We start from the raw sequence: 56,034 nt of genomic DNA, 5'->3' as shown, positions 1-56,034 counted from the left end.
CCTGCGCGATCTGGCACAACCGCACCATCGGCGCACCCATCACCAGGTCACTGATCGCCTACGACCACTGAGCCACATCGGAACTACTCGTCTAGTGCTGTGACCGCATAGGTTCACCGTGTTGCTCGTTGTGCTGGTTAGAAGTGACGACTTCCAACCAGCAAGGGGGGCGGGATGGCACCACTGGTCAGGGTCCGGAGGCTGACTGAGTAGGAGGGGCAGAAGCTCCAGCAGATTGTGCGGCGGGGCAGCACGAGCGCGGTGCGGTTCCGGCGGGCGATGATGCTGCTGGCCTCGGCCGGCGGCAGCACGGTCCCTATGATCGCGCGTCTGGTGCAGGCGGACGAGGACACCGTCCGTGACGTGATCCACCGCTTCAACGAGATCGGGCTCGCATGCCTCAACCCTCAGTGGGCGGGAGGCCGTCCCCGCCTGCTGAGCAGTGACGACGAGGATCTCGTCGTCCAGACGGCCACCACCCGGCCCACCGTGCTGGGCAAGCCCTTCACCCGCTGGTCGGTCCGCAAACTGGTCGATCACCTGGGCAGGAACATCGCCCGGCCCGTTCGGATCGGCCGGGAGGCCCTGCGGTGCTTACTGGCCCGCCGGGGGATCACCTTCCAGCGGACCAAGACCTGGAAGGAATCCCCGGACCCGGCGTTCGACGCCAAGCTGGAGCGGATCGAGTACGCGGTCAACGAGCGGCCGGGCCGCACGTTCGCCTTCGACGAGTTCGGGCCGCTGGGCATCCGCCCCACCGCCGGCTCCTGCTGGGCCGGACAGAACCGCCCCGACCGGCTGCCGGCCACCTACCGCCGCACCCACGGCATCACCTACTTCCACGGCTGCTATTCCGTCGGCGACGACAAGTTCTGGGGAATCAACCGGCGCCGCAAGGGCATCGACCACACCTGCGCCGCCCTGCGGTCGATCCGCGCCGCCCGTCCGGACGGCGCCCCGATCTACGTGATCCTCGACAACCTCTCCGCCCATTTGAACTGGAAGATCCGCAGGTGGGCCGCGAAGAACAAGGTCGAGCTGTGCTTCACACCCACCTACGCGTCCTGGGCCAATCCCATCGAGGCCCACTTCCGGCCGCTGCGGCAGTTCACCCTGGCCAACTCCCACCACCCCAACCACACCGTCCAGACCCGGGCCCTGCACGGCCTACCTACGTTGGCGCAGCCAGAGCGCCCGCCACCCCGACGTCCTGGCCGCCCAACGACGCGAATCCGTTGGGGCGGCAGACCACTGCAAACAGCAGCCTGCCCGCCCGACCTGGCAACCCTTCCCGGGCACAGCACTACATGTCGAAGGGTTCATAGCAGGCGTCGCCTCCGGGCCAGGCGCGGTCCATGAACGGCGCCCGGTCGAGGCCGTCGAAGCAGCGCATCAGGAAGTCGGTGAAGCTGCCACTGGTGCGGTACCACTCCGCGCACTCGCTGCCGACCACGATCTCCCAGTTGCCCGGATCCGGGTCGCTGGCCAGGAAGTAGTACTCGCTGCTGTGCTCGTCGTGGCCCCAGCGGATGAGCCCACCAGGGTCGGGGTGGAAGGGGAAGGGGTAGAGGTCCTCCGACCCTCTCCGTGCATCGCGCCAGCCCTCCAGGGACCAGAAATCCTCGAGTTCGGCAGGGGCCATGAGGCCAGTCGGCCGGTCGAGGTGGAGGTACCCGCCGAGGGTTCCGGGCCCGTACAAGTCCATGAAGGCCTTGTAGTCCTCGGGCAGCGTGACACCGAGGTGCTGTTCGGAGGCCTCCCAGACCTCTCGCCGCGGCCAGCCCCACGCCTCCTCCGGCTCACCGAGCAGTGCCTGGAGGCGTTCCAACGATGGCATGTCGTCCCTGATATGTGACTGGCCAGGAATATCATCAGGCCTCCCTCTGACAACACAGAGGGGCCCAGCGTCCTCAACCCGGCGAACCTTCCCGGTCACAGCACTAGCCGCGCTGAGCACGTACGCGCAGGCCGAAGAACCGAGAGGTGAGTGCGAAGCTACCGCCCGGGCGTCGGTGCCGCTTGATTCGTCCCGCCCAGCCGGAATAGTTCCTCTGCATACTTGCCGACAATCTCCGCCGCTTCGCCACGATTCGCACGGAGGGCTTCGTAGATATAGAAAACCCGAGAAGACCTGCCTTCATTCCCATGCTCAGGGCTCAGTTCAACAATGCTTGAGGGCATTTCTCCGGCACTCTTCATCTGAGCGGATGTCGTCCACGGAGCGCTGCCAGTCGAGGAACGGAAGTTTCCTGCTCGGATAGATCGACCTCGAGGACGCCCGCGCGTTGATCGCCGTCTCCGCCGCGTCCAACCGCTCGAAGGCCGATCAGGACCCGGCCACCTGGCAGCCCCCGGCCGCCGGCTACCGCTGCACCTACGCCACCGACTGGATCGCCATCAAGACACGGTGGGGCCTCACCATCGACCCGAACGGGGCGCCCTCACCGACATCCTGGCCGACTGCCCGAACACTCCCATCGAGGTCATCCTGGCCCGCTGAACACAACTCTGGCCCGTCACCACGGGGGAAAGTGACGGGCCGAGCGTTCCCTACGGTGCCACACACGCGCACCGGCCGCAGGCCGTTGTCCTCATGAACGGTGCCCGGTTCTCCAGCTGGATACTTGCCGACGCAGATGTCCCAACAGTGTGGTGTGCGTCCACTGGGAGGCATGTCATGATCGCGCCGCGAGGAAGATCATCGTATTGGCAGCAACTGTCCTGTCCATCGCGGTACGTGTCCATCAGCCGTCCCGGCGAGCCGCCGCTGCGTCAGGGAGCCGGCGGCCGCCCGAGGGAGTCTGGGTCAGAGTAGGCGCCAGGTCCGTCAGGTCAGTCGTTGCCGCCAGCTACAACGTACGGGGACTGGAACATGTCCTCCGTCAATTCACTCTGCTTGGTGATGATGGCAGCGGCGATGGCAATGGCTTTCCGGAAGCCGCCTGCACTAGCGGATGTCAGGCACTCCGCATGAAGGCCGGGCGAAACGCCCTCCAGAACTTCCTGGATCGGCAACGCATCCCACGGCCAACCGCATGGCGCACCGCAGGGAAGTCCTGACGGTCAGGATTGCGCGGTCCGGAACGCCAGATACCGGCTGAAGGCTTCGTGGCTGTCGGGGGTGAAGCGCCACTCCAGCAGGGCCGACCGCAGCTCCGGCTCCGTCAGCCAGCCATGCCAGGCGACCTCATCGGGATCGGGGACCACGGCATCCGGCACCACGGCTTCGTGCACGCCGAGCCAGTGAGGGCTCAAACCGCTGCGGTTGATGAACGTGAACAGCAAGCGCGGCAGCACACGAATGCCCAGCTCTTCGGCCAACTCCCGTGCAGCGGCCTGCTCATAGGACTCACCGACATCCACCGCGCCACCGACCACGACCTCGTAGAGCCCGGGGAAGCGCGACAGCTGCTCCGGCCGCCGGTGGACGAGGATCCGCCCACGCTCATCACGACACACCGTCACGGCGACACGATGCAGCCAACCCTCCAGGATGGCTTGCCGGCGACTGACCACCACCCCCAGCACACGATCTTGATCGTCGACACGTTCCACCAGTTCATCCACGACGCACACCCTGGCAGAGCCCACCGACAACGCCACTTCCCGGCGACTCGTGGAGGGCATCCCGATAGCACCTGCACAGGAGGTCGGACGCGGATGACGACAGTTGTCGTGCGAGTACGACACCCATCGTGCTCAGGCTCGTCTAAGATCCCCGACAGCGTCACCTCCTAAGCTGGTGCACCCGCCTTCAGGATGGGTCTCCCACCCCAGCCGCTCCGCTCCGCGATCACCGCGGTTGGCACCTGCGCCTGCCACCCCTACGGGCGGGCGGCCCTTGGGTGCCGCTGGCGGAACTGGTTCAGCTCGCTGGAATCGCGAACTCCACCCAGAGCGGGAAGTGGTCGGAGATGTGCCAGGACAGGTCGTTGCGGGTCTGCTCGCCCAGCAGCGAGTCCACGAAGTCGACCTGGCCGCCAGCGACGGCCTCCAGCCGCAGCACCGGTCGCTGCTTCTGTCCCTTGGTGAACCAGGCGATCTGGTCGTAGAAGTGCTCGGCACCCGGCTTGTCGAAGATGGTGCGCGGCAGCCCTTCCAGTTGCGGGGCGGGCGTCAGTCCAGTGGAGGTGAAGGCCTCGAACAGCGGGTCGCCGACGCGGTCGATGTTGAAGTCGCCGAGCGCGATGAGGTTGTGGTCCCAGTCGAACTCCCGCTCCGCCCAGCCGGCCAGCCACTTGGCGATAGCCTTCAGCTCGGGCACCCGTTCGGCGGCCTTCTTGCCGTAGTTGACATGCAAGGTAACCAGGGTGAACGTCTGGCCCGATGAGAGGAAGCTGACCGCGTAGGGAGTACGGGCGAACTGCCGGTCCAGCGCGCTCGCGCTCACCCCCGCGTCCTGCTCGATCGGCACCACCAGCTCACACGCCAGCCCGGACGGCTTCACGCGGCGGGTGTCGAACAGGAACGCCAGCCGCTCGTTGTTGCCAGCCTTGCCCAGAGTCACGTCGGTGAGGATGAACGCCCAGTCCTCACCGAGGACTTTCAGTAGGTGGCGCAGGGCGCGCAGATTGCCGCGCACCTCCTGGACCGCAACGACATCGAACCGGCGGATCACCGCGGCGATTGCGTAGATGTCGCCGAAGTTCCGCTTCGGTGAATCGCCCTCGCCAGTCTTCCACGCCTTGGTCAGGTCCCCGAAGGCGCGCAGGTTCCATGTTGCGACCAGCAGGTTCGATCCCGGCGACTTCGCCGGGATCGTGTCATCGAGCACCGCCTCCCACCGAGTCGTGCGTGCGGCGACGGTCTTGGGCGGGGCCAGGATGTCAGCTTCGGGCACGCGATCCTCCTCGACGTTGGGAGCAGTCCCTCCGGAGCCTGCAAGATCACCACAAGTGGGGCAAGGCCCATTCCGGTGACAACGAGATGTACGACGTGCCGGTCACACGTTCGGCAACCCCATCGGCATGCCGGCCTCGCTCCCCATCAGGCGTCCGGCGCCCGATGGATCGACAGCGAGCTGGTCACTCGCAAGCGCTGGCACGCCCTGGTCACCGCCCGCCGCCACCACCTGCGTATCTCTCAGTGATCCAAGCCCGCCCGCCGGCACCGCCTCGATTGAGAGCTGGCTGATCATCTCGCTGACACGGCGTCACCTCCGTGGCAGGGTCGGGCGTCAACGGATCAGCGAACGTAGTGGTTGCACGCTGAGGCCTGCGGCACCGAACCCCGTCAGGACCGCCCCAGGGCCGGAGAAGTCGGAGAGGAAGGTCAGTCCCCCGGCGACCAGCCCGATGACGACCGCGGCCAAGAGGACGATGGCGGTGTGCATGCTGATGAAGGGGGGATCAGGCGGCGAACTCACGTGCGCTCCAGCGGTTGTTCGTAACGATGATGGCCACTCATACGTCGCTGTCTCCCCGGCACCCCACGGTCGACTTTCTGTGCCACCACCACCCGAAAAGATCTTGAAAAGGTCCGTGGGGTGCCCTGCGCGGAGCGACTTACAAGGGGTCATCACGGAGCCGACCCCGTGCTGTTCGTGTCGGCGACGACAACCGGAAAGGGGAGGCGATGAAGGGCGACGACGAGGTTGCGGACCAGGGCTCCGCAGCCGCGCGCGCCCGGCACCTACAACCTGTAGGCGAGAAGGGGCGGCTTCTCGGCGCGCCCGTGCCTCTCGAAGCTCAGCGTGAGATGAACGCCGGCGATGCACGGCAGGCCAAGAGGCTGCAGGAGAACCTGGACCGGCGGCTGGCCGACCAGCAGATCGTCCGGCTGCTGTCCGCGAACGGCTTCGCTGGAGATCACTACGACCGCTTTGAGGAGGTTCTCGCCCGGTACGGGATCTCGGTGTTGCGGGGCTGGCTGTACTCCGGCTACGTGTTCAAGCTCGTCGCCTCACGGGGCTTCGACCTCAAGCCGAACGAACTGGAGCTTGACGAACTGGTCCGCGACAGCGAACTGCGCGAGGAGCTGGCGATGATGACCGTCGCCCGGGCCCTACCGAGCTTCCGGCAGCGGGCCCTGGTCAATGACGGATGGCGGGTCGAAGGTGGTGCCAGCATTGCCACGTACTTCATGGGAGCGTGTGCCTACGAGTTCCCCAACGAGTACCGGCGCCACCGCGTGCAGCAAAAGCGGTGGCGCCGTGGTCAGGCCACCGAAGAGATCACCACCGAGGACAGATTCGCGGTGCGCACGGCGTCGCCGAGGAAGTTCTCGGAAACCTGCGGGTGCTCCAGGCCCTCCGGGATATCAGCGACCCGCGGACCCGGGCCACTGTTGCCCTGACGATCGACGGCTACGCCCAGGAAGAGATCCAGCAACTTCTTGGTGCCACGTCGATCCGCGCGATCGAAGGACTGCTGTACCGGTGGCGAACGAAGGCGAAGCGGCGCGAAGAAGAGGGCTTCCATGGCTGACCAGACCGACGACTTCGAGGCGCTGCTGGAGGCATCGTCCCTGGGAAGTCGCGGGGCCCGCCGGCTCCGGGCCCGCACGCCCGCCGTCCGCGCCCGCGCCGTACGCTCGATGCCCGGCTGGTGGCACAGCTACTCGGACCTGCTGCCCAGCTGGTTCCCAACGTATGTCGCCCTGGAGAGCGAGGCCTCGCTGATCCACGCCTACGAGATGTACTTCGTGCCTGGCCTGCTGCAGACAGAGGCGTACGCCCACGCTGTCATCCGGCAGGGTCAGAAGGACGCGCGCGAAGCCGACACCGACAGGCACGTCGCGCTGCGCCTGCAGCGGCAGAAGCGTCTCGTCGCCGAGGATGCCCCGCAGGTTCAATTCGTCCTTGACGAGGCCGCCCTGCGTCGCCCGTACGGAAACCGCCAGGTGATGCGCGGCCAGCTCCAGCATCTGATCGAGATGTCCCAATGGGAGAACGTGCGGCTGCAGGTCATGCCACTCAGCTTCGGCGGGCACTCCGGCGAGTCCGGTGCCTTTCACATCCTCAGCTTCCCGGATCCCGAACTGTCGAACATCGTCTACGTAGAGCACCTCACCAGCGCCCTCTACCTGGACAGGCAGCAGGACGTGGCCCAGTACGTGAGCGCGATGCAGGAGCTCCAGCAGGACAGCCTCAGCCCCAACGAGAGCCGCGACGTCCTGAGGGGATTGCTGCAGCTGAGCTGAGGCCAGCCGGAGCCACGGCCCGCGTTCAGTACGAAGTGCAGGCAGCGCACCGGCAGCGTCAGGCACCCCCGGGCCCGCCCGACACCGAGCACTTCGACCAGGTCCTGCGCGTGCAGCTCAACCAGATCACCGACAAGTCCCGCGAGATCCTGCTCGCTCTCGATGAACCGGGCACCCAGGCCACCGCGCCGCTGGAGCAGACGGTCCGCCTGCAGGTTCTCGCCGAACACCTCACCGCGAACATGGTGGCCAGAACCAAACGTCGTGGCGCCTCCTGGGAACGGATCGGAGCGCTGCTTGGCATGAGCAAGGACACCGCGCGCAAGAAGTGGTCCCTGCCCACACGGCGCAGCCTCTCCCCTCAGCGCACCGTCCTGGCACCGCCCCGGCCCGCGGGATCCGCAGCGCTGATGCCAGCCGATTCGGACGGCACCGGCGACGGCGCCGACCGCCGTTGCTTCACCCCGCCGCCCCCGGCGGGCGCACCGGCACCGCCTCTCCTCGCCGGCCAGGACCTGGCCACTGTCCTCAGCAGCCTCCAACGGGCCTCCGGATTCAGTCTGCGCACCCTGGCCAGCCGCACCGGCATGTCCCCTAGTGCTGTGACCGAGAACCTTTGCCGGGTTGCTCGTTGTGTTGGGTGTCAGTGACGACATTCGGCAGGGGTCGGGTATGGCATTACCGGTGAGAGTTCGTCGGCTGACCAAGCAGGAGGGGCAGACGCTGCAGCGGATCGTTCGGCGGGGAAGCGCCAGTTCGGTGCGGTTCCGGCGTGCGATGATGCTGCTGGCCTCGTCGGGCGGCAGCCCGGTCCCGGCGATCGCCCAGCCGCTCCAGGCCGACGAGGACACCGTCCGGAACGTGATCCACCGGTTCAACGAGACCGGACTTGCCTGTCTGGACCCTCAGTGGGCGGGAGGCCGTCCCCGCCTGCTGAGCATTGGGGACGAGGACTTCGTCGTCGAGACGGCCACGACCCGGCCCACCACGCTGGGCAAGCCTTTCACCCGCTGGTCAATCCGCAAGCTCGCCGAGCACCTGCGACGCAACATCGCCCGCCCGGTGAGGATCGGCCGGGAGGCCCTGCGCTGCCTCCTGCTCCGCCGCGGGATCTCCTTCCAGCGCACCAAGACCTGGAAGGAGTCTCCGGACCCGGACTTCGACGCCAAGCTCGACCGGATCGAGTTCGCGCTCACCGAGCGATCGGACCGGACGTTCGCCCTGGACGAGTTCGGCCCGCTCGGCATCCGTCCGACCGCAGGATCATGCTGGGCTCCCCGGTCAAGCCCGGACCGGCTGCCGGCGACCTACCGTCGCACCCACGGCATTACCTACTTCCACGATTGCTACTCCGTCGGCGACGACCGGCTCTGGGGAGTTGTCCGCCGCCGCAAGGGCATCGACCACACGTGGGCGGCCCTGCGGTCGATCCGCGCGGCGCGTCCGGACGGCGCCCCGATCTACGTGATCCTCGACAACCTGTCCGCGCACCTGAACTGGCGGATCCGCCGCTGGGCCGACCGGAACAAGGTCGAGCTCTGTTTCACCCCGACCTACGCGTCCTGGGCCAACCCGATCGAGGCCCACTTCGGTCCCCTGCGGCAGTTCACCCTCGCCAACTCCCACCACCCCAGCCACACCGTCCAGACCCGGGCCCTGCACGCCTACTTGCGCTGGCGCAACAAAAACGCGCGCCACCCCGACGTCCTCGCCGCCCAACGACGCGAACGCGCCCGCATCCGCAGCGAGAAACACATCCGCTGGGGCGGCAGACCTCTCCAGCTTGCGGCCTGAACCCGGCGGATCTGCTGGTCACGGCATTAGTCGTCGAACTCGAAGCCTGCCGTCTCGGCACGGGCAACAATCTCGCGAACTGCGCTGGGGCTCGAGATTACGGGCTCAAGGGCAGTCTTGAGACGCGCGAGGTCGCTCAAGCTCCCGAGCGCACAGAACATGCCGCCCTCGCTGTCGAAATCGAGGCGCTCAGCAAGATCCGGCCAGGCGAACTGCACAAGACCTTCCCAGAAGTACCCATTCGGCTCGTGTCCGGCGGCAACCACTGCAGCATCGGCGGCCAGGTCACCGGCCGCGAGTGTCAGCGAGTGCTCACCGTCAAAGTCATGCAGGGTGATAGTCACGGCGCGATCTTCCCACGCCCAGTGCGCAGGCTGCCCAGCCCATCAAAACTGCTTGCCCGCTCCCAGCCCGGCGAACCTTCCCGGTCACGGCACTAGCTACCTCTCCCGGCTGATGTCCGGCGAACGCTTCCCCGCCTGGCCGAAGGTCGCCACGCTCGCCCGAGCCTGCGGCGCCGACCCGGAAGTCCTGCGCCGGGTCTGGGAGGCCTCCAACGCCCGCCGCGACGGCCAGCCCCGCCTGGTGTCCCTTGCCGCCGCCCTACGCTTCCTCCACCTGCGCGCGGGCAGCCCAACTCCCTGGGCCATCGCTGTCACCAGCGGCGGCGAACTCGACCAGGACTACGTCGCCGCCCTGCTCGCCGGCACCGCCACCGGTCAGTGGCCGCAGGTCCAGCGCCTCGTCCAGCTCCTGGACGGCGAACACGCCTACTTCTTACCACTCTGGGAAGCTGAAGCCACCACGCAATCCGGTTCCGCCTCCGAGGCGTCCCCGGCCAAGCCCCCCACCGAAAGCCCGCCGCCCAGTACACGTGTCGAGGAGCTTCTCGCAGCCTTCAAAGACGTCCTGGGGCCCGGCCGTCCTACGCAGCCGTCGTTCCTCCGGCGCTGCCTCGCCGCCCCGATCCCCGGGGCCACCCACTGGAGTGGCCTCGCCAGGCTCGTGACCTGAGGCTCGATCACGGACAAGACCGCCTTGGCCGGGTTGAGTCCGTCCAGCAGTCCCAGCATGTTCACGACGGAGGGCACCGGAGTTAACGGTCTCGGACAGCGAGAGGATCTGAGGCTGCACGCCGGTCAGCGCCGACAACGCGGCATTGCGCGCCCCCAATCCGTTCAGCAGCGACTGGTCGACCATCTCTGCGATGTTGGGCAGCCGGGGAACTGCCAGCTCGATTCCGGCGAGAGCCGGGGCGAGGCCGAAGTTCGCCTGCGCGGTGAACTCGCTGAGCATCGTGCTCAGACCGACCAGCGGTTGGAAGGAGTCGCGGACGCCAGACCAGAAGGCGGCTGTGTCCACGACGTCAGCCAGGCCGCCCGAGTGCTGGACGGCGTCGTCAAGCAGTGAAAAGGCGCCATGATCCAGATCGGACCTATCCATGGCCAGGCCGGACCCGTCTATCGGCGCTGCGGGTCCAGCGTCGCCCAGCTCGTCGAGCGCCACGTTCTCGGGCGAGCCGCATCCTCCCGCTGAGGGAACGAGTAGCGCTCCTGTTACCTCGGACGGCGCTGCAGCAATCCGCTGAGCGGCATCCTCGGGTGCCGAGTCCGGCGTTGAAGCCGCAGGCATCTCGGGCCGCCTTTGTTGCTTGGGTAAGTCTGTTCACCTACCTGCGCGACTCGGTGAAGCAACGCTGCCCCACCGGCTCAAGGGCGTCGGCGACATCGAGGGCAGCAGCAACCTCGTCCTCGTCGACGTGAGCTCCGTGGGCCGCAAAGGCAGTGGTGGACCATATCTCGCCGCCCCACCGCAAGAGACTGACGGCCAGGACACGGTACATGTGGAGTCCGTAGGGGTCGACGGTCCATCGAACCCATTCCATTGTCAGGCCTAGCCTGACCAACTCTCTATTGTCAGGGTAGGCCTGACATTCATACTCCGTCAGGGCTACCCTGACTGCATGACGGACACCACCGCCGATGCGGCACGCCTGCTCTCGCCGCGAGATGAAGCCCGCGTCTCCTTCGCGCTCACCGCTGCACAACTCGCCGACAGGATCCTTGAACTCATGCCGGTCGAGCCGGACGCCGCTCCCGGCGAACTGCTGCGCCGCACCCTGGCCCTGCAGGACCGCATCGACCACCTGCACCTGCGCGCTGTGGTTGCCGAGCGCGAGCGGGGCACCACCTGGTCCCAGATCGCCGCTGCAGCCGGCACTACCAAACAGTCCGCCCACGAGCGGTGGGCCGGTCACGTGGCGGCCTGGGCCCACACCGGACGCTCGGCACTGCCCACCAAGTCTGCCCTCGACGTCGCCGCCACGCTCGATCAGCGGTACGCCCGGATGGTCGACGCCGAGCGCACCGACGCGGTCACCTCCGGACTGGATGCCGTCCGCTTTCCCGGGTCCGACGTCTACGAGCGTTCTCAGCGTGAGCGCGCCGACGCCCTGCATGCTCGCGTGGCAGTCCTGAAGGAGGAGTGCGCCCCTCTCCTTGCAGAGTTCAAACGGCTCAAAGCCGAAGGGCCCCGCTGCAACCCCGCCCGCGTAGACAACCTCACCGCCACGGCAGCCATCGAGGACGAGATCGCCGACTTGTACGAGCAGTTGTCCGGCGCCGAGCCAGCACTCTCCGACGAACACCGCGGCAACGCCGAGCGGTACCGCCAGTACGCCGCGAACAACCGTGAATACGCCGCGCTGCTCACCCCCGAGGACGAGACCGCACAGCCCCAGTGAAACGGCTGCGTAGGGATTGACCCAGCGCCCCGGCAGCAGATGCGTCTGGTCGATGCCGCCTGCTGCCGGGGCCACCTTCATATTTGGGGCCCGTTCCCCCTGCCCCTGAAGGCTCGTTGATCAGCTCATGGAGCACTTGCCCACTGCGGCCTGGGGCGTTGCCGAGCGAGCCGAGGCCCTGGCCGAGGCAGCGTGCGAATTGCACGACGCCGCCAGCATCGACCCGGTCCGATGGAGCGCGGAGGCCGTCGAGGACGCCATCGAGGCCCTGGAGACCACCGCGGCCGCCCTGGGGGCCATCCGCCCGGAGGCCGCCAACTGCATGTTCGTCATCACCCACAACCTCGGTCATCTGCGCGAGGTCTTCGGTCTACCGCCTCGCGACGACGGGGCCGCCGAGGATGACCAGGACCAGGCCCTGCCCGCGCCCACCCCTGTCAGCCGGCCCCGCCGACGCGGCCTCGGCCCGGGGTACCGGGGCGTCCGGATTCCCCAGGACCGCACCGTAGCCCGGTGATGACTGCGGTCTCGCGTGGCGTGAGGGATGTTGTCTACTCCGAGAACAGCTTGATCAGCCGCTCGGCGACGGCGCGGGAAGCGCCGGCGAAGATTCCACGGACGGCCTGCCCGACGAGCTGCAGGCTGATGCTGGTCCTGGCCTCCGTGGTTGGCGGGCGCGTAGCGTTGGCCATGTGGGTCCCCTCTCATGGGCTGGATCCTGAGTGGCCCGTCGGTATTGGTTGGACGCCTTCCGGCGGGCCGCTTCAATGTCAGCACGCTGCGCATCAGACTGTTCAGTGTCAGGAACCAAGCGGAACCAAGTGGGACTTCCCGGGATTTGACCTGCTGTTCGTTGAGGGGGAGCCGTGCCGAATAGGCGGCGCATCATCGACCGTTCACACCCGCTGGGCCGGTTCGCCGTGCAGCTATGCGAACTGCAGGAGGGGGCCATCGCCCGAGCAGGAGGTAGTCAAGCAGCTCGGGAGATCAGCATCGACAAGGTGGCCACCGGCAAGTGGGGAACGAGCAGGACGGCGATCTATGCCGCGCTCAACGGGACTCGATTGGCATCGATGAACACGTTGTGCGCGATGGTGTCCGCCTGGCACCCGCAGGGAGAGAAGGGCATCCCTGAGTGGCAGAAGCTGCGGCGCGAAGTCGACGAACAGCTGGCCGCCATGCGGAGCGGGATTCCCTCGAAGGCTGTAGCGGTTGAGGTCACGCCTGCAGTTCAGCATCCACAGCGCGTTCGGGTACCTGACAAAGAAGCGTCGAGGCAGCTGCGGATCCTGTTGTCTGATGCGCTGGCAGAGTCTCAGCTGAGCAAGACTCAGCTTGCAGTGCGCGCCGGTCTGGGACGGACCACTGTGCATGAGGCCTTCGCCGTGGACAGGCCGGTGCCATCCGCGACGACCCTCGTTGGCATCGGCAAGGTGTTGCGCCTCGACACAGCTCACCTACTTGAGTTGAAGCGGCTAGCTGGCGGTTAAGTCCAGTGGTGTTCGCCTTAGTTCAGAGTGAACCATCCTGAACGTGAGGAGCTCCATACACCTGCGGGGCCCCTCGGGCCGACAGCCCGCTGGACCCCGCGACGTACCCGCTGTGATCAGGAGAGCGCCGACGGCTTGCGCGGTGGCGGCAGGGCGCGCAGCAGTTCCCACAACGGTCTCGAGCCCGTGGCCCACTCCGCCAGGACCTTGCGGTCGACGAGGTGCAGCCGCTGCTGTCTGGCGAAGGTGCGGCCGGGCTGGGTGATCCGGCCGTTGGTCACCAGGACCACGACGTCCCCCTTGTGGACCGGCCGTCCCGTTCCGTTGAGGATCTGGAGGTCCGGTGTGCCCACGGCCGCGCCTCGCTCTCCGTTCTTGCGGTGCTTGCACTGGAGCACCCAGCGGCGTCCCAGCGGATCGGTGGCCTTCACGTCCGCTCCCAGGTCACCCTGCCCGCCGACCTGGACGGCGTCTGTGCAGCCGTCGCGGCGCATCAGGTCCCGCACCGCGTGCTCGAACTCCCGGTGCGTCAGCGCATCCAGCTGCCCCAGCCCGTACCGCAGGGCACGCGCCTGAACCTGTTCCCACTTCCCACGCTGCGCCCGCTGCTGCCACCACCCCGCAGCGGCCAGGACGGCAAGGAGGGCGGCGACGAGCAGCACCCACCAGTGGGTGAGCAGCCAGTTGACCACCATCACGACCAGGGAAACGGCCGCCACGGTGACGACCAGGAGGACGGCGAGCTGCACGTCCCGCTGCTGCCGGCGCCTGCTCCTGCGACGCGGGCGCCGCCTCGTGGGCCGCCGGCTCACCGGCCGCTGCCCATCGTGGAGAAGTCGATCGGGTACGACACCGTCGGCCGGGGAACGGCCGGCGCCGTCTTGGGTGTGTCGAACTTGATCGGGTAGGAGACCGTCGGCCGCGGCTGCGCGCCGTCTCCCTCCCGGGTCGTCGTCTGCTCGAACCGGATGGGGTACTGCACTGTTGATTGCGGCCGCGGCGCCGTGCCGTCGGTGGTGCCCACTTGCACCCCACCGTTGCCTATCCCGACCACGGCTAACGCGACCACGGCTAAGACGGCCATCTCCCGGCGCGCTCCCGCCGCCCAGCGGTAGTGAGCTCGCACCCAAGTCCCGTCGGCACGCTCGTACTCCTCAATCCAGGGCAACCTGCTGCCTCCCCCTCGTAGTTGATCCCCGTGCGACAGACCATGCTTGCATCCACCACTGACAACCGGGCAGCACTCCGTGGCCTTCGCCCCTGCTTCAACTCCCCTGTCTGCCCTCGGTGTTGAGGGAGTCGACCGGCCAGGTGGCCGAGTGGACGGCTGGTGTCTGGGTGCCTCGGTCAGCGGTCCACGGCGGGCAGGTGGGCCAGGCCGGTGTCGAGCAGGATGCGGTCGACCGTCTCCTCAAGGGTGCTGTCGGCGCCTATGACGGTCTCGGTGCCGCCGGGCAGCAGATCGCGCGGCCGGTACCAGTCGCGCAGCTGCGACTCGTTGACGTCGTCGGCGATCGGCTTGGTGGCATGCCGGGCGAGGGTTTCGCCGAACGGGACATCCAGGTAGTAGCTGTGGGTCGGGCCCCGGTGGTCGGCGCGCAGCTGGGCGAGCATGTCGCCGTAGCGGTCGGCATAGAGGATGCCTTCGACCACGACGTGGAACCCGGCGTCCAGGGCGTAGCGGGCCGTCAGGTCGATCAGGCCGATGTTCGCCGCTCCCGGCCGGTCCCGTTCGCGGAGCACGATGCGGCGGAGGTTGTCCTGGCCGACCAGGGCCAGGCCGCGGCCGAACCGATCACGCAGGCCAGCCGCGACGGACGACTTCCCCGAGGCGCTGTTGCCGCGCAGCACGACCAGCCGGGTTCCTTCGGTACCCACCATCACGGCAGCCACGTTACCGACGGCCGGGGACAGCACCTGTGGCGTTCCAGAGTCGCGGCGGCGGGGACGCTAGGCCGAGGGAGGCAACTCGTGAACGAGGTCTGACCTCGTCGGCGGGCCAGAAGGACGACGTCGCCAAGAGCCAGGGCCGGGGGCAAGTCGGCTCGCCGTCACCACGGCGTCCGGAACGGTATTGCCCAACACGCTCCTCAGGGCGAACCGATTCCGGCTCGCATCATGTCCGACGTGGGCCGGGAGGCAAGCTGCTCAGCCCGTGGTTGCACAAGGCCGGTCAGGCTTGGTGTCGCTGCGGGCAGTTTCGAAGGTTTCCGTTCTTCGGGGGGGGAACGGGGAGGGGTCGGCCGTCGAGTAGGTGAAGGCGCCACCTACGCGCCACTGAACCCCGACGGAGACCACTCACATGACGTCGTCCTTGGACTGGGCCGGACTTGTCACGGCTGTAACGGCCACCGCGCAGGCGGCGGCCATCATGGTGCAGGTGCACTGGGACCGGCGGCTACGCGGTCTCAGGACGACGGAGGACAAAGACTGCCGCCGCATGCCCCACCACGGCAAAGCCTCCATGCCCTGCACTCGTGCGGTCCACGTACAGGTCAGCCTCGCGAGCCGCGCCCGTACGTCGGTCACGCTGGTCATCCTCGTGGACGGCAGAGCCGACGGTGCGTGCCCGTCTTCGCTGCCCGCGAAGGGATACCGCCCGTGGTAGCGGGCGAAGCGGCAGCGGAGCGCTCCGCCCCCGCTGATGGGCAGCCCTCCGCGTGGACGGAGGCGTCACCTTGTCGTGTCAGGCCCCGACACGGCTGCTCACAGAGGGAACCTCACCAGTGGGGACTCGGCTGTGTTTCGGCCAGGTCCGAAACACATGGGCATCCGCTTCCTGGCTTCCTACGGTGATCGCGGGAGGTAAACGAGTCCACTGCACAGAAGGCTCGTCACCTTGTCATGTCAGGACCCGACACAGCTTCCTAACGGAGGAGGAGTTCCATCATGCGCAGGATCTTCAAGGCTGCTGCGACGCCGCTGGCGGCGCTAGGTGCGGCGTGCGTGCTGGCGATGCCGGCTGCTGCTGCGCCCGGCGACGGGCCGGTCGCGATGGGCAGCAACGAGACGGTCGAGGTCTACGACACGTCCAACGGCTACAAGGACTACGCGGGCTACGTGCAGTTCAAGCACAAGGGCGACTGGTTCCACACCTACCGCCAGAAGAGCCCTGGCAACCGCATCTACATCCAGTACGACAAGGACGGAGTCCCCGACTGGGGGGAAGAGATCGAGGGCGGTCTGAACCCGGGCGACCGCACGAGCCGCAACACGAACCTTCCCGAAGGGACGGTCTACAACATCAGGGGCTGCGTGCAGGTGGACGGCGGGTCCGACTACTGCTCGGGGTGGTACAAGTTCACTGCCTGACTCCGAGCGCAGACAAGGGGCGCCGGGCGGGAGCCCGCCGCCCCTTCGTCGGCTGGAGAAGACACGGCCCTGCGCCGCAGAGCCAGTTCAGGGCTTCACGCAACACCCCGAACCTGATCCCGGCCGAGCACAACAGCACCCGAGGGCAAGCTGCGCGATCAGAGGCCGCCGGCGGCAAGAGCGGCGAGCTGGGCGCCGACCTCCTCGGAGGATCAATCACATCACCGCCGCCCGCGACCGACTCACGCAACTGGTGGCCCCCGGCTCACCGAACAAATCCCCCGTCCCTTCCAGCCGAAGCGCACGACGGGGTCGGCAGAAATGAAGATCGGGTCACTCTGCGGGGCGTGGACCTTCGTTCTCGAACGCCTCACCGGTGCCGCTGGCACCCTGCACGACCGGAGCGGTGTCCAAACTGGACTGTACACAGCGCAGGGGCCACCCGGCGGCGGTCGAACCGGCCTGAAGCGACGATGAAAGCCACCCGCCGTCAACGCGAAGCCAGATCCTCGAGGACGGCCGCGAGCCCGGCAGGCTGCTCGTACATCGCCAGGTGGCCGCAGTCCAGGTCTGTGACGTCTGTGTCCCCGAGGTGGGTGATCTGACGCTGCTGGGCGGCGAGGGGGAGCGCTCTGTCGCGGCGCAGACGGATGTATGTGCGTTGGACGGGCGGCAGGCCGGTGCGCGACACGGGTTCGAGAAGCGGGCCCGCCGCGTCGTCGACCAGGTGGGACACCACGTGCTCCGCCGTGTCGGGCGGCAGGTCGCGGCAGTAGCTCCAGCGGGCCGGCGCCCGTGCCGGGCGTGGTGACAGACCGTGGCGCAGCCGTCTTCGCATCACGGCGCGGACCAGGAACGGGAAGCCGTCGAGGGCGCAGGTGCCCTCGCGTGGCACGGTGGCTGCCAGGAACACCAAGCGGCGGATCCGGTGCGGGAGCAGCGCGGCGACCTGGGGGATGACGACGCCCGCGAGTGAGTGGCCGACCAGGACGACCTGGTCGAGTCCGGCCGCGTCGATGTCGTCCGCCACCGCTCGTGCCAGGTCGCCGACGGTCAGGGTGGTGAGATCCGCGGGTCGGCCGGCCCGGCCCGGGAGGTCGGGGGTGAGACACGTGACGGACAGGTGGGGCAGGACGGGCTCCCAGCAGGTGCCGGTGAGCCAGCCGCCGTGGACCAGGACCAGGGCCGCGGGCTGCTGATCGCTCATCGCGGCTCCGCGGGTGCCGTGCCGGGGCTGTGGCGCAGGTGCGGGGCCACGCTGCGGAGCTTCTCGCAGGTCTCCTCCCACTCGCGTTCCGGTGTCGACTGTCCCATGACTCCGGCCCCGGCCCGTAGCCAGCTGCGGCTGTCGCGCTGGAAGACGGTGCGCAGGACGAGTGCCGCGTCGAGCAAGCCGTCGGCATCGGCGGTGAACACGGCTCCGGCATACAGCCCTCGGGGTTCGCTCTCGTATCGGCCGATGGCGCGCAGTGCCTCCGGTTTGGGGCAGCCGGTGGCGGTGATCGCGGGGAACAGCGCCGCGAAGGCGTCCCAAGGGCCCCGGTCATCGGCGAGGCGTCCGGCGGCGCGCGAGGCGAGATGCTGCACCGAGCCGCGTTCCCGGACCGTCATGAACTCCTCGACCGAGACCGTGCCTTGGCCGGAGATACCGGTCAGTTCTTCGACGGCGCGGCGCACGGAGAGGGCGTGTTCGTGGATCTCCTTGGGGTCGGCGAGCAGGTCGGCCCGCAGCCGCGCGGTCTCTTCGGGGCTCGGGCCGAGGGCGCGGGTGCCGGCGAGCGGCTGGGTGGAGACGCGACGGGTGCCTGCCTCGACCTCCACGACGGTCTCGGGGCTGAAGCCGGCCGCTCGCCAGCCGCCCAGGTCCAACAGGAAGGACCGGGCGGGGGTGTTGGCGCGACGGCCCGCCAGGTAGGTGGCGGTCAGGTCGGGGGCGGGCGTGTGCGCGGGCAGCGGCAACGGGCGGGACAGTACGGCCTTCTGGAGGAGCCCTGCCCGGATGTCGTCCACCGTGCGCGCGACGGCGTGCTGGTACGGCTCCGACCCGGAGGCCAGCAGTTCCTCCACGTCGGTGAGGACCTCGCCGTCCGCTCCCGTGGGGCCGGCCAGGGCCTTGGCGACGAGGGGTATGTGCTCCGGGTCCGTGGTCCGTATGCGTGCCGTTCCCGGCGTCAGGGCGACCTCGGTGGTCGGCAGCATGAGGTGGAACAGCGGGTCACGGCCCACGTCGCCGGTGTCCGGGTGCAGCAGGTGGGCCAGTTCGAAGGCCGCCCAGCCGTACACCCGCCAGTCCCGGTGCGGCAGTCGGGCCAGGGCGTCGGCGACCTGCTCCAGAGTCGCCGCGCCGAGGGGCCGGGTCACGGACCGGTTGCCGCAGCGCGCGGTGACGGCCTCGGCGTCCAGGGTGACGGTGGCCGCGGGGCCGGCGGCGTAGTGCCAGACACCGGCGCGTTCGTAGACGACGTACTCGCCGCCGAGACCGGAGCGGGCGAGGCGGACGGCCGCCTCAGCAGGGTCCTCGGGTGCCTGGGCGGTGTGCGCGGGGCCCGGTGCGGGGAGACCATCGGCCCACGAGTCCCAGGCGGCGTCGGAGGTGTGGGACGAGGGCGAAGTCCTGGCGGTCCGTCTGCGGTCGGTCGTGCCGGTCATGAACGGGGGTTCCCTTCCTCGCGCCGCGCGCCCACGGCCGCGAGATCGCGGGCCAGCGCCGTCAGCGCCTTCTTGTCGGTCTTGCCGACGGCCGTCACCGGGAGGGCGTCGAGGGGCTCGATCCGGTCGGGGATCTTGTACGGGGCCAGCCCGCGTTCGCGGAGGAAGGCCGCCGCCTCGTTCCGATCGGGCGCGGTGGCCCCGGGCCTGGGGGCGACGAAAGCGCAGGTGCGCTCACCGAGCAGGTCGTCCGGGACGGGTACGACGGCCACGTCCAGGACCGCCGGATGGTGGGCGAGTTGCACCTCGACCTCGGCGGCGGCCACCTTGTCGCCGCCCCGGTTGATCTGTTCCTTCACCCGGCCCTCGACGACGAGGTGGCCCCTGGGGGTGCGCCGTACGAGGTCGCCGGTGCGGTAGTGGCCGTCGGCGGTGAACGCGGTGGCGTTGTGCTCGTCGGCCCGGTAGTAGCCGCGCAGGGTGTAGGGGCCGCGGGTGAGGAGCCGTCCGGTCGTGCCGGGCGGGACGTCGCGGTCGTTCTCGTCGACGATGCGCAGTTCGTCGTCGGGGGACAGCGGACGGCCCTGCGTGTGCAGGACGACGTCTTCCGGCGCGTCCGGTTCGGTGTAGTTCAGCAGGCCCTCCGCCATGCCGAACACCTGCTGCAGGACGGGGCCGAAGGCGCCCCGCACCTGGACGGCGTGCTCGGGCAGCAGGCGGGCGCCGCCGACCTGGAGCAGCCGTAGCGAGGACAGGTCCGCCTCTTCCCACTCCGTGGCCGCCGCCCACATCCGGGCGGTCGGCGGCACGAGCGCGGTCGCTGTGACACGCTCACGCTCGATGAGGGCGAAGGCCGCGTCCGGGTCGGGCTCGTCGGTGAGTACGGCGGTGCCGCCCGCGTGCAGGGCGCCAAGCACTCCGGGACAGCCGAGCGCGAAGTTGTGGGCGACGGGCAGCGCGGCGAGGTACACCGTGTCGGGGCCGAAGCGGCACAGCTCGGCACTGGCCCGCACGTTGTACGCGTAGTCGTCGTGGGTGCGCGGGATCAGCTTGGGCAGGCCGGTGGTGCCGCCGGAGACCAGGAGCAGCGCCACCTCGGAGGCGTCGGATGGGGTGGGTGGCAACTCCCCCGCGATTCCGGGGCCGTCGAGCGGGAGGTGGGCGCCCGGGTCGCCGGCCACCAGGACGTGCCGCAGGTCCGGGCACTCCTTGACGACATCGGCGGCCAGCTCACGGTGGTCGAAGCCCTGATGGACGTCCGGGACGACATACGCCACGGCCCCGGACAGCCGGCACAGGTGGACGATCTCGCTGCGGCGGTGCAGTGGCAGGGCGAGGACGGGGATCGCGCCGAGTCGCTGGAGGCCGAAGAAGCCGGTGAAGAACTCGGGCACGTTCGGGAGCTGGAGGACCACGCGGTCCCCCGCCCGGATGCCGAGTCCGGCCAGCCGACGCGCGGCACGGTCCGCCGACCGTTCCAACTCCGCCCGGTTCAACCGCCGTTCACCCTGCACGAGAGCGGGGCGGTGCGGGTCGGCGCGGGTCCAGGCCCGCAGTAGTTGGTCGAACGTCTCACCTCGCCAGTACCCGGCCTCCCGGTAGCGCTCGGCGAACTCCTCGGGCCAGGGCGTACAGCCGTCCAGCACGTGGTCCCCCTCTGGTCGTGTCCTGCTCGGCAGGGGCTTGTCGATCCCGTTCTTCATACTGTAGTAAATGAATATCATTTTCAACAACGGATCACACATCGATCGCATCGAGGCTGGTGACGCAGTGTCAGAACCCGATCTTCTGCGGACGGTCCGCCCTCTGATCGCTGACTGGCTCGGCCCCGACGCCGAGCGGGTCGGCCCCGACGACAACCTCATTGAGCAGGGACTGGACTCCATCCGCCTGATGACGGTGTCCGCGGCACTGCGCCGCGCCGGCATACGGCTGACCTTCGCGGAACTCGCCCGCACACCCACGCTGCACGCGTGGGAGGAACTGCTGGCCGAGCGAAGTCCGGGCCCCGGCAGCCGGACTCAGGAACCGTCCGAGGAACGGTCCGAGCGCGCCTCGGCCGACGACGAGACCTTGCCCTTCGACCTCGCCCTGATGCAGCACGCCTACTGGGTGGGCCGCGGCGCGGAGCACGAACTCGGCGGTGTGGCGGCGCACTTCTACAACGAGTTCGACGGCGAGGGTGTCGACCCGCAGCGCCTGGAGCGCGCCGTACGCGCCCTGCTCGCCCGGCACGCCCAGCTGCGCGCCGTGTTCGGCGACGACGGCCGCCAGCACACTCCGGCCACCTCGGCCTGGCCAGGGCTTCGCGTGCACGACCTGCGCGAGCTGCCCGAGGACGAGGTGGACCGCCGCCTGGGACAGCTGCGGGACGATCTGTCGCACCGCATGCTGCGGGTCGGCGCGGGCGAGGTCTTCGACGTACAGCTGTCGCTGCTGCCGGGCGGCCGGACGCGTACCCACCTCAACCTCGACATGCTCGCCGCCGACGCGCTCAGCCTGCGCGTCCTGCTCGCCGACCTGGCGACCCTCTACCGCGGTACGGAACAACTCCCGCCCATCGCCTACAGCTACCGCCGCTACCTCGCCGACCGTGCCGCCTCCAAGGAGCGGGAACGCGATCGCGCGCGGGACGCGGCCTGGTGGGCCGCCCGGCTGCCGGACCTGCCGGGCGCGCCCGCGCTGCCCATGGCCCAGGGTCCGGTCCGGCCCCGTGTCACCCGCCGCCACCACTGGCTGCCGCCCGAGGCGCGTGACGCCCTGTTCGCCCGCGCCCACCGGCACGGCGTCACCCCCGCGATGGCGCTGGCCGCCACCTACGCCGAGGTGCTCGCCGCGTGGAGCTCCGAGCACCGCTTCCTGCTGAACGTGCCGCTGTTCGACCGCGAGTCGCTGCATCCCGACGTACCCCTGCTCGTGGGCGACTTCACCGGGTCCGTGCTGCTCACCGCCGACATGGCCGGCCAGGACGCCTTCGAGCGCCGCGCCCGCGCCCTGCAGGAGCGCTTTCTCGACGATGCCGCCCACGCCTCCTACTCGGGTGTCGAGGTGCTCCGCGACCTGAACCGCGCCCGGCCCGGCGGCGGACGGGTCCTCGCGCCCGTCGTCTTCACCAGCGCCCTCAACCTGGGCGAGCTCTTCTCAGAGGACGTGCGCGCCTGCTTCGGGCGGCCGGTGTGGATCATCTCGCAAGGACCGCAGGTGTGGCTGGACGCCCAGGTCACCGAGCTCGACGGCGGCCTGCTCGTGAACTGGGACGCGCTGGAGCAGGCGTTTCCTGAGGGAATGCTGGACGCGATGTTCGCCGCCTACCGCACGCTGGTGGACTCCCTCGCCTCATCCGACGCTCCCTGGGGTGCGCCCGTGCCGGACCTGCTGCCCGAGGACCAGCGGGACGCACGCGCGCGTGCCAACGCCACGGACGGGCCGCGCACCGGGCTGCTGCTCCACGAGGGCTTCCTGAGCCGCGCCGAGCGCACTCCGGACCGGCCCGCGCTGCTGTGGGGCACGGACGACACGGACGGCTGCCTCACCTACGGCGAACTCGCCGACCGGGCCCGGCGGATCGCCGCCGCGCTCGCCGCGCATGCCGTCGGACCCGGCGACCGCGTCGCCGTCTGCCTGCCCAAGGGGGCCGACCAGATCGCCGCGGTGCTCGGCGTGCTGACGGCGGGCGCCGCCTATGTGCCGGTCGGGCGCGACCATCCGCCGGCGCGACGGGATCGTGTGCTGAGCCGGGCGGGGACCCGGGTGGCCTTCGTCGGCGCGTCCCCCGGCTCCCCGCTGCCCGAGGGCGTCGTACCGCTGACCGTGGCGGACGCCCTGGCGCACGAGCCCGTCAAGGAGCCCGTCGCGGTGCCGGAGGACGACCCGGCGTACATCCTGTTCACCTCCGGCTCCACGGGCGAGCCGAAGGGCGTCGTCGTACCGCACCGCGCGGCGCGCAACACGGTCGACGACCTCGACGAGCGCTTCGGCGTGGGTGACGGCGACCGGACGCTCGCACTGTCCGCGCTCGACTTCGACCTGTCGGTGTACGACCTGTTCGGGCCGCTGTCCGCCGGAGGCGCGGTCGTGCTCGTGCGGGAGGAGGACCGGCGGGACGCGGGACGCTGGCACGCGCTGATGGCCCGGCACGAGGTCACCGTCCTCAACTGCGTGCCGTCCGTGCTGGACATGCTGCTCAGCACCGCCGGAGTCGGCCTCGGGGCGCTGCGGCTGGTGCTGCTCGGCGGAGACTGGGTGGGCGTCGACCTGCCCGGCCGGCTGGCGGAACGTGCGCCCGACTGCCGGTTCGTGGCGCTGGGCGGTACGACGGAGACGGCGATCCACTCCACGGTGTGCGAGGTGACCGGCGCCGACGTTCCCGAGGACTGGACGGCGGTGCCGTACGGGACGCCTCTCGGCAACGTCCGGTGCCGGGTCGTCGACGCCCGGGGCCGGGACTGTCCCGACTGGGTGCCGGGCGAGTTGTGGATCGGCGGGGCCGGGGTGGCCGACGGCTACCTCGGCGATCCCGGGCGCACCGCCGACCGGTTCGTGCGGCACGACGGGCTGCGCTGGTACCGCACGGGCGATCTCGCCCGCTACCGGCCCGGCGGCACCGTCGAGTTCCTCGGCCGGGCCGACTCCCAGGTGAAGCTGCGCGGCCACCGGGTCGAGCTGGGCGAGGTGGAGGCGGCACTCGAGCGGGCGCCGGGTGTGGGGCGGGCGGTGGCGGCGGTCGTCGGCGACGCGGACGGAGCCTCGCGGGCGCTGGTGGCGGCGTACGCGCCCGCGCTCGGCAAGGAGTCGAGCCTGAGTGACGGGATCAGGCCCCAGGTCGTGGCCGCACGGCCGGATCCGCTGGAAGCCGATGTCGTCGCGCACGTTCTCGGCCGGGTCCTCGAAGACCGGAGGGTTCCCGCCGAGTCCATGCGCGGGCTGGTTCACCTGTGGCGGGACTGGCTCAGCCGCCACCCGGCACCGGCGGACGCGGAGCGCCTGGCCGAGCGCGTCGCCGGAACCCGTCTCGAAGCGGTGCTCGCCCGGCTTACCGAGCGGCTGCCGGACCTGCGCGCCATGCTCACCGGTGAACGCGACCCGCTGGAGCTACTCGACGACCCGGTTCTCGCCCCGGAGGTGGCGCTCGACGCGCTGCCCGCCACCGCGCAGGCGGCGGCGGACTGCGCTCAGACATTGAGCGCCCTTGCGGCGGAGCCCGGCCGGGGTGTGCTGCGGGTCGCGGTCGTCGGGGCGCGAGGTGGGCTGGGTGTACGGCGCGTGGCAGAGCAACTGCCCGCAGGGTCCGTACAGTTCACGCTTCTGGACACCTCTGCCGGGCTTCTGGAGCGGGCTCGCGACCGGCTGGCCGACCTGCCGCACGACGTGAGGTACCAGTCGCTGCCGGACGGTGCGCTCCCCGAGGGACTGCCCGGCGCGTTCGACGCCGTCCTCGCCGTCGGCGCCCTGCACACCTTCGACGCCCCGGCCGCCGGGGTCGCTCAGGCGGCTGCCCTGCTGGCTCCGGGTGGCGTCCTGCTCGCGGTGGAGCAGGGCGGTCTGCCACCGCTGGGGCTGATCTGTGCCGCCCTGCCCACGCGGGGGTTCGCCGACGCGGACCCGGCCCGCCGCGCGGCCGGCAGCCCACTGCTGCCGCCGTCGGCCTGGGAGCAGTTGCTGCACGGCCATGGGTTCAGCGAGGTGGACACGTCCGTACGTGACCAGGAGCCCGCACTCCTGATCCGCGCGGTCCGTGATCCGGACGGTCGGCCGTGCGACACCGACGGCGTACGTGCCTTCGCCGTCGGCCAGGTGCCGTCCTACATGGTCCCCGACCGGCTGGTCCTGCTGCCGGTCATGCCGCTCACCGCGAACGGCAAGGTCGACCGGCGCGCGGTGCGCGAACTCCTCGCCCGGCACGTGTCGTCGGCGCGGAACCGCGCAGGGCAGGGCACACCGCCCCGGCCCGGCGTGGAGGAACTGGTCGCCGAGGTGTGGCGGGACCTGCTCGGCGCCCGGAGCGTGCACCGCGAGGGCGACTTCTTCGCGCTCGGCGGCGACAGCCTGCTGGCCACACGGATGCTGCACCGGCTCGGCGAGCGCGGGGTGAAAGGTGCCCGGATCGCCGACCTGTTCACGAGCCCGGTGCTGAAGGACTACGCCGCCACGCTCACCCAGGACGCGGGCGGTCCTGCCGCGCCCGCCCTCGTGCCGGACCCGGAGCACGCGCACGAGCCGTTCCCGGCGACCGATGTGCAGCGCGCCTACTGGCTGGGCCGGTCCGAGGAGATGCGGCTCGGCGGGGTGGGGGCGCACTACTACTCGGAGTTCGACGGCACCGGCGTGGACCTGCCGCGGCTGGAGGCGGCCTGGCGCAGGCTCGTCGTACGGCATCCGATGCTGCGTGCCGTTTTCGACGAGCACGGACGGCAGCGCGTCCTGGCCGACGTACCCGAGTTCACCATCCCGGTCCGGGACGGCGAGGAGCACCTCGCCACTCTGCGCGAGGAGATGTCCCACCAGGTCCTCGACCCAGCCCGCTGGCCGCTCTTCGACGTACGGGCCGTGCGGTACGGGGAGGGCCGGACCCGCATCGGTGTGAGCCTCGACAACATCGTCCTCGACGGCCTCAGCATGATGACCGTCTTCACCGAGCTGGGCGTGCTGTACGCCGATCCGGACGCCGAACTACCGTCCGTGGAGCCGACGTTCCGCGACTACCTCGCCTCCGTCCGCCCCGCGCCCGAGACGGTCGCCGCCGACCAGGCGTACTGGCGCGACCGGCTGCCCGAGCTGCCGCCCGCGCCCCGGCTGCCGCTGCTGCGCGACCCGGCCACGCTGGGCCGCCCCCGCTTCACGCGCACCTCGGGGCAGCTGACCACCGACCGCTGGCGGCGTCTGAAGGAGCGTGCCCGCGAGCACGGCGTCACTCCCTCCACCCTGCTGCTCGCGGCCTACGCGGAGGTGCTCGGCACCTGGAGCGAGAGCCCCGAACTCACCGTCAACCTCACCCTGTTCGACCGCCAGGAGATCCACCCGGACATCAACCGGGTCCTCGGCGACTTCACCTCGCTGCTGCTCGCCGCCCACCGTCCGCGCGCCGGCGAGGACTGGCTGACCCGGGTTCGTGCGTTGCAGGAACAGCTGTGGCGCGACCTCGACCACCGCTCGGTCTCCGCGGTGTGGGTGATGCGCGAACTGGCCCGGGCCCGTGGCGAGTCCGAGGCCGCCGTGCCGGTGGTGTTCACCAGCGCGCTCGGTGTCGACGACGGCGTGTCCATGGACGCGCCCGACGGTTTCCCGCCGCGCGTGTGGGGGGTCAGCCAGACCCCGCAGGTCTGGCTCGACCTCCAGGTGTACGAGGGCCGGGACGGAGCGCTGCGTCACCAGTGGGACGCCGTGCGGGAGCTGTTCCCCGAGGCCCTGGTGGAGACGATGTCGGCCGCCTTCGACGAGCTGCTGCTCCACCTGTGCGACGCCGACTGGCAGACGCCCCGGCCCGCCCTGCTGCCCGACGCTCAGCGCGCGGTCCGCGAGCGGGTCAACGCCACGGGGAAGCCCGGCGGCGAACGCGCCCTGCACCTGCCGTTCTTCGAGCGGGCCGCCACCGAACCCGACTCCCCCGCCCTGCTCTGGGGCGACGACGGCGCGATGTCGCGGGGCGAGCTGCGCGACCGCTCGCTGCGCATCGCCGCCGCTCTGGCCGAGCGCGGCGTCGAACCTGGCGACACGGTCGCCGTATCGCTGCCCAAGGGACCGGAACAGGTCGTCGCCGTACTCGGGGTGCTCGCGGCCGGTGCCGCGTACGTCCCGGTCGGCGCCGACCAGCCGCCGGTGCGGCGCGAGCGGATGCTCAGGGCATCGGGGGCCCGGTGCGTACTCGACGCGGAGTTCCTCGCCGAGCCGCTGCCCGCACCCCTGGAGAAGCCCGTGGCCACCGACCCCGGCTCCTGCGCGTATGTGATCTTCACATCCGGGTCCACCGGTGAGCCCAAGGGCGTCGAACTCACCCACCGGGCCGCGGCCAACACCGTCGAGGACATCAACGAGCGGCACGGCATCGGCCCCGGCGACCGGGTCCTGGCGGTCTCCGCGCTCGACTTCGACCTGTCCGTGTACGACATCTTCGGGCTGCTCGGCGCGGGCGGCGCGCTCGTCCTGGTCACCGAGGAGGAGCGCAGGGACGCCCAGCGGTGGCGCGACCTCGCCGCACGGCACGGCGTCACCGTCTGGAACTCCGTACCGATGCTGCTGGACATGCTGCTCACCGCGTCGGCGGGGCAGACACCGCCCACGCTCAGGCTCGCCATGGTCTCGGGCGACTGGGTGCCGCTGGACCTGCACGCGCGCCTAGCCTCGCACAGTGACTGCCGGCTCATCGCGATGGGCGGTGCCACCGAGGCCGCCATCTGGTCCAACGCGTACGACGCCACCGCCGGCGCGCCGGCGGGCTGGCCGTCGGTGCCGTACGGGACGCCGCTGCGCGGACAGCGGTTCCGGGTCGTGGGTCCGCTGGGCGAGGACTGCCCGGACTGGGTGCCGGGCGAGCTGTGGATCGGCGGAGCCGGGGTGGCCACCGGATACCGGGGCGATCCCGAGCGCACCGCCGACCGGTTCGTGACCGACGGCGGGGACCGCTGGTACCGCACCGGCGACCTCGGCCGCTACCGGCCCGACGGGCTGCTGGAATTCCTGGGGCGCCGCGACCACCAGCTGAAGATCCGGGGCCATCGCACCGAGCTCGGCGAGGTCGACGCGGCGCTGCTCGCTCAGTCGGGAATCGCCCGCGCGATCACCGTCGCGACCGGGCCGCGGGGGCAGCAGCGGCTGACCGCGTTCGTGGTTCCCGAGGGACCGTTGGACCTCGCGGCGGTCGAGCGCCGTCTCCCCGACCACCTGCCCGCGCACGCCGTGCCGTCCGCGCTCATCCCGCTGCCGGACGGGCTGCCGCTGACCGCCAACGGCAAGGTGGACCGCGCCGCGCTCGCCGAGCACGCGGCCGGTCTCGGCGTGACGTCCGGCGGGACCCGGCAGCCGGCCGGCCCGGTCGAGGAGCTGGTCGCCGCCGCCTGGCGGGAGCTGCTCGGGGCCGAACAGGTCGGGAGGGACGACGAGTTCTTCGCCCTCGGTGGCGACAGCCTGCTCGCCACGCGCCTCGTGGCCCGGCTGCGCGAGGCCGGGGTGCGCGGCGCCCGCATCGCGGCGCTGTTCACCCACCCGGTGCTCAAGGACTACGCCGCCACCCTGACCCTGGGCGCCGAGAGGCCCGTCACGCAGGCCCTGGTGAGCGATCCGGAGCATGCGTACGAGCCGTTCGAGGCGACCGACGTGCAGCGCGCGTACTGGATCGGGCGCACCGCGCAGCTCGACCTCGGCGGGGTCGGCTCGCACTACTACAGCGAGACCGACGAGGAGTACGCCGACATCGCCGGGCTGGAAAGGGCCTGGCGGCGGCTCATCGCCCGCCATCCGATGCTGCGGGCCGTCTTCGACGAGGACGGGCGGCAGCGAGTCCTGGCCGACGTACCCGAGTTCACCATCCCGGTCCGGGACGGCGAGGAGCACCTCGCCGCACTGCGCGAGGAGATGTCCCACCAGGTCCTCGACCCGGCCCGCTGGCCGCTGTTCGACGTACGGGCCGTGCACTACACCGCGCCCGACGGCGAGCGCCGGACCCGGATCGGGGTGAGCCTGGACAACCTGGTCCTCGACGGCCTCAGCATGATGATCGTCTTCACCGAGCTGCGGCAACTGCGGGAGGACCCGGACGCCGAACTCCCGTCGATGGACGCGACGTTCCGGGACTACCTCGCCTCCGCCCGGCCACCGGACGGCACACTGGCGGCCGACCAGGAGTACTGGCGTGACCGGCTCCCCTCGCTGCCCCCGGCGCCCCGGCTGCCGCTGCTGCGCGAACCGTCGGCGGTCGGCCGCCCGCGCTTCGAGCGTCGCGCCACGCATCTGCCGTACGAGCGGTGGGAACGGCTCAAGGACCGGGCCCGGGCCTACGGCATCACGCCCTCCGTGCTGCTGCTCGCGGTCTACGCCGAAGCGCTCGGCGAGCACACCGAAAGTCCTGAACTCACCATCAACCTCACCCTCTTCGACCGGCGGGAGATCCACCCGGACATCAACCGGATCGCCGGTGACTTCACCTCGCTGCTCCTGGCCGCCCACCACCCGGCGGCGGGCGAATCCTGGCTAGCACGGCTGCGGGGCCTGCAGGCCCGGCTGTGGACCGACCTCGACCACCGGGCGGTGTCGGCGGTGTGGGTGATGCGCCGGCTCGCCCAGCAGCGCGGGCCCGACCGGGCGGCCATGCCGGTGGTGTTCACCAGTGCGCTGGGCATCGACGACGAGCGGGCCCGGCTGCTGACCCCGCCGCACTGGTCGGTCTCCCAGACCCCGCAGGTCTGGCTCGACCACCAGGTGCTGGAGGACGCCGAGGGGCTCCGGCTCACCTGGGACGCGGTGACCGGGTTGCTGCCGCACGAACTGCCCGAATCGCTGATGGCCCGACAACTCGCGCTGTTGGAGGAGCTGTCCACGGCCGACGAATGGAACGCGCTGATCCTCACCACGGGTCTGAAGGCGGGAGAGCAGTCCGCCGCTCCTGTGCCGACGACCGCCGAGGCAGAAGCCGACGGGGGCGGGCCGCCGCGCGGCGCCACCGAGGAACTCGTCGCCGCGCTCTGGTCACAGCTGCTGCCCGACGCCCCGCTCGCGGGCCGCGAGCAGGGCTTCTTCGCGGCCGGCGGGGACAGCCTGCTCGCCACCCGCCTCATCGCGCGACTGCGCGAACGCACCGGCGTGGAGGTCCCGCTACGGGAGTTCTTCGCCGCCCCGACCGTGGCGGCGCTCGCCGCCGCCGTCGATCACGTCACCGACCGCACCACCGATCAGAACTGGGAAGAGGGGGAGCTGTGAGCGCCGCCGAGCTGGTATCGGAACTGGCAGCCGCCGGAGTCGAGTTGTGGGAGGAGGACGGCCGCATCCGCTTCCGGGCGCCGCAGGGCGCCCTCACCGAGGAACTGCGCGAGCGGCTGCGCACCGACCGGGACGCCGTACTCGCGTATCTGCGGGACCCGTTCGCCGAGAGCCTGGTACCCGACCCGGACGGCCGGCACCTGCCGTTCCCGCTGACGCAGGTGCAGTCCTCTTACCTGCTGGGCCGCACGGACGCCTTCTCGTACGGTCGGATCGGCTGCCACGCCTACCTGGAGTACGAACTGCCGGGCGACGTCGCCCCCGAACGGGCCGCCGGTGCGTGGCGGGCGCTCGTCGAGCGGCACGACGCGCTGCGCACGGTGTACCACCCGGACGGGCAGCAGGTGCTCAAGGACCTGCCGCCTTACGACATCCCCGTGGCGGGCGCCGAGCAGGCGGAGCGGATCCGCGGGGAGCTGGCCCAGCGGACGTACGACCCGGCTGCCTGGCCGTTGTTCGACGTGCGGCTGACGCACTCCCCCGAGCGGCTGCTCGTGCACCTGTCGGTCGACCTGCTGGTCACCGACTTCTCCGGGGTGCAGCAACTGCTGGGCGAACTGGAGCAGCTGTGCCTCGCGCCCGACCGGGCCCTGGAACCCGTGCCGGTGTCCTTCCGCGATCACGTACTCGCCGAGCGACGGCTGCGCGACAGCGCCCGCTGGACCCGCGACCGCGCCTACTGGCTGGACCGGTTGGATGATCTGCCGCCCGCGCCCGAACTCCCCGTACTCAATGAGGAGTCGGGGTCGGGCGTGCGGTTCCGGCGGCTGGCCGACCGGCTGACCGGCGAGGAGTCGGCGGCGCTGCGGAGGCGGGCCGCCGGGCGCGACCTGACCGTGTCCACCGTGCTGCTCGCCGCCTACGCCGAGGTGATCGGCCGGTGGAGCGCCAAGCCGCGCTTCACGCTCAACCTGCCGGTGTTCGCCAAGCGCCCCGTGCACCCGGACATCGGCCGGGTCGTGGGCGACTTCACGTCCGTGACGCTGCTGGCCGTCGAGCCCGATGCCGCGAAGGGGTTCGTGGACCGGGCCCGCGTGCTCGGCGGGCGGCTCTTCGAGGACCTGGACCACGGGTTGTACTCGGGCGTGGAGGTGCTGCGCGAGGTGGCCCGCCGCTCGGACCGGCAGGCGCTGATGCCGGTCGTGTTCACCAGCACCCTTCAGGGCACCGAGGTGCCGGCCACGGGTCCCGGCAAGGTCGTGTACGGCGTGACGCAGACGCCGCAGGTGTGGATCGACTGCCAGGTGATGGAGTCGGGCGGGGAGATCCTGCTGGGCTGGGACGTGCGGGAGGGTGCGCTGCCGGAGGGGCTGGCCGATGACGCGTTCGGCGCGTTCGCGTCTCTCGTACGGGAGTTGGCCGTCTCGGACGCGCTGTGGGACAGCACCGACCCGGTGCGGCTGCCCGAGGCGCGGGCGGCCCGGCACGCGGAGGTCAACGCCACCGGGCGGCCGTTGCCGGAAGGGCTGCTGCACGAGCGCGTGTTCGCCGCAGCCGCCACGCACGCCGACCGCCCGGCGGTCATCGCACCCGACCGCACCCTCACCTACACCGAACTCGCCGGGTACGCCCGGGCGGTGGCCGCGCGGCTGCGGGAGGCCGGGGTCGCGCCGGGCGACCGGGTGGCGATCGTGATGGACAAGGGCTGGGAGCAAGTCCCGGCCGTGCTCGGCGCGCTGGACGCGGGGTGCGTGTACGTGCCGGTGGACACCGTCCACCCGCCCGCGCGCCGGGCGAAGGTCCTGGCCTCCAGCGGGGCGGTCGCCGTACTCACCCAGGCGGGCCTGGACGACTCGTACGAGGTGCCGGCGATCGCCGTCGACACGCTTGAGCCGTCGGAGGCCGCGCAGTCGCGACCGGTGGACCCCGGCCAGGCCGCGTACATCATCTACACCTCCGGCTCGACCGGTGAGCCCAAGGGGGTGGTGGTCTCCCACCGGGCAGCGCTCAACACGGTCGCCGATATCGACGAGCGGTTCGGCGTGGGCCCCGGCGACCGGGTCCTCGGCCTCGCCCAGCTGGGCTTCGACCTGTCCGTCTACGACCTGTTCGGTCCGCTCGCGCACGGCGGCGCGGTCGTCCTCCCGGACGCCGAGCGCCGCGGCGACCCGTCGCACTGGGCCGACCTCGCGGCCCGCCACCGGGTGACCCTGTGGAACTCGGTGCCCGCACAGCTCCAGATGCTGTACGACTACCTGGCCTCCGGCACCGGTCAAGCCGCCGTGGCGGGGCTGTCCGGGCTGCGGCTCGGCCTGCTGTCCGGCGACTGGATCCCCGTACGTCTGCCGGACCGGATGCGGGAACTGCTGCCGGGGCTGCGGCTGATCAGCCTGGGCGGGGCGACGGAGGCGGCGATCTGGTCCATCCACCACCCGATCGAGCAGCCCGTGGATCCGGACCGGCCGAGCATCCTCTACGGCAGGCCGCTCGCCAACCAGACCTTCCACGTCCTGGACGAAGCGCTGCGGCCCCGGCCGGACTGGGTGCCGGGCGAGCTGTGCATCGGCGGCAGCGGCCTGGCGCTCGGCTACCACGGGGACCCGGAGACGACCGCACGGCGGTTCGTCACCCATCCCGTCACCGGGGGGCGGCTCTACCGGACCGGTGACCTGGGCCGGTGGCTGCCCAGCGGGGACATCGAGTTCCTGGGGCGTGAGGACGGGCAGGTCAAGATCCGGGGCCATCGCATCGAACTCGCGGAGATCGAAGCCGCGTTGGCGGGGCATCCGGCCGTCGGCGGGGCGGCCGTGCTCGCCGTCGGCGACGATCCGCTGCAACGCCGGCTGGTCGCCTTCGCGGAACCGGCACGGGTGGCCCCGGTCGCCGGTGCGGGTGGTGTCCTCGCGCGGCGGGCCCGGGAGGCGGCCGACGCGTTCGAGGTGGCCGAGCCGGAGCGGATCGCCGACTTCTCGCGGCTGCTGGACGAGGCGTCGCTGGCGTCCATGCTCGACGCGCTGCGCGCCCGCGGCCTGTTCGCGGAGCCCGAGGCCGCCCACACCGCGGACGAGGTGGCCCAGGCGGCCGCCGTACCGCGCCACCACCGCCTGATCCGGCGCTGGCTGCGCGTGCTGCACGCGGACGGTGTCCTGGCGCTGGATGCCGGCAAGTACCGACTGGGCGTCGAGCCGCCGTCGGCCGCCGACGCATGGGACCGGATCGCCGCCGTATGGAGCGACGAGCTGGGCCCGCGCGACCTGCTGGACTATCTCCGCGCCAACGCGGACCAGTTGGGCGCGCTGATGGACGACCGGGTCGCCGCCGTCGACCTGCTCTTCCCCGGCGCCCGGATGGAGACCGCCGACGCGGCCTACCGCGAGAACGTCATGTCCGCCTACCTCAACCGGGTCGTCGCCGAAGCCCTGCGCACGGCGGCCGAGAAGCGGACGCCCGGAAGGCCACTGCGGGTGCTGGAGGTGGGTGCCGGAACCGGGGCGAGCACGACCGGGGCGCTCGCCGCGCTGGACGGGCGGGAGGTGGAGTGGCTGTTCACCGACGTGAGCCCGTTCTTCCTGGACAAGGCGCGCGAGCGGTTCGGGGACGATCCGAGGCTGCGGTACGGGCTGTACGACGTGGACCGTGACCCGGCCGAGCAGGGGCTGGTGGCGAACTCGTTCGACGCGGTGGTGTGCGCGGGCGTGCTGAACAACGCCCGGGACACGGCGGCCGCGCTCACCGCGCTGCGCTCGCTGCTCGTGCCCGGCGGGCTGCTGCTGGTCACCGAGCCGACGCGGGAGCACTACGAGATCCTGATCTCGCAGGCGTTCATGATGACCGGGGCCGAGGACCTGCGGCGCGCGGACGGCACGGACGCCACCTTCGTCACCCGCGAGCAGTGGCTGCGCCTGTTCGCCGAGGCAGGCGGCGAGAACACGCTCTGCCTGCCCGAGCAGGGCCACCCGCTGGAGCCGCTGGGCCAGCACGTCTTCGCCGTACGGTTCAAGACCGACAGGGCCCTGGTGGATCCCGCGGACGCCCTCGACCTCCTCGCGGCGCGGCTGCCGGTCTACATGCTGCCCGCCGCGCTGCACGTCCTCGACGCGCTCCCCCTCACGTCCAACGGCAAGGTCGACCGCAAGGCCCTCTCGGCCCGGGCCGCCGTCACGGCCGAGGAGCAGCACACCGTCGCCGTGGCGGAAACCGCCGAGCCCGCCGACGAGTTGGAGGAACGGCTCGCCTCGGTGGCCGCCGTGGCACTCGGGGTGACCGCCGTCCCGCGCGACCGCAGCCTGTTCGACCTGGGCGCGGACTCGCTGCTGCTCGCCCAGCTGTCGGCACGGCTGATCGAGGAGATGCCGCAGGCGGCGGACCAGCAGTTCGACACCCTGCTGCGGGAGCTCCTCAACCGCCCGACGGTCGCCGATCTGGCCCGCCATCTGCGCGGCACGGACGACGCCGAGGCAGGCAAGCGCGAGGCGAGCGCGCTGCTGCCCCTCGGCGACGCACCGGAGGGCGGAGTGCTGCACGTGCTGGTGCACGAGGGCATCGGCACCATGGCCCCCTATCGGGACCTCTCGGCCCGGCTCACCGCGTACGGGCCGCTCGTCGGCCTGGCCGTCGGCGACGTCGAGGCATGCACCGAGATCCCGGCGGAGGAGTTCGTGGAGCGACTCGCGGCCGAGCACGTACGGCGGTTGACCGCGACCGGTGCCGACCGGTTCCGGCTCACCGGGTACTGCCTGGGCGGGCAGCTCGCCACCGAGATCGCCCGGCAGCTCACCGAGGGCGGGGCGCACGTCGAGCGGCTGACGGTGGTCAGCAGCAGCCCGCCCGCCTTCGTGTGCGAGGACGAGCCGCTGATCGAGCACGCCTTCGCCCGGGTGCTCGGCGCGGACCCGGCGGCGGCCGGTTATCCGGACGACGAGGAGGAGCTGGGGGCGGCGCTGCGGGCAGTCCTCGACGCCACCCCCGGGCGGGTGCCGTCCGGCGCCTTCGCCGCTCTGTGCGGTGAGCCGCGCCTGGAGGCGGTGGCCCGCCGCATGCGCGCCCTGTCCGAGGTGCCTCAGACGGAGCGGCTCGCGGCGATCGCCCGCACCCTGGGCGGGGACGGCGACGCTGCCCATGTACCGGGTCTGTACCGGGTGTTCCGGCACGCCTTCGCCGCCGCGTCGCTGCACAGCACCCAGCCGTACGCGGGCGACATCACCCTCGTACAGCCGCGTGGCCGGCTCCGGTTCCTCGCGGGCTTCGGGCAGGAGGCGGACGAGTTGTGGCGTGAGGTGTGCCTCGGTGAGCTGACGGTGGTCGACGTCGACGGCGACCACTTCAGCTGCCTGCGCGCGCCGCATGTCGATGACGTGGCATCGGCTGCCGGAGGCACCCCGTGAACCGAGGCCGTACCGCGCCGGTCGCGGTGGGCGTGGTCGGGGCGGCCGGGGCGGTGGGCCGGGCCGTGCTGGACGAGTTGCTGCGCCTCGGGGTGGGGCCGGTGCGGGCGGCGGTGCGCCGTCGGCCCGGCCTGCCCCTGCCCGTGGAGGCCGGGCTGTGGCCGGATCCGGTGGACGTGACCGACGAGCGGGCCCTCGCCGCGTTCTGCGCCGAGTGCCGTGTCGTCGTCAACGCCACCGGGCCGGTCCGTGCCGTGGGCCACCGGGTGGCGGCCGCGGCCCTCACGGCGGGCGCGGATCTCGTCGATGTCAACGACACGGCCGAACTGTCCGGATCACCGCCGTGCGAGCGGCTGTTGCGGTGGCGGACGGCGGTGATCGGCGCGGGGCTGATGCCGGGGCTGGCCGGGATGCTGCCCGGGTTGCTGGCCGACAGCAGTCAGGCCAGGGGCGGGGTCCTCACCGTGCGCGTCGGCGGGCTCCCCCACTTCCCGCTCGCCGCCGCCCGGGACTTCATGGACCGGCTCGCCCGCCCCGGTGGCGAGGTGACGGCCGTCTGGCGCGACGAGCGACGGGTGCCGGGGGCGCTCGCGGTGGAGCGTGACGCGCGGCTGCCGTACTTCCCCGGGGCCGTGACGGCGATCCCGTACCTGACCGAGGAGGCCGTGGCCGTCGCCCGTCGATACGGGCTCGGCGAGGTTCGCTGGTACACGGTGTTCGGCGGCGAGCACACCCGCGCGGTTCTCGACCGCTATCGCGCGGGGCTGTCGCCGGACGGCCGGTTTGTGGACGGGGCGGCGGACGAGCTGTCGCGTGCCACGCTCACCGATCTCGCGGGCCGTGCGCCGTACCAGGCCGTGACCTGCGAGCTGGACGGGCGCGCGCTCGTCCTCACCGGCAACGGCTCCTCGGCCCTCACCGGAACCACCGCCGCCCACGCGGCACTGGCGGTGCTGAACGGTGAACTCCCGCCCGGGCGGCGGCACTTCGCAGAACTCCCCGACCCTGGGCGCCTGGCCCGTCGTATCGCCGAGACCCCGGCCGTGACCGCGCTGCGGCTGCTGGACGGGCCGCTCGCCGAACTCCCCCTGGAAGAAGGAATCCTTTGACTCCCGTGACCCGAGTCGTCGTCTGCGGCACCGGTTTCGGCCGTGTGTACCTCAGTGCCTTCCGGGAACCGGGCCCGGACTTCCCGTTCCGGCTGACCGGCGTTCTCGGCCGGGGCAGCGCCCGCTCCAAGGCCTGCGCGCAACGCTACGGCGTCCCCCTGCTCACCGACCCGGACGAGGTGCCCCGGCACGCCGACCTGGCCTGCGTGGTGGTGCCCAACGGGGTCGGCGGCGGGGAGGGGGCCGCGCTCGCGCAGCGGCTGATGGGGCACGGGGTACATGTGCTGCACGAGCATCCGATCCACCAGGTGGAACTGGCCGCTTGTCTGCGCACCGCCCGCCGCCACGACGTCCAGTACCGGCTCAACACCTTCTATCCGCACCTGGCTCCCGTGCGCCGCTTCCTCGCTGCGGCCCGTCACCTTGCCGAGCGGCAGGACGTGCTGTACGCGGAGGGGTGGTGTGCCGTCCATGTGTCGTACGACCTGATCGACATCCTCGGCCAGGCACTCGGCGGGCTGCGGCCCTGGCAGCTCGGGGATCCGATGTCCGGCGGCGGGCCGTTCACCACCCTGGAGGGCCGACTCGCCGGCGTCCCCCTCACCCTGCGCGTGCTGAACCAACTCGACCCGGAGGACCCCGACAACCACACCCACCTGCTGCACCGGGTCACCCTCGGCTTCAGCGGCGGCACGCTGATCCTGGCCGGGACGCACGGCCCGGTCCTGTGGAGCCCGGCGCTGCCCGCCCCACGCGGGGACGACGGCGAGCTGGACTTCGACGCCGAGGCGCACCGCCTGGTGCACCTGCCGAGCGTCCAGCCGGTCGGCCCCGCCGAAGCGCCCACGCACCGGGAGGTGTACGCCGACGTGTGGCCGGACGGCGTACGGCGGGCGCTGCGGGCGACGGCGGACGCGGCCGGGGCGGGCGAGGACCCGATGCGGGCGGGCCAGTACCACCTCACCCTCAGCCAGATCTGGCAGGACCTCACCGCCCGGCTCGGCTACCCGGACCTGGTACGCCGCCCCGCGCCGGAGCCGGTCACCGCGCCGGACCTGGTCGCGGCGGTGCGTGAACGGGAGGGCCTGTGACCACCGCGGCGGCTGCTTCCGGCCCGTCCGCCGCTTTCAACCCGCTCGACCTGAGCCACACCGACGATCCGTATCCCCGGCTGGCCGCGCTCCGCCGCGAACGGCCGGTCTCCACGCCGCTTCCCGGATGGCACGTGGTGGTCCGCGACGCGGACGTGCGGGCAGTCCTGGCGGACCCGGCTCTCTGGTCGAGCCGCCGCAACAACACCTCCGTACCCGACACCCCCGAAGCGGACCGGGGGTTGGCCCTGTCCCAGCTCGACCCACCCGCGCACACGCGGCTGCGCCGGCTCCTCTCCCCCGCCTTCGCACGGACCGTCGTCGCGGAGCTGGAACCCGTCGTACGGGAACGGGCCGAGTCGCTGGCGGACCGGTTCGAGCGGGACACGGATCTGGTCCCCGCGTTCACCGCGCCGCTGCCGCGTGCCGTCCTGGCCGCCTTCTGCGGGGTGGACGGGACCGACGCGGGGGACCACGACCGCTGGGCCGGCACCTTCACCGACCTCCTGGGCCACCGGGCGCACCCGGAATGGCCCGCGTTCGAACGCTGGGCGCTGAGGTCCACGGAAAAGCCCGTTCTGAGCGGTGTCCTGAAGCAGTTGGACCGCACCGAGGCCGTGACCTTCCTGCACTTCCTGATCGTGGCCGGAGTGCCCAACCTCCGCCATGCGCTGGGGAATCTGGTGCTGCGGCTGCTGAGCGAGGACCACTGGCGGGCCGAGGGGCTGGCGGACGCGATCGAGGAATCGCTGCGCCTGGACCCTCCCGCGCTGTGGCAGATGCGCACCGCGTCCCGTGACATCACCGTGGGCGGAACGCCCGTACGGGCCGGGGAACGGGTGGTCGCCGTCGTCGCCTCCGCCAACCGCGACCCGGCCCGCTGGGGCGAGGACGCCGACGCGTTCCGGCCCGACCGGCCGGGGCTGCGCGCCCACCTGGCCTTCGGCAAGGGCCCGCACGCCTGCCTCGGCGCCTCCCTGACCCGGCTCCAACTACGGGTGGCGGCCGAGGTGTTGATCGGGCGGCATCCGAAACTGCGGCTCGCGCCCGGCTTCCGTTTCCGCCGCGCCGGCGACTTCATGAGCCGCGGCCCCGCCGCGCTCCCCGTCCACCTGGAGTGACCTCTGTGACCAGTACCGCTTCCCCCTGGCTCCGCCGACCGCTGCCCCGCCCCACGGCACGCGTGTCGCTGGTGTGCTGTCCGCACGCGGGCGGCAGCGCCGCCTTCTACACCGCGTGGGCCCGGCTGCTTCCGCCGCACGTGGAGCTCGTCGCCGTCCAGTACCCAGGTCGCCAGGACCGGCTCACGGAGCCCGCCGCGAAGTCCATGGACGAGCTCGCCGGTGCCGTCGCCGAGGCGCTGCGTGCCGACCGGACGGACCGGGAGCACGTCCTGTTCGGGCACAGCATGGGCGCCTCGGTCGCCTGGGAGACCGCCCTTCGGCTGGAGGCATCGGGCGCGGGCCCACGGCACGTGGTCGTCTCCGGGCGTCCCGGACCGCACCGCCAGCGCCCCGGCACGGTGCACCTGCGGGACGACGACGGCCTCGCCGCCGAACTGCGCCGCCTCGACGGCACCCACGCCGCCCTGCTCGACGACCCCGAGGTGCGGGCGGTGCTGCTGCCCGCGGTCCGGTCCGACTACCGCCTCATCGAGACGTACCGTCCGGACACCGCCGCCCGGCTGCGCTGCCCGCTCACCGCCGTCACCGGGGACCGTGACGAGGAGGCGACGGTGGCGGAGGTGGCGGCGTGGCGGAGCGCCACGTCGGGGGCGTTCAGCAGCCTGGTGCTGCCGGGCGGTCACTTCTACCTGGTCGCGCAGGCGGGGCGGGTCGTCGATGCCGTCCTCGACGCCTGCGGCGCGTCCGCCCCTGCCGCCGTGCACCACCCCGTACTCCCCTGAAGCCGAAGCTGGAGCTGGAGCGACATGACCACCCTCCCGGAGACCACCCCCGCGCGCGTCGACCTCGCCGCGCTCGCCGACCTCGTCACCCCGTGGGCGATCAGGGTCGCGGCGACCCTGCGCCTGGCCGACCACATCGCCGTCGGCCACACGGCACTGCCCGACCTCGCGCGCGCCGCGGGCGCCGACCCGGACGCGCTGCGCCGCATGCTGCGCGTGCTCACCGGCCGAGGCGTCTTCGCCGAGCCGACCGAGGACACGTACGCCCTGACGCCCGCGGCCGAACTGCTCAAGGACAGCGGGGCGTTCGGGCTGCGCGCCTGGTACGACCTGGACGGCATGGGCGGGCGCATGGACCAGGCGTTCGGGCGCCTGCTGGACACCGTGCGCACAGGTGAGCCCGCCTACCCCCTCGTGCACGGCCGGTCCCTGTGGCAGGACACCCTGAAGGACCCCGCACTCGCCCGCTCCTACGCCGACTTGATGGCCGCGCACACCCGGTTCGCGGCCCCGGAGGTCGTCGCGGCGTACGCCTGGCCCGAGCGCGGGCACGTGGTGGACGTCGGCGGCGGTTCCGGATCGCTGCTCGCCCGGCTGCTCACGGCGCGCCCCGCTCTGCGCGGCACGGTGCTCGACCTCCCCGAGGCCGCCGAGGAGGCGCGGCGCGCACTGGACTCGGCCGGGCTGGTGGAACGTGCCTCGGTGCATCCCAGCAGCTTCTTCGACCCGCTGCCCGCCGGAGCGGACCTGTATCTGCTCACCTGGGTGCTGCACGACTGGAGCGACGAAGAGGCCGAGCGGATCCTGCGCCGGTGTGCCGAAGCGGCCGGCGAGGGCGGTCGGGTCCTCGTCGTGGAAAACCTCGTCACCGACAGGCGCCGTGCCGACGTCGCCGCGGCCATGGATCTACGGCTGCTGGTGCTGTTCGGCGGCCGGGAACGCACGCCCCGGCAGCTGGACGACCTGGTCACCCGGACCGGCCTGCGCGTCACCAGCCGCCAGGTCACCGGAACCGGCATCCACCTGGTGACCTGCGCGCACGCCGGGTGACGCACAGCGATAGGGCGGCATGGCACAACACCACGCCGCCCTATCGCCTGTTCAGGAACGTGCCGCCAGCCGCCACCCGCTCGCCTGCTCCCGCTCGCCCCAGAACGACGCGTAGCGCCCGCCGAGCGCCAGCAGTTCCTCGTGCGTGCCCCGCTCGACGATCCGCCCGCCCTCCAGGAACGCGATCAGGTCGGCACCCCGGATGGTGTCGAGCCGGTGGGCGACGACGAGAACCGTCCGATCCACCGTAAGCGCTCCCAGGGCCTGCTGCACCGCGGCCTCGTTCTCCGCGTCGAGCGCCGAGGTCGCCTCGTCGAGCAGCACGATCGGGGCCCGCTTGAGCAGGGCCCTGGCCAGCGAGATCCGCTGCCGCTCCCCGCCTGACAGAGCCGCGCCGCCCTCGCCCACGCGTGCGCTCCAGCCGTCCGGGAGCCGCTCGGCGATCTCGTCGACCCGGGCGAGCCGCCCGGCCTCGCGCACCTCCTCGTCCGTGGCGTCCTCGCGTCCGGCGCGGACGTTCTCCTCGATCGTGCCCGCGAAGAGGTACACGTCCTGGAAGACCATGGCAAGGCGAGCCATCAGCTGGTCCGTCGTCAGGTCGCGGACGTCCGTCCCACCGACGCGGACCGTGCCCGCGCTCACGTCCCAGAAGCGGGCGATCAGCCTGGTCACGGTGGTCTTGCCCGAGCCGGAGGGGCCGACCAGCGCCACGGTGCTCCCCGCCGGGACGCGCAGGGCGAGGCCGTCGAGCACGGTGGGCCCGTCCCCGTAACCGAAGGAGACACCGTCGATTTCGATGCCGTACTCCTCCGGGAGCGGCGCCTCGGTCTGCGGCTGCGGCAGCGGATCAGCGGCGAGCACCTCGTCCAGGCGCTCCAGGGTGCCGCGGGCGACCCGCAGTGAGCCCCCCAACTCGGCCGCCGCGCCCATGGGTTCGACGAAGCGCACGGCCAGCACCAACACCGCGATCAGCTCACCGGCACCGATCGATCCGCCGACCGCCAGAAACGTGCCGAGCAGCAGGACGCAGGTGAAGCAGAGCTGCACGGCGAGCGCGAAGCCCGCGATGCCGGGTACGCCGATGCGTATGGCGGCGCGGGCCTGGGCCTGCTGCTCGCGCAGGGCGGCGTCGAGGAGTTCGTGGTCCTCGACGGTCCGGCCGAAGGCGCGCAGCGCGGGCTGGTGCCGGACGAACTCCACCAGTCGGTCCGCGGTCTCGACGGCGCCGGCATGGGACTGCCGGTCGACGCGGGACATCAACCGCCCGGACCAGCGGTACGCGGCGGCAGCGACGGGCGACGCAACCAGCATGGCCAGCGCGAGCCGCCAGTCGAAGACGAAGGTGGCGAGGACGACTACGGCGGGCGTGACGAAGGCGTTGCACAGCGGGCGCAGCAGGTTGGCGGCGGCGTTCATCACCTGGACCACACCCTGTCCGGCCAACTGGCCGAGCTCGCCGGTGCGTTCGCCGCCGAACCAGCCGAGCGGCAGGGCGACGACATGGTCACCGATGCGGTGGTGCAGGGTGCGCCCGAGGTCGGCGCTGAAGCGGTTGCCGCGTACGGTCGCGGTGAAGGCGACGGCCCCGTAGGCGACCGTCGCGGCGGCGAGGGCGGCGACCCACGGCCAGGCCGCCTCCGGAGCGTCGCCGAGGAGCCGGGTCAGCAGCGGGACCAGCAGCGCGTACGCCACTCCCTGGAGCGCGGCGGCGACGGCCGCCCACAGCAGGACGCGGCGCAGCCCCTCCGTCTGCTCCCGTCCCAGTACGCGTGTCAGCAGCGCGGTCATCGCGCGGTTCCCTTCTGCTGGAGGGCCCACATGCGGGCGTAGCGGCCGTCGAGGGCGAGCAGTTCGGCGTGGGTGCCCTGTTCGGCGATGCGTCCGCCGTCGAGGACCACGATGTGGTCGGCGTCCCGTACGGTCGCGAGCCGGTGGGCGATGACCAGCAGGGTGCGGCCGGCGGCGAGCGCCGAGAGGGCCTGCTGGACGGCGGCCTCGGACTCGGGGTCGGCGAAGGAGGTCGCCTCGTCGAGGACGAGGACGGGTGCGTCGGCGAGCAACGCGCGGGCCACGGAGAGGCGTTGGGACTCGCCGCCGGAGAGCACCGCGTCCTCACCGATCACCGAGTCGTAGCAGCGCGGTAGTGCGGTGATCCGGTCGTGGATGTGCGCGGCGCGCGCGGCCTGCTCCACGGCCGCGTCGTCGGCGTCCGGGCGGCCGAGGCGGATGTTGTCGCGGACGTTGGTGCGCAACAGGTGGGGTTCCTGGAAGACGAAGGACACCTGGCGGTACAGGTCGTGCGGGGCGAGGTCCCGGACGTCCGTGCCGCCGATCCGTACCGTTCCGGCGGTCGGGTCCCAGAAGCGGGGCACCAGCCTGGCGAGGGTGGACTTGCCCGAGCCGGAGGCGCCGACCAGGGCGGTGACGGTGCCGGGCCGCAGGGTCAGGTCGATACCGCTGAGGACGTCCGTGGTGCCGTCGTAGCTGAAGCCGACGCCGGTCAGTTCGACGCGGCCGTCCGCTCCCGGCGTCGCGGGCTCGGACGCCTCGGGGAGGGCCGGTACGGACAGCAGCGCGTGGAGCTCGCGGGCGCTCTGCATGCCGCCCTGGACGGCGTGCCCGGACTGGGCGAGCCCCATCACGGACCCGGTCAGCGCGGGGCCCAGCAGGACGAACGGCACGAGGTCGAGCGCGTCGGTCCAGCCCTGGGTGACGAACAGGGTGCCGGCGGCCGTGGCGAGCAGCAGGGCCGCCGGACCGGACAGGGCGAGCGCGGCCGACGTACTGGCCCGGGTCGTACTCATGATCCAGTCGCGGAAGAAGGCGGAGAAGCTGTCGGCGGCGTCGTCGTAGGCACGGTGGGCGCGGGAGGTGCGGCCGTACGCCTTGATGACCGTGATGCCGTGGACGAGTTCGACGACGGCCGCGTTGACGGCACCCATCGAGCCGAAGAACCGTGCCGTCACCTCCTCGCCGCCGGACATGGCCTGCTGGAAGAAGTAGCCGCCGAGCAGGAGCGGGAGCAGGGCGACGAGGGCGAGCCGCCAGTCCACGGTGAGGAGATAGACCAGGGCGGTCAGCGGCGCCACGATCGCCGAGGTGACCTCCAGCGCGGTGTGCGCGATCAGGTGGTGCAGGGTGGAGATGTCGTCGCCCGCCGCCTTCTTCACCTCGCCCGAGCTGTTGTCGGTGAACCAGCCGAGCGGCACGCGCCCGAGGTGCCGGGCGATGCGGCGGCGCAGCCCGAGCTGGAGATCGACGTCGGCGTGGTGGGTGAGGACGCCGGCGGTCGCGTAGAGGACGAGCCGGGCCACGAGGGCGGCCACGCCGGTCCACGCCGCGGTCCAGGCACCGCCTTCGTCCGGGCCGCCGGACGCCAGCAGGGCACGGGCGAGTTCGGCGACGGCGATGAACGGGATCATCGAGCAGACCGCGGCGGCGGCCTGGGCGACGACCGCGGCGATCAGGCGCCCGCGTACGGGGGCGAGCAGGTCTTGGAGGCCCGGCGGCTTGCCGGGAGCCGGCTCGGGTGGCTGGGGGGCGGTGTCGGGTGTGCCCTCTCGCGTGTCCGCGAGGGCCGCGCCGGTCATGAGTCTTCCTCTCGGGGGGTGGTGGATCGGAGTACGGCGAAATCGGGGGCGAGCGGCGTGCAGACGAGCCCGGCGGCACCGGCTTCCTCAGCGAGGTCGTCGAGGCCGAGCCCCGACCAGGGAAGCGGTACGGCGTACTCGCGGACGACGGTCTCCCCGTCGCGCACGCGGTAGGTGAGGGTCCAGCCGTCGTCGGCGCCCTCGCTCCACGACTCGTAGTCCAGGGCGCCGACACGACGGGTCGCCAGCCGCAGCGGGGCCCGGGTCGGGGGTGCGGTGCGGTCGAGGACGTCGACGACAGCGGGGGCTCCGGGCGCCAGCCTCTCGCTCAACAGCCGCCACAGGGCGGCGCGTTCGGTGGACCCGAGATGCCCTACGACGCCGAGGGCGACGGCCGCGCACAGGCGGGGCGGCAGCCGCGCGTCGTCCACCGTGCCCGCGGTGACGGTGACGCGCGCGGCGAGCTCGGGACGGCAGGCGAGCCGGGTGGACAGCGCGATACGCATCCCGGCGGAGGGCTCCACCGCCATCAGCCGGGCGCCGGGAACGGCGTCGGCTGCGGCCTCGGTGGACAGCCCGGTGCCCGCGCCGATGTCGAGCAGAGGCCCGTGCCCCGGGTCGACCCGGTCGAGCGCCCGGCGCAGCAGCGGGCCGAGCCGCGCCCATGCGGGGGCGGCGAGGAGGTCGTAGAACTCGGCGGCCGGGCCGTACATGTCCTGGACGGCGGTGGTGTCAGGCAGGGGCATCGACCGGCTCCTTCGCGGTCAGCTGGTCCCGGTCACGTACGAGGGTCCATGAGGTGAGGGCGGCGAGCAGGCTGACCACGGCCGCCGCGACGCAGATGGTCGCCAGGCCGCCGGTGAGCGCGGAGCGGGCCGCGTCCAGGACCGGTTCGCGTGCGGTGGCGGGGAGGGCGCGTTCGAGCGAGCCGAACTGCCCGGCTGCCACGGCGTCCCGGACCTGCTGCCGCATCGCCTCCGGGACCTGCAGGGCGGCGAGCCGCGCGTCGTCGAGGTCGCTGTCGATGCGGGTGCTGAACACGGCGCCGAAGGCGGCCACTCCGGCCGCCGTACCGAGCGGGAAGAAGGTGTTGGTCATCCCGGACGCCATCCCGGCCCGCTCCGGCGGCACCACCCCGACGGCCATGCCCATCAGCGGCGGGAAGGCGATCGCTCCACCGATACCGAGCAGCACCAGGCCGGGCAGCATGACCAGCCAGGAGTCGTCGGGCCCGACGCGGGCCATGGTGAGCAGTCCGACCGCGGTGATCCCCGTGCCGAGCGCCATGACGCCGCGCGTCGGCATCAGCCTCAGGAACAGCCCGCTGAAGGGGGCGACCAGCATGATGAAGGCGGTCATCGCCAGCAGCCGCAGCCCCGTACCCAGCGGGCTGTGACCGAGCATGCCGGACAGCCACAGGATCAGATACGGCAGCACACCGAAGCTGACGACGCGGCAGACGAAGCTGAGCACGATCGCGCCGGTGAACGACGGCACCCGCAGCAGCCGTACGTCGAACATCGCCGCGTCCCGGCGCCGTGTCTCCCACGCCGCGAACCCGGCGACGAGCAGTGCCCCGGCCACCAGGGGCAGCAGGACGAAGGCCGAGGTCCAGCCGTCCTCGGGGCCGGTCACGAGGCCGTAGTTGAGGCCGAGCAGCGCCCCGGCGGCGAGCAGCAGTCCGACGAGGTCGAACCGGCCTTCGGGGCGCGGCAGTTCATCTGTGCGCTCCCGGGGGACGCGCAGCGCGGCGCCGGCGATGATGAGGACGCCGACCGGCAGGTTGACGTAGAAGATCCACCGCCAGTCGAGACCTTCGACCACGGCACCGCCCACCAGTGGGCCGAGGGCGGCCGCCGCGCCGCCCGCCGCGGAGAACATCCCGATCGCCGACTGACGGCGCGGCCTCTCGTAGGCCCCGGCGATCAGGGCGAGCGCGGTCGACATCACCATCGCGCCGCCCAGGCCCTGCGCGGCGCGGCAGGCGATCAGCGTCCCGACTCCGGGTGCGGCGCCGCAGCCCGCCGACGCGACGGTGAAGACCGCGACGCCGGTGAGGAACATGTTCCGGCGCCCGATCCGGTCGGACAGCGCCCCCGCGGGCAGCAGGAGCGCCGCGAAGACCAGCGTGTAGGCGTTCACCACCCACTGCAGGCCGGTCAGTCCGGCGTCCAGATCGGCGGCGACTTCCGGCAAGGCGACGTTGACGACGGTGATGTCCAGCGTCATCAGCACGGCGGCCAGTGACGTCGTGGCGAGCAGCCAGCCGTTGCCGGGCGACTTCTCGTTCTCGCCGGCGGACGGCTCCCGACGTATGTCCTGGGTCATGGGCAAACCCTTCGCGGTCATGGGTATACGACGTATACAGGTGGGTGGACGGCAGCGGTACACCGCGTGCTCGATCCGGTGGCCCCCGGTCAGTCCTGCGGCAACAGGCCCCGCAGAAGGGCCTGGAGGCCGGACACGAACGCGTCCTGAGCCGCTGACTCGCGCGGCGGGCGGGCCAGCATCCGGGCCAGCCGGGGATGGTCGGTCATACGGACCCGGGTCATCAGCTCATGCCGGGCGGGGCGGCCCTCGGGCCTCAGCGCGGGCAGGTACGACAGATGCCCGAACGTGTACCACCACAGCGCCCAGTAGGCGTCGGCCGCCTCCTCGTCGGTGAGCCCGGCCTCCTCCAGGAGCGCCAGCACATGCTCGACGAACCGGGAGGCACGCGGCCCGAACAGCTCGCCGGCCTTGAGGACTTCGGCCACCCACGGCTCGGCCGTCAAGTGGTCGTGCAGTGCGCGGAAGGCCAGGACCAGCCGGTCCGAGGGCGCCCCGTCGCTGTCCGGGAGTACCAGCTGCTCGGCCACGTCGTCCAGCATCGCGACCAGCATCTCGCGCTTGTCGCCCACGTGCCGGTACAACGCCATGGCCGTCACGCCGAGTTCCGCCGCGATCCGGCGAAGGGTGACCGCCGACAGCCCCTCGTCGCGGGCCACCCGCCGCCCGGTGGCCACGACGGTCGCCCGGTTCAGCGGGGCGCGGCGCTTCCCGGTCCCGGGGCGCGTTCCGTCGCTGTCGGTCGTCGAGCTCGGCATACCGCCACCTTAAGGTCACCGTGTCACGTCCTTTCCGGCGGGCCGCGTCCGGTGCGGCAGCGCCGCCACCAGGGCGCGGGTCACGTCGTGCTCGGGCCGGCTCAGCACCCGGGCCGCCGGCCCCGTCTCACGGATCCGGCCGTCGTGCAGGACCGCCACCCGGCCGCCGAGGCGCGCGGCGACCGACAGGTCGTGCGTGACCATGACGACGGCGATCCCCAACTCCGCCCGCAGACCGGCGATCAGCTCGGTGACCGCGGCCGCCACCGACGGATCCAGGGCGCTGGTCACCTCGTCGCAGAGCAGCACCTCGGGCCCCGCGGCCAGGGCTCGCGCCAGGGCCACCCGCTGCCGCTGACCACCCGACAGAGCTCCGGGGAGCCGTCCGCCCAACTCCGGATCCAGGCCAACCTGGGCGAGCAGCCGGTCCACTTCCGCCGATCGCCGCGTCGCTGGTATGTCCGTGCGGAACACGAGCGGGCGGCCGACGATCGCGGCCGCGGTGTGGCGCGGGTTGAGCGAGGCGTACGGGTCCTGGGGGACGAGTTGCACTCGGCGGCGCTGTCCGGGTTCGCGGTGGCGCACGTCCCCGGCGAGCACCTCACCGTCGAGGTGGATCTCGCCGCGCGTGGGGATGTCGAGTCCCGCGAGACAGCGCAGCAGGGTCGTCTTGCCGCAGCCGGACGGGCCGACGACGGACAGGCAATCGCCCGGAGCTAGGGTGAGACCCACCCCGTCAAGGATGGGCTTCTCGCGGGCGAGTGAGATGTCGGACCCGCGCAGCAGGGGGCCCTCGCCCGTGAAGTCCGCAGTCGCGGAGACGCCCGGGCGGGCCGCCGCGACCAGCACCTTCGCGCGCTCACTCACCGGGTCGGCCAGCACGGTTTCGGCGGGCCCGAGTTCGACGATCCGCCCGCTGTCCATGACGGCCACCCGGTCGGCCACGGAGGCGACCGAGGCGAGGTCGTGCGAGACGAGCAGGACCGCGGTGTCCGTCTCGCGTCGCAGCCTGGTCAGGTCGGCGAGGAACGCGGCGGCGGTGACGGAATCGAGGGCGCTGGTCGGTTCGTCGAGCACGAGCAGCCTGGGTTCCGCGGCGAGGGCCGCCGCCAGTGCGGCCCGCTGACGCTGACCGCCGGACAACTGGTGCGGCAGCCGGTGGACGACCTCCTGCGGCCGGTCGAGTCCCGCGAGCCGCAGTGCCCGTTCGATCCGCTCCGGCCACCGCTCCTTGGGTACTCGGCCGGCCCGCAGCACGTCGCCGATCTGGGTGCCGACCCGCAGGTGCGGGGCGAGCGCCGTGCGTGGATCCTGGGGTGCGTACCCGCACACGGATGCCCGCAGCCGCCGTAGCCGGCGCTCGTCCAGGGTCAGGGGGTCCAGCCCGTCGAGCCGTACGGCGCCCCCCGCGTGCCACAGCCCCGGCGCGATGTGCCCCAGCGCGGCGAGCGCGAGCGTGGTCTTGCCGCTGCCCGACTCCCCCACTACGGCGAGGAGTTCACCGGGCGCGAGGTCGAGATCCACACCGCCGAGTACCGCGTGCCCTCCCGCGCGCTCGACCATCAGTCCGCGCACGGACAGCAGAGTCCCCGCCGCCTCCACGACACCCGGCGCGGCCTTGCGCCGCCGGCCAGCGGCCCTCACGTCCGGCCCGGGGAACGCCGAGTCGAGCAGCAGGTTGGTGGCGAGCAGGAGGATGAGGAGCAGGATCGCCGGCACGACGACCGCGAGGGGCTGAAGGGTGAGGCCGTCGCGGTTCTCCAGAACCATCAACCCCCAGTCGGCGGCGGGCGGTTGGGCGCCGTAGCCGAGGAAGGCTGCGGTGGCGACGACGGTGACCGCGCCGAGGAAGCGCACCCCGGCGTCGGCGGCGAGTACCGGGGCGAGATTGGGCAGTACCTCGCGCCCGAGCACGCTCGCCGCGCGCTCCCCGCGCGCGACGGCGACCTCCACGTAGTCCTGGGAGAGGATGCGCAGGGTCGCGGCCCGCACCACGCGGATACTCTCCGGCAGCAGGACGAGCCCGGCGGCGAGCGCGACGCCCGCCGTGCCGCGCCCGGTGGCCACGACCACCACGCTCAGCAGCAGGAAGGCGGGCAGCCCCAGCAGGACGTCGGCGAGGCGCAGAATGAGTGTGTCGGTCCACCCTTTGCGGTAGGCGGCGGTCATTCCGGCGGCCGCGCCCAGGACACAGACCGCTGCCGTGACCGCCAGCCCGCTCAACAGCAGGGTGCGGCCACCGGACAGCACCCGGCTGAGCACGTCGGAGCCCAACCGGTCGGTTCCCAGGGGGGCTTGGCCGCTACCGGGCGCGTACGGGATGTCCACGGGCTCGGTCACCGCGTGCGGTGCGAAGAGCGGTCCGAGCAGAGCGACGGCGGTGACCAGCAGCAGCAAGGCCAACGCGGCGCGGCCACGCCGACGCCGCCGGGCCGGCCGGTTCGCCTCTGGGGCAGCCACAGCGGGCGGTCGTTCGGAGATCAGGGTCATGGCAGGCGCCTCTGCACGGGGTCGAGGAGCGGTACCGCCGGATCGGCGACGAGATTCGAGACCACCGCGACGCCCGGACCCAACAGCAGGGCATCCAGCGCACCCCACCGCAACGCCCCACGGGCCCCGGCGACCACCACAGCGGCCCTACGTTCGGAAGACAGAGTCATCGCGCCCGCCTCCGCACGGGATCGAGGAGCGGTACTGCCAGGTCCGCGGCAAGGTTCGCGGTCACCGCGACAGCCGCGCCGAGCAGCGCCACCGCCTGAACCACCGGGACGTCCCGGGCAGCCGTGGCGTCCACCAGGAGTGCGGCGATGCCCGGGTAGCCGAACAGGGACTCCGCGACCAGCGCCCCGCCCAGCAGGTAGGCGGTGGAGCGGGCGAGCACCGGGACGGCGGGGCCGAGCCCGGCGGGCAGGACGTAGCGCAGGGCGACCCGGCTCTCGGGCACCCCGTTCAGCCGCGCGGCCTCCACCGCCGGGGAGCGGGCGGCCTCGGCCACGCCGGCCCGTACCAGCCGCAGGTTCTGGGCGAGGCACACCGAGACGAGGGTGAGCACCGGCAGGACGAGCACGGACGGTTCGTCGAGCGGGCCCTGCCCGGCGCCGAGCAGGGACACGGCGGGCAGCCAGCCGAGACCGGCCGCGAACACGGCCATCAGCAGGGCGCCCGTGACGAACTCCGGTACCGCGGCCAGCCCCAGCGCGGCGCCGGACACGATCCGGTCGCCGCACCGCCCGGCCCGCAGCCCCGCCCACAGCCCCAGTCCCACGGCGAGCGGCACCAGCACGGCCGTGGCGGCGAGCCCCAGCACGAGGGAGTTGCCGAACCGGTCGGCGATCAGCTCACCGACCGGCCGCCCGCTCGCGTAGCTGGCACCGAAGTCACCCCGCACGGCGTGCCCCAGCCAGTCGAGGTACCGCAGCGGCGCGGGCCGGTCCAGGCCCAGCTGAGCCCGCAGCTCCTCAACGGACTCCGAGGATGCCTGCGGGCCCAGCCGGGCGGTGGCCGCGTCCCCGGGCGCCGCCTCGGTGGCGGCGAACACCAGCACGGACACGGCGAACAGCACGAGCAGCGCCCCCGCACCCCGCGCCGGCCACGGGCGGCGGGAGCGCGGGCGCTGCCCCACCGGCGACTGCTGCGATCTCATTCGACGAACGCGTCCCGCAGACTCGGAAAGTCGGCGTAGCCGCGCGACTTCACCCCGTGCGCCTTCGCGGCCGCCCCGGACACCGTGGGCACCCGGGCGAACAGCGCGTCGCCGCCGTTCTCGTGCAGATGCCGCAGTACGTCCGCCACGCGCGCCCGGCGATCCGCCTCCCGCGTGGCCCTGTTCATGGCGGCGATCAGCGGATCGAGTCCGGCGGCGCCCTCGGTGCCGGTGAGCGGGAAGGAAGCCGTCGAGCCGTAGTACGTACGGATCGCCAGCGGCAGCGGATTGGGGTGGTAGGCGGCCGTCTGGATCGGCGTACTGAGGATGGTCTTGAAGTCGCTGTAATAGTCCGCCGCCGGCACCTTGTCGAGGGTCACCTTGATCCCGGCCTGCGCCAGCATCGGCACCATGGCGGTGGCGCTCTCCTCGGTACCGTAGTCGTAGTCGGAGGTGCGGATCGTGACGGACAGCCCCTCCTGCCCGGCCTCGGCGAGGAGCTTCTTCGCCTGCTCGGGGTCGTACTCGGTCTGCGCGATGCCGTCGTCGTAGTACGGCTGGTGCGCGCCCACCAGGTCATTGCCGACCTCGCCCTGACCGAGCGTCACAGTCCGCACCAGGGACTCCCGGTCGAGCGCCAGCTTCACGGCGCGCACGACCCGCGGGTCCGTGAAGGGCTTCAGCCCGAGGTTCATGGGGAGGTTGAGGTCCACCCACAGGTCCTTCGGCGGCGTCTCGATGCGCAGCGCGCTGTTGCCGCGTTCGGTGCGCACTGCGGTGAGGGCGAGCCCGCCGGCGTACTCGAACTGGCCCGACTTCAGGCCGCTGAGCCGGGCGGCCGAGTCCGTGACAGAGACCAGCTCCAGCTCGTCTAGGTAGGGCCCGCCGTTGTCGGCGTCCCAGTAGTCCTCGCGCGGGGCCAGCACACTGCTGCGCCCGGCCTGCCACTGCTTGACCACGTACGGACCGCTGCCCACGGCCTTGGCGAGGTTCTTGGTGCCGTCCGGGAACACGAACATCGAGTGGGCGAGGGCGAGGGCGAAGAAGCCGTCGGCCATGGTGAGGGGCAGTTCGACGGTCCGCTCGTCGCGGGCGCGGGCGTTCTTGAGGTCGAGGTGCGTCAGGAAGCCGCCCTGCGGGCTGCGCTTCTCGACGAGCGTGCGCAGGCTGAACAGCACATCACGGGCGGTGAGTCGGCGCCCGTCGCTGAAGGTGACGCCCTTCCTGACGCGCACCGTCCACTTGGTCGCGTCGGAGTTGGGCTCGACGGACTCCGCCAGCCTCCACACGGGCTTGCCGCCGTCCAGCTCACCGAGGGTGTCCCAGACGACCCGGGCGCGCACGTAGTCGACGCCGACGCCGGCGGCGAGCGTGGGGTCGGTGGACTCCGCGCTCCCTCCAATGAATGCCGCCCGCAGTTTCCCGCCCTTGCGCGGGGTGGCGGACGCCTCGGCACCGGCAGGCCGCTCCTTCCCGCCCCCGTTTCCGCAGCCCGCGAGCCCTCCGCCGACGGCAACAACAGCCGCCCCTCCCACGACACCGCGCAGCGCGGTACGCCGACCTATCACGCCGGTTCCCTCTCCCCTTGCACGCACCAACCCCGGGCAGCCGAAAGTTCGCCGGACGCCCGAGGTATACGACGTATAGACAGTACCCGTCTCGAAAATCGTTTTCAATAAGCGGCGCCGGTCCACGACGCTGATCGTCAGCCGAGCTCGGGGACCGTTCTCCGGACCCCGGCTACCGCGCCCGGTACGTACCCGCCAGCCGGCACACGAGGTAGATCGCGAACGAGATCGTGGTGACGTACGGGCTGATCGGGATGGAGCTGCCCAGGGCCAGCAGGATCCCGCCCTCGATGGAGACCACCGCGAACACCACGCTCAGCACGGGCAGCAGCACCGGAGAGGCCGTGATCCGGGCCGCGGCGGCCGCCGGGGTGACGACGAGGGTGAGGACCAGCAGCGCGCCGACGATCTGCACGGACAGCGCGACCGCGAGGCCCAGCACGATCATGAAGGCGAAGGACAGCGCGCGCACCGGCACGCCCCGCGCCTCGGCCACCTCCGGGTCGGCGCTGGCGAAGGCGAGCGGCCGCCACATCGCTCCCTCGTACAGGGCGAGGAACAGCACGCCGAGGCCGAGGCCGAACGGCATGAGCGTGCCGATCACCGGCTTGCGGTCCCGGACACGTGAACCGAGCAGCCCGATCGCCCCGGCCGCGAGCATCGAGCCGACGATCGAGCCCGCCACGATGTTCACCCCCAGGAGCAACGCGGCCGAGGCACCCGCGAACGACAACTCGCTGATCCCGTGCACCGCGAACGGCAGGCCCCGCATGATCACGAACACTCCCACCAGGCCGCCGACCAGGCCCAGCGCGGCACCGGCGATCAGCGAGTTGCGGACCAGGGCGAGCAGTTCGCCGTAGTGGTCGAAGGTGAAGACCTGCTGCCAGACACCGTCGGCGATCGCCATGGCCGTACCCCGCCGGGCAGTTCATGGTGATGTGCCGGTGCCGTCGCCTCATCCGGTACGCCCACGACAGTGATGCGGCCCCGGACGCGGATGACGTCGGCCTGTGTGCCGTACAGCGGATCGGCATGCTCGGCCTGTCCGACGCGGTACGCGGCGGAGCCGACACCATCCGCCAGCTGACCGACCTCGGCGTGACCCGCATCGTGCCGCTGACCGGCGACGCGCCCGAGACCGCCCAGGCCATGGCCGACACCCTCGGCATCACCGAGGCCCACGCCCACGCCCTGCCCGAGGCCAAAATCCAGCTGATCCGCGCCCCCCAGGCCGAAGGACACAGGGTCGCGATGGCCGGCGACGGCACCAACGACGCCCCCACCCTCGCCCTCGCCCTCGCCCTCGCCCTCGCCCTCGCCCTCGCCCTCGCCGGACATGACCTGCGCGAGGTCGCCGCCGTGGTCGAACTCAGCCGGCACACCCTGCGCGTCGTACGCCAGAACTACACCCTGTCCATCGGCGTGAACCTCGCCGGCCCCATCGCGGGCGCAGGCGGCTCCATCAACCCCGCCCTCGCCACCCTGCTGCACAACACGAGCAACATCGCCGTGGTCGCCAACTCCGCCCGCCTGGTGGGCCACACACCGCACCTGCCGAGCTACACGGCCGGACGCCTGCGGGCCGCACGACTGGAGGAGCGGCGAGTTCGCTGACGCGGATGGTCGTCAGCCCTCCTTTTAGCCCAGAGCGTGGCCGCAGGCGCCCGCCCGCATCGAACTCGACCGGTGGTGACCGGGAGTTCACCGGCAGTCCACCAGCGAACCACATACACATGCAGCAATCGCTATATGTTAATGTCGCCATGCACTGACCGCAGCGAAAGCCGCGGACGCACAACCACGCACAAGGAGCACTCATGGCCACCGCAACCGAGCACCGCACCCACGAGGACCACGCGCACGCCCACGGCGAGGGCTGCGGCCACGTCGCCCTCCCGCACGGGGACCACACGGACTACGCGCACGACGGCCACGTCCACCGGGTCCACGGCGACCACGTCGACGAGTGCGCGGGAACCGGGCACGCCGTGCACGACGGCCACGACCACCAGCACGGCGAGGGCTGCGGCCACGTCGCCGTACCGCACGACGACCACACCGACTACGTGCACGACGGTCACCGCCACGCAGCCCACGAGGGACACTGGGACGACCACTGACACCTCGCACCCCGAAGTGGCCAACCACCACACTGGAAATCATTGCCATATGCTAATGTCCGCATATGTCAACGACTTCCCCTCCCCCGGCGGATGAGCCGCTACAGACCTTGCAGGCCGCTAGTGACCTGCTACGCGCACTGGCGTCGCCCGTCCGACTGGGCATCGTGCGCGAGTTGGCCGACGGCGGGAAGTACGTCCACGAGCTGGTGACCGCCCTCGGCGTCAGCCAGCCCTTGGTCTCCCAGCACTTGAGGGTGCTGCGCACCTCCCGCATCGTCACCGCCCGGCGTGAGGCACGAGAGACGCTCTACCGCCTGACCGACGACCATGTGGCACACATCGTTCTGGACGCCATTCGGCACGCACAGGAGTAGCCACCGCCAGAAACGGCGACGCCCTGAGGGCCGCCCGGCTTCTCGCTGGGCGGCCCTTGGCATGCCGTACTGCTGAACAGCGAGCAAGGGCCACCGGTTCCGTCAACATACCCGCCCACACGCACGCACAGGGCTGCCCCCCCCCCCCCCGATCACGGCGCATCGGGGCCGCTGAGCAGGGGGCGGGGATTGCGGCCCACCCCTCTCACCCCTGCGACGGCTCGGGGGCGGTGAGGCGCCGCGTCCAGCGCGGAGCGGATGCGGCGCGGGGGCCAGGCCGCCACCTGCCGCCACCTGCCGCCTCCACCTGCCGCATCGCGCCCCCCGGCGGGAGTCAGAGACTCACCACGTCCGCCCCCATCCCACAGGCGCGTAGCACGGTGCACACACCCCAGATCCGCCATGACGAGGCGGCATCGACACCTACCACGACGGGCCCTGGATCATAGGGCCCCCGGACAACCGCTGGCGATCCGCGCCCGCCGCAACTCGACCAGCAGCGTAAGGACATCGAGAGACCCTCGGGCAGCGCGAGGACCACGCGTACGCCCCTCTCGGCGCGCCCCGCAGAGCCATCAGACCCCCCGCTCCCGGATGGAGACGGCCGGAACCACCGCGCGCGGAGCCGTACACAGCAGGGCGTCCACCACGGCACCGCGCGCCTCCGGTGTGTTGCCAGCCACCACCTCGCTCAACAGCCCCTTCCGCATGCCGTACACCCTCAGTTGAGGTGGGCGACATGCCGTGGAGCGGGTGCCGCACGGAGCCGGTCGGGCAGCGCGCCCTCGTCCGGCATCCCCGCCCGAAGCCACGCGCCGACCGCCTCCGCGTCCACTTCTTGGACGAGCGGTCCGAGACGCACCAAGGCCCCGGAGGGTCGACGGTCCTCCGCGCACGGCTGAACGGCGGCGTACAAGCCGCGACCGGAGCGGCAGTGCAACAACGTGCCCAGGCAGCCGGTGGCGACCATGACCCCGTGCGGACAATCACGCACCGCCCGCCGCAGCACCTCGACCACATGGCCGTCGGCCCTTTCACGGCAGGCGGTGCATACGACGAGCGTGAAAGGAC

Annotated in this window: 46 protein-coding genes and 2 pseudogenes; 23 read left to right on the top strand and 25 right to left on the bottom strand. The window is 71.8% G+C overall.

Translation table 11 applies throughout. The features are described 5' to 3' along the window. Window positions 1–234: 234 nt before the first annotated feature. Window positions 235–1,231, top strand: a pseudogene (locus ACZ4UU_RS30080) (IS630 family transposase); the annotation flags it as partial. 72 nt (window positions 1,232–1,303) lie between these two features. Here the strand turns inward: ACZ4UU_RS30080 and ACZ4UU_RS30075 are convergent. Continuing rightward, on the bottom strand, window positions 1,304–1,837 hold the full coding sequence (locus ACZ4UU_RS30075; protein ID WP_471906508.1) for an SMI1/KNR4 family protein: 534 nt from the start codon (window positions 1,835–1,837) through the stop codon (window positions 1,304–1,306). A gap of 427 nt (window positions 1,838–2,264) precedes the next feature. On the opposite strand from ACZ4UU_RS30075, the pseudogene ACZ4UU_RS30070 reads away from it, so the two are divergent. Next, window positions 2,265–2,500, top strand: a pseudogene (locus ACZ4UU_RS30070) (hypothetical protein); the annotation flags it as partial. Window positions 2,501–3,063: 563 nt separating this feature from the next. On the opposite strand, the gene ACZ4UU_RS30065 reads toward ACZ4UU_RS30070, so the two are convergent. The 4 genes from ACZ4UU_RS30065 to ACZ4UU_RS30050 all read right to left on the bottom strand — a co-directional run bounded on the left by ACZ4UU_RS30065 (window position 3,064) and on the right by ACZ4UU_RS30050 (window position 5,365). Further along, on the bottom strand, window positions 3,064–3,627 hold the full coding sequence (locus ACZ4UU_RS30065) for an NUDIX domain-containing protein (protein ID WP_471906507.1): 564 nt from the start codon (window positions 3,625–3,627) through the stop codon (window positions 3,064–3,066). 238 nt (window positions 3,628–3,865) lie between these two features. Further along, on the bottom strand, window positions 3,866–4,840 hold the full coding sequence (locus ACZ4UU_RS30060) for an endonuclease/exonuclease/phosphatase family protein (protein WP_471906506.1): 975 nt from the start codon (window positions 4,838–4,840) through the stop codon (window positions 3,866–3,868). Window positions 4,841–4,942: 102 nt separating this feature from the next. Beyond that, the gene (locus ACZ4UU_RS30055) at window positions 4,943–5,137 is read right to left on the bottom strand and encodes a hypothetical protein (protein WP_471906505.1); all 195 of its coding nucleotides are present in this window, start codon (window positions 5,135–5,137) and stop codon (window positions 4,943–4,945) included. Window positions 5,138–5,176: 39 nt separating this feature from the next. Beyond that, complete coding sequence (locus tag ACZ4UU_RS30050; protein WP_471906504.1) at window positions 5,177–5,365, bottom strand: hypothetical protein; 189 nt, start codon at window positions 5,363–5,365, stop codon at window positions 5,177–5,179. Between the two features lie 209 nt (window positions 5,366–5,574). Here ACZ4UU_RS30050 and ACZ4UU_RS30045 point away from each other — a divergent pair, with 209 nt between their 5' ends. The 4 genes from ACZ4UU_RS30045 (at window position 5,575) to ACZ4UU_RS30030 (ending at window position 8,934) form a co-directional block, all read left to right on the top strand. Beyond that, the gene (locus ACZ4UU_RS30045; RefSeq protein WP_471906503.1) at window positions 5,575–6,294 is read left to right on the top strand and encodes a hypothetical protein; all 720 of its coding nucleotides are present in this window, start codon (window positions 5,575–5,577) and stop codon (window positions 6,292–6,294) included. Between the two features lie 123 nt (window positions 6,295–6,417). Next, on the top strand, window positions 6,418–7,140 hold the full coding sequence (locus ACZ4UU_RS30040; RefSeq protein ID WP_471906502.1) for a DUF5753 domain-containing protein: 723 nt from the start codon (window positions 6,418–6,420) through the stop codon (window positions 7,138–7,140). A gap of 35 nt (window positions 7,141–7,175) precedes the next feature. After that, window positions 7,176–7,790 carry a hypothetical protein gene (locus ACZ4UU_RS30035; protein WP_471906501.1) on the top strand — a complete coding sequence of 205 codons (615 nt, stop codon included), beginning with the start codon at window positions 7,176–7,178 and terminating at the stop codon, window positions 7,788–7,790. Between the two features lie 22 nt (window positions 7,791–7,812). Continuing rightward, entirely contained in the window at window positions 7,813–8,934 is a 1,122-nt protein-coding gene (locus ACZ4UU_RS30030) for an IS630 family transposase (RefSeq protein WP_471906500.1), read from the top strand. Window positions 8,935–8,960: 26 nt separating this feature from the next. Here the strand turns inward: ACZ4UU_RS30030 and ACZ4UU_RS30025 are convergent, their stop codons facing one another. After that, on the bottom strand, window positions 8,961–9,278 hold the full coding sequence (locus ACZ4UU_RS30025) for an Imm51 family immunity protein (RefSeq protein ID WP_471906499.1): 318 nt from the start codon (window positions 9,276–9,278) through the stop codon (window positions 8,961–8,963). Window positions 9,279–9,330: 52 nt separating this feature from the next. Between ACZ4UU_RS30025 and ACZ4UU_RS30020 the strand changes: the two genes are divergently transcribed. From ACZ4UU_RS30020 to ACZ4UU_RS30005, 4 genes are all read left to right on the top strand, one after another. Then, on the top strand, window positions 9,331–9,948 hold the full coding sequence (locus ACZ4UU_RS30020; protein WP_471906498.1) for a hypothetical protein: 618 nt from the start codon (window positions 9,331–9,333) through the stop codon (window positions 9,946–9,948). Window positions 9,949–10,005: 57 nt separating this feature from the next. Then, on the top strand, window positions 10,006–10,344 hold the full coding sequence (locus tag ACZ4UU_RS30015) for a hypothetical protein (RefSeq protein WP_471906497.1): 339 nt from the start codon (window positions 10,006–10,008) through the stop codon (window positions 10,342–10,344). A gap of 553 nt (window positions 10,345–10,897) precedes the next feature. After that, a complete protein-coding gene (locus ACZ4UU_RS30010) occupies window positions 10,898–11,677 on the top strand; it encodes a hypothetical protein (RefSeq protein WP_471906496.1) in 780 nt (259 codons plus the stop codon). 127 nt (window positions 11,678–11,804) lie between these two features. After that, complete coding sequence (locus tag ACZ4UU_RS30005) at window positions 11,805–12,194, top strand: hypothetical protein (protein ID WP_471906495.1); 390 nt, start codon at window positions 11,805–11,807, stop codon at window positions 12,192–12,194. A gap of 34 nt (window positions 12,195–12,228) precedes the next feature. Here ACZ4UU_RS30005 and ACZ4UU_RS30000 read toward each other — a convergent pair whose 3' ends face one another. Then, window positions 12,229–12,369: a hypothetical protein gene (locus tag ACZ4UU_RS30000; protein ID WP_471906494.1), complete on the bottom strand. Its 141-nt coding sequence runs from the start codon at window positions 12,367–12,369 to the stop codon at window positions 12,229–12,231. Window positions 12,370–12,543: 174 nt separating this feature from the next. Between ACZ4UU_RS30000 and ACZ4UU_RS29995 the strand changes: the two genes are divergently transcribed. After that, on the top strand, window positions 12,544–13,167 hold the full coding sequence (locus ACZ4UU_RS29995; RefSeq protein ID WP_471906493.1) for a hypothetical protein: 624 nt from the start codon (window positions 12,544–12,546) through the stop codon (window positions 13,165–13,167). A 116-nt stretch (window positions 13,168–13,283) separates the two neighbouring features. Here the strand turns inward: ACZ4UU_RS29995 and ACZ4UU_RS29990 are convergent, their stop codons facing one another. From ACZ4UU_RS29990 to ACZ4UU_RS29980, 3 genes are all read right to left on the bottom strand, one after another. Then, the gene (locus ACZ4UU_RS29990; protein ID WP_471906492.1) at window positions 13,284–13,979 is read right to left on the bottom strand and encodes a restriction endonuclease; all 696 of its coding nucleotides are present in this window, start codon (window positions 13,977–13,979) and stop codon (window positions 13,284–13,286) included. Further along, the gene (locus ACZ4UU_RS29985; protein WP_471906491.1) at window positions 13,976–14,191 is read right to left on the bottom strand and encodes a hypothetical protein; all 216 of its coding nucleotides are present in this window, start codon (window positions 14,189–14,191) and stop codon (window positions 13,976–13,978) included. The genes ACZ4UU_RS29990 and ACZ4UU_RS29985 overlap by 4 nt, the downstream gene beginning before the upstream one ends. A gap of 323 nt (window positions 14,192–14,514) precedes the next feature. Further along, window positions 14,515–15,048: a P-loop NTPase family protein gene (locus ACZ4UU_RS29980; protein WP_471906520.1), complete on the bottom strand. Its 534-nt coding sequence runs from the start codon at window positions 15,046–15,048 to the stop codon at window positions 14,515–14,517. A 421-nt stretch (window positions 15,049–15,469) separates the two neighbouring features. Here ACZ4UU_RS29980 and ACZ4UU_RS29975 point away from each other — a divergent pair, with 421 nt between their 5' ends. Together ACZ4UU_RS29975 and ACZ4UU_RS29970 are read left to right on the top strand one after the other, a co-directional pair. Further along, window positions 15,470–15,775, top strand: coding sequence for a hypothetical protein (locus ACZ4UU_RS29975; RefSeq protein WP_471906490.1), 306 nt, complete (start codon window positions 15,470–15,472; stop codon window positions 15,773–15,775). 281 nt (window positions 15,776–16,056) lie between these two features. Further along, window positions 16,057–16,479, top strand: a complete 423-nt coding sequence (locus ACZ4UU_RS29970) for a hypothetical protein (RefSeq protein WP_471906489.1) — start codon at window positions 16,057–16,059, stop codon at window positions 16,477–16,479. Between the two features lie 490 nt (window positions 16,480–16,969). Here the strand turns inward: ACZ4UU_RS29970 and ACZ4UU_RS29965 are convergent, their stop codons facing one another. The 3 genes from ACZ4UU_RS29965 to ACZ4UU_RS29955 are packed head-to-tail and all read right to left on the bottom strand — an operon-like array spanning window position 16,970 to window position 20,831. After that, the gene (locus ACZ4UU_RS29965; protein WP_471906488.1) at window positions 16,970–17,686 is read right to left on the bottom strand and encodes an alpha/beta fold hydrolase; all 717 of its coding nucleotides are present in this window, start codon (window positions 17,684–17,686) and stop codon (window positions 16,970–16,972) included. Then, window positions 17,683–19,128 (bottom strand): salicylate synthase, encoded by a 1,446-nt coding sequence (locus tag ACZ4UU_RS29960; RefSeq protein ID WP_471906487.1) that lies wholly within the window; start codon window positions 19,126–19,128, stop codon window positions 17,683–17,685. The genes ACZ4UU_RS29965 and ACZ4UU_RS29960 overlap by 4 nt, the downstream gene beginning before the upstream one ends. Further along, on the bottom strand, window positions 19,125–20,831 hold the full coding sequence (locus tag ACZ4UU_RS29955) for a (2,3-dihydroxybenzoyl)adenylate synthase (RefSeq protein ID WP_471906486.1): 1,707 nt from the start codon (window positions 20,829–20,831) through the stop codon (window positions 19,125–19,127). Before ACZ4UU_RS29955 ends, ACZ4UU_RS29960 begins: the two co-directional genes overlap by 4 nt. 67 nt (window positions 20,832–20,898) lie before the next feature. Between ACZ4UU_RS29955 and ACZ4UU_RS29950 the strand changes: the two genes are divergently transcribed. From ACZ4UU_RS29950 to ACZ4UU_RS29920, 7 genes are read left to right on the top strand one after another with little or no spacing between them, the layout of a single operon-like run. Further along, window positions 20,899–30,036: a non-ribosomal peptide synthetase gene (locus ACZ4UU_RS29950; protein ID WP_471906485.1), complete on the top strand. Its 9,138-nt coding sequence runs from the start codon at window positions 20,899–20,901 to the stop codon at window positions 30,034–30,036. Next, window positions 30,033–35,420, top strand: coding sequence for a non-ribosomal peptide synthetase (locus ACZ4UU_RS29945; RefSeq protein WP_471906484.1), 5,388 nt, complete (start codon window positions 30,033–30,035; stop codon window positions 35,418–35,420). Before ACZ4UU_RS29950 ends, ACZ4UU_RS29945 begins: the two co-directional genes overlap by 4 nt. Next, window positions 35,417–36,529 carry a saccharopine dehydrogenase NADP-binding domain-containing protein gene (locus tag ACZ4UU_RS29940; protein ID WP_471906483.1) on the top strand — a complete coding sequence of 371 codons (1,113 nt, stop codon included), beginning with the start codon at window positions 35,417–35,419 and terminating at the stop codon, window positions 36,527–36,529. Before ACZ4UU_RS29945 ends, ACZ4UU_RS29940 begins: the two co-directional genes overlap by 4 nt. A gap of 5 nt (window positions 36,530–36,534) precedes the next feature. Next, a complete protein-coding gene (locus tag ACZ4UU_RS29935) occupies window positions 36,535–37,620 on the top strand; it encodes a Gfo/Idh/MocA family oxidoreductase (RefSeq protein WP_471906482.1) in 1,086 nt (361 codons plus the stop codon). After that, window positions 37,617–38,741: a cytochrome P450 gene (locus ACZ4UU_RS29930; protein ID WP_471906481.1), complete on the top strand. Its 1,125-nt coding sequence runs from the start codon at window positions 37,617–37,619 to the stop codon at window positions 38,739–38,741. The genes ACZ4UU_RS29935 and ACZ4UU_RS29930 overlap by 4 nt, the downstream gene beginning before the upstream one ends. 5 nt (window positions 38,742–38,746) lie before the next feature. After that, window positions 38,747–39,526 carry a thioesterase II family protein gene (locus tag ACZ4UU_RS29925; protein ID WP_471906480.1) on the top strand — a complete coding sequence of 260 codons (780 nt, stop codon included), beginning with the start codon at window positions 38,747–38,749 and terminating at the stop codon, window positions 39,524–39,526. A 24-nt stretch (window positions 39,527–39,550) separates the two neighbouring features. Continuing rightward, on the top strand, window positions 39,551–40,576 hold the full coding sequence (locus tag ACZ4UU_RS29920) for a methyltransferase (RefSeq protein WP_471906479.1): 1,026 nt from the start codon (window positions 39,551–39,553) through the stop codon (window positions 40,574–40,576). A gap of 51 nt (window positions 40,577–40,627) precedes the next feature. On the opposite strand, the gene ACZ4UU_RS29915 is transcribed toward ACZ4UU_RS29920, so the two are convergent. From ACZ4UU_RS29915 to ACZ4UU_RS29870, 10 genes are all read right to left on the bottom strand, one after another. Continuing rightward, a complete protein-coding gene (locus ACZ4UU_RS29915; protein WP_471906478.1) occupies window positions 40,628–42,364 on the bottom strand; it encodes an ABC transporter ATP-binding protein in 1,737 nt (578 codons plus the stop codon). Next, window positions 42,361–44,166: an ABC transporter ATP-binding protein gene (locus tag ACZ4UU_RS29910; protein WP_471906477.1), complete on the bottom strand. Its 1,806-nt coding sequence runs from the start codon at window positions 44,164–44,166 to the stop codon at window positions 42,361–42,363. Before ACZ4UU_RS29910 ends, ACZ4UU_RS29915 begins: the two co-directional genes overlap by 4 nt. Next, entirely contained in the window at window positions 44,163–44,912 is a 750-nt protein-coding gene (locus ACZ4UU_RS29905; protein ID WP_471906476.1) for a class I SAM-dependent methyltransferase, read from the bottom strand. The genes ACZ4UU_RS29910 and ACZ4UU_RS29905 overlap by 4 nt, the downstream gene beginning before the upstream one ends. Next, on the bottom strand, window positions 44,899–46,494 hold the full coding sequence (locus ACZ4UU_RS29900) for an MFS transporter (protein WP_471906475.1): 1,596 nt from the start codon (window positions 46,492–46,494) through the stop codon (window positions 44,899–44,901). Before ACZ4UU_RS29900 ends, ACZ4UU_RS29905 begins: the two co-directional genes overlap by 14 nt. Window positions 46,495–46,583: 89 nt before the next feature. Continuing rightward, window positions 46,584–47,252, bottom strand: coding sequence for a TetR/AcrR family transcriptional regulator (locus tag ACZ4UU_RS29895; RefSeq protein WP_471906474.1), 669 nt, complete (start codon window positions 47,250–47,252; stop codon window positions 46,584–46,586). A 15-nt stretch (window positions 47,253–47,267) separates the two neighbouring features. After that, window positions 47,268–49,742: an ABC transporter ATP-binding protein/permease gene (locus ACZ4UU_RS29890; protein WP_471906473.1), complete on the bottom strand. Its 2,475-nt coding sequence runs from the start codon at window positions 49,740–49,742 to the stop codon at window positions 47,268–47,270. Beyond that, window positions 49,739–49,912, bottom strand: coding sequence for a hypothetical protein (locus ACZ4UU_RS29885; protein ID WP_471906472.1), 174 nt, complete (start codon window positions 49,910–49,912; stop codon window positions 49,739–49,741). Before ACZ4UU_RS29885 ends, ACZ4UU_RS29890 begins: the two co-directional genes overlap by 4 nt. Further along, window positions 49,909–50,895: an ABC transporter permease gene (locus tag ACZ4UU_RS29880; RefSeq protein ID WP_471906471.1), complete on the bottom strand. Its 987-nt coding sequence runs from the start codon at window positions 50,893–50,895 to the stop codon at window positions 49,909–49,911. Before ACZ4UU_RS29880 ends, ACZ4UU_RS29885 begins: the two co-directional genes overlap by 4 nt. After that, on the bottom strand, window positions 50,892–52,463 hold the full coding sequence (locus tag ACZ4UU_RS29875) for an ABC transporter substrate-binding protein (RefSeq protein WP_471906470.1): 1,572 nt from the start codon (window positions 52,461–52,463) through the stop codon (window positions 50,892–50,894). The genes ACZ4UU_RS29880 and ACZ4UU_RS29875 overlap by 4 nt, the downstream gene beginning before the upstream one ends. A gap of 172 nt (window positions 52,464–52,635) precedes the next feature. Then, the gene (locus ACZ4UU_RS29870; protein WP_471906469.1) at window positions 52,636–53,373 is read right to left on the bottom strand and encodes a metal ABC transporter permease; all 738 of its coding nucleotides are present in this window, start codon (window positions 53,371–53,373) and stop codon (window positions 52,636–52,638) included. Between the two features lie 23 nt (window positions 53,374–53,396). On the opposite strand from ACZ4UU_RS29870, the gene ACZ4UU_RS29865 reads away from it, so the two are divergent. From ACZ4UU_RS29865 to ACZ4UU_RS29855, 3 genes are all read left to right on the top strand, one after another. Next, window positions 53,397–54,080, top strand: coding sequence for an HAD-IC family P-type ATPase (locus tag ACZ4UU_RS29865; RefSeq protein WP_471906468.1), 684 nt, complete (start codon window positions 53,397–53,399; stop codon window positions 54,078–54,080). 203 nt (window positions 54,081–54,283) lie between these two features. After that, the gene (locus ACZ4UU_RS29860; protein ID WP_471906467.1) at window positions 54,284–54,586 is read left to right on the top strand and encodes a hypothetical protein; all 303 of its coding nucleotides are present in this window, start codon (window positions 54,284–54,286) and stop codon (window positions 54,584–54,586) included. Window positions 54,587–54,696: 110 nt separating this feature from the next. After that, window positions 54,697–54,963: an ArsR/SmtB family transcription factor gene (locus ACZ4UU_RS29855; RefSeq protein WP_471906466.1), complete on the top strand. Its 267-nt coding sequence runs from the start codon at window positions 54,697–54,699 to the stop codon at window positions 54,961–54,963. A 575-nt stretch (window positions 54,964–55,538) separates the two neighbouring features. On the opposite strand, the gene ACZ4UU_RS29850 is transcribed toward ACZ4UU_RS29855, so the two are convergent. Together ACZ4UU_RS29850 and ACZ4UU_RS29845 are read right to left on the bottom strand one after the other, a co-directional pair. Beyond that, on the bottom strand, window positions 55,539–55,673 hold the full coding sequence (locus tag ACZ4UU_RS29850) for a hypothetical protein (protein ID WP_471906465.1): 135 nt from the start codon (window positions 55,671–55,673) through the stop codon (window positions 55,539–55,541). An 11-nt stretch (window positions 55,674–55,684) separates the two neighbouring features. Further along, the gene (locus ACZ4UU_RS29845; protein WP_471906464.1) at window positions 55,685–55,828 is read right to left on the bottom strand and encodes a hypothetical protein; all 144 of its coding nucleotides are present in this window, start codon (window positions 55,826–55,828) and stop codon (window positions 55,685–55,687) included. Between the last annotated feature and the right edge of the window lie 206 nt (window positions 55,829–56,034).

This window comes from Streptomyces sp. NPDC028907, from assembly GCF_055564995.1.
Note: the sequence above shows the minus strand (reverse complement) of the source record. Positions and strands in the feature narration are given on the sequence as shown.

Coding starts and splice junctions, on each gene's coding strand:
- ACZ4UU_RS29920 (WP_471906479.1), top strand. CDS start 39,551: ATGACCACCCTCCCGGAGACCACCCCCGCGCGCGTCGACCTCGCCGCG.
- ACZ4UU_RS29895 (WP_471906474.1), bottom strand. CDS start 47,252: ATGCCGAGCTCGACGACCGACAGCGACGGAACGCGCCCCGGGACCGGG.
- ACZ4UU_RS30015 (WP_471906497.1), top strand. CDS start 10,006: ATGTTCACGACGGAGGGCACCGGAGTTAACGGTCTCGGACAGCGAGAG.
- ACZ4UU_RS30010 (WP_471906496.1), top strand. CDS start 10,898: ATGACGGACACCACCGCCGATGCGGCACGCCTGCTCTCGCCGCGAGAT.
- ACZ4UU_RS29900 (WP_471906475.1), bottom strand. CDS start 46,494: ATGACCCAGGACATACGTCGGGAGCCGTCCGCCGGCGAGAACGAGAAG.
- ACZ4UU_RS29970 (WP_471906489.1), top strand. CDS start 16,057: ATGCGCAGGATCTTCAAGGCTGCTGCGACGCCGCTGGCGGCGCTAGGT.
- ACZ4UU_RS29870 (WP_471906469.1), bottom strand. CDS start 53,373: ATGGCGATCGCCGACGGTGTCTGGCAGCAGGTCTTCACCTTCGACCAC.
- ACZ4UU_RS30040 (WP_471906502.1), top strand. CDS start 6,418: ATGGCTGACCAGACCGACGACTTCGAGGCGCTGCTGGAGGCATCGTCC.
- ACZ4UU_RS29910 (WP_471906477.1), bottom strand. CDS start 44,166: ATGACCGGCGCGGCCCTCGCGGACACGCGAGAGGGCACACCCGACACC.
- ACZ4UU_RS29865 (WP_471906468.1), top strand. CDS start 53,397: ATGGTGATGTGCCGGTGCCGTCGCCTCATCCGGTACGCCCACGACAGT.
- ACZ4UU_RS30075 (WP_471906508.1), bottom strand. CDS start 1,837: ATGCCATCGTTGGAACGCCTCCAGGCACTGCTCGGTGAGCCGGAGGAG.
- ACZ4UU_RS29890 (WP_471906473.1), bottom strand. CDS start 49,742: ATGACCCTGATCTCCGAACGACCGCCCGCTGTGGCTGCCCCAGAGGCG.
- ACZ4UU_RS29975 (WP_471906490.1), top strand. CDS start 15,470: ATGACGTCGTCCTTGGACTGGGCCGGACTTGTCACGGCTGTAACGGCC.
- ACZ4UU_RS29850 (WP_471906465.1), bottom strand. CDS start 55,673: ATGCGGAAGGGGCTGTTGAGCGAGGTGGTGGCTGGCAACACACCGGAG.
- ACZ4UU_RS30065 (WP_471906507.1), bottom strand. CDS start 3,627: ATGCCCTCCACGAGTCGCCGGGAAGTGGCGTTGTCGGTGGGCTCTGCC.
- ACZ4UU_RS30000 (WP_471906494.1), bottom strand. CDS start 12,369: ATGGCCAACGCTACGCGCCCGCCAACCACGGAGGCCAGGACCAGCATC.
- ACZ4UU_RS29885 (WP_471906472.1), bottom strand. CDS start 49,912: ATGACTCTGTCTTCCGAACGTAGGGCCGCTGTGGTGGTCGCCGGGGCC.
- ACZ4UU_RS29860 (WP_471906467.1), top strand. CDS start 54,284: ATGGCCACCGCAACCGAGCACCGCACCCACGAGGACCACGCGCACGCC.
- ACZ4UU_RS29955 (WP_471906486.1), bottom strand. CDS start 20,831: ATGAAGAACGGGATCGACAAGCCCCTGCCGAGCAGGACACGACCAGAG.
- ACZ4UU_RS29965 (WP_471906488.1), bottom strand. CDS start 17,686: ATGAGCGATCAGCAGCCCGCGGCCCTGGTCCTGGTCCACGGCGGCTGG.
- ACZ4UU_RS30005 (WP_471906495.1), top strand. CDS start 11,805: ATGGAGCACTTGCCCACTGCGGCCTGGGGCGTTGCCGAGCGAGCCGAG.
- ACZ4UU_RS29880 (WP_471906471.1), bottom strand. CDS start 50,895: ATGAGATCGCAGCAGTCGCCGGTGGGGCAGCGCCCGCGCTCCCGCCGC.
- ACZ4UU_RS29905 (WP_471906476.1), bottom strand. CDS start 44,912: ATGCCCCTGCCTGACACCACCGCCGTCCAGGACATGTACGGCCCGGCC.
- ACZ4UU_RS30045 (WP_471906503.1), top strand. CDS start 5,575: ATGAAGGGCGACGACGAGGTTGCGGACCAGGGCTCCGCAGCCGCGCGC.
- ACZ4UU_RS29960 (WP_471906487.1), bottom strand. CDS start 19,128: ATGACCGGCACGACCGACCGCAGACGGACCGCCAGGACTTCGCCCTCG.
- ACZ4UU_RS30030 (WP_471906500.1), top strand. CDS start 7,813: ATGGCATTACCGGTGAGAGTTCGTCGGCTGACCAAGCAGGAGGGGCAG.
- ACZ4UU_RS29915 (WP_471906478.1), bottom strand. CDS start 42,364: ATGACCGCGCTGCTGACACGCGTACTGGGACGGGAGCAGACGGAGGGG.
- ACZ4UU_RS30055 (WP_471906505.1), bottom strand. CDS start 5,137: ATGATCAGCCAGCTCTCAATCGAGGCGGTGCCGGCGGGCGGGCTTGGA.
- ACZ4UU_RS29980 (WP_471906520.1), bottom strand. CDS start 15,048: ATGGTGGGTACCGAAGGAACCCGGCTGGTCGTGCTGCGCGGCAACAGC.